We start from the raw sequence: 57,671 nt of genomic DNA on the forward strand, positions 1-57,671 counted from the left end.
CTCTTAAATGATGGAGAGCTTATTATTAAATGGGGAAGAAAAATAAAAAATAAGGGAAATGCTGTTTGTGCAAATTAAAAGCACAACAGCTTATCAGGTTGACCAATCCTGCACCGCTTACACTACCCAATTCAACTCGCCCTCTTTCGGCAATTAGGGTTGCCCCATTTAGATGTAGGTTGCCACCCACCAAAGCTAGAGTGTTTTCCGGCTGTACCCGCAGTTTTGTAGAACTAGGAATCCGAATTAGGGGAACCAGAGCCAGTCCACTGCGATTACTCAAAGAGTGTCCTGTGCCTTGAACGCTGATAGGTGCGGGATTGCTGCCCAGCTGCAACCCAATGGGAACATTGATGCTCAACAACGGGGTAGTTGGGGAATTAATTGCACTAAACTCAACACCATCTACAAATTTAATACTGTTAGCAGTTGTACCAATAAAAGAACCCCCGATGTTCAGTTGGGCATTGGCTCCAAAGATTATCCCACTAGGGTTGATCAACAACAGACTAATAGGATTGTTGCTGTTAATCGTCTGAATCAAGCCATCAATGTTAGATATATTACCGCCAGTAACACGGCTGAAGATGGTAGAAATGTTGGGCGTGTTCGCTAAATCAAAGGTAACTGAACCGCCCGTGGGAACCGAAAACTGCTGGAAACTGTGAAATAGGTTACTGTTGGCGGCACTACCGTTAGTAATGGTGAAGTTATTACCGCTTTGGGAGACAGTAGTATTCAAGGTGCTATCGGGAGTTACCTGGGCGTTGGCAAAGCCGCACCAAAGTGATATTACCATCAAGGGCACTATTCTACCGCACAGACCCAAGCAAATAGAGGTCGTTGTCATTGCCAAGCCTTTACTCATACCTTGTACTTAGGATGCCCAAAACGATATTGTCTTGAACCATCAACTAGGCGATCGCCTCGATCAAAACGGTGAATAGCGCACCGAGAAATACAGCCCATTTTCCTGGAGCGATCGCTTTTCACCGTCCACTGATATCAAGGGAATGCCCCAATCTAGGCGGGCCAAGAAGTCATCACCCTGTTTCCACAACAGCCCCAACCCAGTACTAACAAGGGTACTTGGTGATGGATTTTCGCCCTTGACATTCCAGCCTTTACCAACATCAATGAAGGGTGTCAGTTGCAGTACCCCGCCAATTTTAGCAGCGCGGACAATTGGGAGTCGAAATTCTGCCGAAAATAACAGGCCATTATCTGTAAGTAATGCGTCTTGGCGATAGCCCCGTACACTTAGCTGTCCACCAAGACCAAATTGTTCCAAAGGCACTAAGGAATCTGCTGCCAATTGGAAATCGCCCCTAGCTAAAAATAGAGTATCTGGCGCTAATTGCCGCACCCACTGCGCCTGTCCCCGCCATGCGAAAAAGCGGCTATCTGGTTCATTATTACTGACATTAGCATCGAACCAATCTACGCCAAAGCTCAATTGCGATCGCGCCGCAAATACGTACTGGTTGCTTCGCTGGGTATATTCTTGAAAAAAGCGCAGAGCCGAAATATTGGTTTTTCCGTTCGCATCTGCACCTGGGGAGAGTCGAAACGGCCCAATATTATCAAGACCCAACTCAGTTTGGCTTGACTGGCGCGAGAATGATAGCCCGATTGCCAACTCTTGGGTTGGTTTTTGCACCAGTGGTTGCCGATAGCTCAATTCGTAAGAGCGCGTATTTGATTGAATATCAAGGACGCTGAATGGTTTTTCAATCACGCGGTTCCATCCTTGGCTAAAACCGAAAGATACAGTGCCATTGCGGGCATTAATCGGCAGGGTGTAGTTGAGATTGATTGTATTACTGCCATCGGTATTGGCGTATCCTACGCTCAGGGTATCGCCCAAGCCCAATAAATTGGCTTCTTGCAGATCGACTCCCCGACGAAAACTACCGACACTTGGCGATTGCCCATTATCCAGGCTGGCTGTCAGCTTAAAAGTTTCTGCTTCTTCAACCTCAACTTGCAACACATTGGTTCCTGGATGCACGCCTGTCTGCAACTCGGCTGATAGGTTTTGAATCCGCGGATCGAGGCGGAGTAGTTGCAGCTTTTCTAGTAAGTGTGGTACATTTAGGGGTTTACCAGTACCAAGTTGGATGCGATCGCGAATGTATTGAGTGTGTAATCGCCTATTACCGACAATCTTAATTTCTTGCAAACTACCCTCAATCACCTGAATTTTGATTGTCCCAGCTTCTATGGTCTGTGGTGTAATCAATGCGCCTGTGGTGACATAACCGTTATCAGTGTAAAGCTTGGTGATGGCATCTTTAACTTGCAACAACTGTGCAAATGTCAGTTCCCGGCCCACAAAGGGCGCCGTGACAGCTGTAAACTGTTCTGCTTTGAAAACTGTACTGCCCAAAACTTCAATGCGCTCGACCCAAAATTTGGTATTAGGGTCATTCTGCTCTGGAATCGGCTGATTCGGTAGTTTTAGGGATGGAAGCAATTGATTCTCGTTTGCTGGTTTGGGTAGCACATCCGACGGTAACGGAGTGTCAGGAATATTATTTAACCGATCTGGGGGTAATGTCTGAGGTTCGGGAGTTTGAGCGATTGCATCTTGATAGTTGCACAATATTGCGGCGATCGCAAAGCTGAGTGTTATAAATCCAGCAAAAACCCTCAGTTCGCCCACGGACTTGTTTACCTTTGGCTGATTTATAACCAAGGTTTTTCTAACCATTATTTGTAATTAAATAAATTAGGGATTAAATTCTTAATACTTGGAAAGTATAAGTAAATAAGTAGTAAGTACATATAGGATTCATATCTGATTTCTGAACAAGATTTCAGATAAAACCCTGATAAAACGTACTTTTGAGTCTCAGTATGTTTTCACAAATCAAATTGGAGTCATATATATCTAACTTAAATTTTTTCCAAAAAGATCAGTAATATTACTATTTGTCAAAAAATAATTCAGAAGCAAAGCCAGATACAAGAAGGGTATTCTACCGGAAAAAATATAACTAGGTTAAATACACCCACAAACAAAACTTGAAGTTTGGTGGTTTGTAAAACGTTTGCGGACTCGCTAACGCTACGGGTAAGCGAGCTATAACAGTCCTAAATGTGAAATATTTTTCTGTTGGCAGTCATTTGTCCTTTGAATCACAAATGACTCTTGACAAATGACCAAGGACGACCATAAAAAATTTTCACAATCTCATTTAGGATTGCTATAGCAAGAGCATCTTGATTCGGAATTCTACCTTTTCTTCAATTAATTTCATATTCTTAATTATGCAAGTGTATCAAGATGATTGCACTATATCCAAAGCAAAAGTCAGAGCGAAGATTTCTTCGGCTCTGAACTTTGTAAAAAAGCATTCTTATTTAAATTCCCTAACTTTAGTTATAGGGATTCACTGTTAGCTGATAACTGTTAAGCAGCATATTTCAGCCACAAATTGAGATGTACTTATCCTGTTTGATTTTTTTGCAGTCTGATTCACGAGATTTCAGAGGCTTTTTCATCTTTAGGATAAAGAGAACGAATTAACTCCCGAATTACATCAGTTGCTGGTCTCCCTGTTGTTGAACAGTATTGTTCAAGCTTCTGTGCCTCGCCTGATGTGAGATTGATTGTAAGTCGTTTAACAGCCCATTTCTTATTCATATATCTAGACAAGGTATGTTTTTAAACTACTTCTCTAATATCAATCATCTAAACTGCTCTTACAATGGTATAAGTAATGACATTTAGTTCAAGTAATCATGAAGTTAAATAGGATATTTTTCCAAGCAATAGTGAAGAGGTGAAGTTTATTCTAGATTATAAAGTTAAGCTATTTTCCGGGCAGTAATTATAAATAGAATGTAAAAATAAGATTAAGTATATCAATACACAACAAGTATTCTCACAGAACAATTGAGGATAATAATATAGAAAAAGTTGGCAGCCCTAGCAAATAGAATTCGCGGCTACAGACATCAAACCCATCGCCAGGGGTTTTAAACCAATACAGTTCAGTTAGCGCCAAAAACCTGAAACTGTGTAGGTTGGGGAGCCACTATGCCCAAGCTAGTAAGCCCTTGCGGTTTCCCGACTTGTTCGCTTTTAGGGAACTCCAAAAAATAAATTATTCCAATTTCTGGACTCAACACAACTGTTTTTCTCCCCTGCCCCCTGCTCCCTGCCCCCCTGCCCACACAATGATGGAATATTTTTTTACTTGGAAGTCCCTTAGCAAGTGGCGTTTGAGGAACGTAGCTTGCTTCTTGAAGGGTAAACCAATATTTCTGAGGCTTTGTTGGGTTGCGCTTTGCTTAACCCAACCTACAATTTTTCACAAAGCCAAGTGTATTGAGTTTCAATACAGTTCGGTTAAGATCCCCCCGCCTACGGCGACCCCCTTAAAAAGGGGGTAAAAGAGGGTTGTAAGCCCCCCTTTTTAAGGGGGGTTGGGGGGATCTTCGAGGAATAAACACGTTAACCGAACCGTATTGTATTGAGTTTTAAATCTTGGATCTTCTTTTAGACTACCTGGAAAGAAGGACTTGCCTACGATTGTGTCGTAGCGAATTTCATTTTCCCAATATTTTTCAAACTTAGTTGGTTTTAATTGTTAATAAGTCATGTGTTGATAATGTATCGGCAGCAGATTTAATCATATCAAATGACATTCCCGATCTTTCTGCAATATCTAATAGAGTATGCTGACCGTCAGATAAATTTAAAACCCACAGGATTGCCATTTCATTTAGCCCGCTATCTTTGTTACCACCAACTGTCCGATATATTCCTCTTTTACCTAACTGTGGCTCACATTTAGGATTTTTGTTGTAGTAGATTTCGTTATTGTTGAGGATATACAACATTGAATGACATTGAAAGAATGACTCGGCAAGATATTGGGGTTGAACGAAATTTAAATCATCAGCTGAAGTATGGTATTCAGGAAAACTACCATGAGGCGATCGCATGAAGCAACCTACAGCTAAATTAAATCCAGGTGAGCAATATTGTCGCTCATCATAGCCATAGGGAAAGAAATCTATAATTTTGTGAGCTTGTTTTGAGTTTTTGAGTACATAAGCAGCAACTTTATCGATTTCAGTGTCACCTCTACGGCTTTTTTTGTAAGTAAAGTTGCCTGAATCTCCTAAACAAGTTAATACCAAGCCATGTTTAATATTATTGACTTTAGCTTCATTTAGAGCCAACCATGTAATTGAGCCAATGGTTCCGGGAATCCAGAGAAATCTATAGGAATATCTTGATGTAGTTTGACTTAAATATTTAGCGATAAAAGTAGCGATCGCAATTCCCGAAAGATTATCATTACACAGTGAAGGATGACAGGCATGGCAAGAAATTAAGATTTCATCAGTACTGTCTCCTGGAATATAATACTCGCCATAAGTCAAATGACCTGGTTTTAGAGAAGAATCAATACATACTTCATATTCTTCATCTTCTAGTTGCAAATACTGATTGTGAGTAAGGCAAAAACCCCAACTTTCCTTGTAATATGAAGTTCGGTAAGGAATCCAATTAGGATAATCGGCAAGTGTAAATAGATGTGATTTAAGTTCTTGAAGAGATACTTTTTGATGTATGGGAATACTATAGTTAACAACGTGCAAATTTGAATTAGTAAAATCTACAATCTTTTCACCCTGAGAGTTTTTAATATAGGCATCTTTAATATTCCATTCATTAGGGACTGTCCAATCAAATACCTCTGTTCCTGTCGGCACTTCATGAACCGACAAAGGAATATACTGCTGGAGAATTTTTAAAGTTTCTCTAAAACCATTACCTGTAATACTACGGCAAATGGGATATAAATCAGAAATTAGTTGGTAAATTTCTAGACTCATATCCTTTAAGTTAAAAGAATTTTTGATATCAACTAAATTAATATTCTGAAGTCTATCTGCAACCATAAGTAAAATCCTTGTTAACTGGTGTATCCAATCTTTTTTTGATGTTTTGTATACCAATTTACAGTCAATTCCAAGCCCTTCTTTAGAGGAATTGAAGGTTGCCAACCCAGTTTATCGTATGTATAAGCCGTATCAGCTACTCTTATTCTTTCCATCGGCCGCTCAGGTAAAGCACCAAATAAAGGCTGGATTTGAGGGTTGACCAGATTAACAAGCTGGGACACAACTGCATGAATGGGTACTAGTTCTCCCGAACCTAAGTCGAATGTACAACCCTCTACACTAGGAACTTGTGTTGCAGCAAGAAGTCCTGCAATCACGTCATCGATATAAATCCAATCAACTTGACGCTTTCCACTGCTAAGTTTTGGAGCTTGCCCTTGCAACAAGGAAAGAATAACAGAAGGAACGATCTTATACACATTTTGCCCTGGACCATAGGTCATAAAGGGTCTAACAAGAACTACAGGTGTCTGATAGAGTCGATGGAACATCCGACCATAAGTACTACTAGCAAATTTAGCAATAGCGTAAGGAGAAGAAGGAACTACTTCAGGACGATCTTGTTCTGGTTCCTCTAAAGAAGCTATTAACACAATGCGACTACAGCCAATTTCGGCAGCTACCGTCAATAAGTTAATAGTACTAGTCAATAGACTGTGAAAGGTAGGCAATATGAACTCTAGATTAGGAACTGCTGTCACAAGACCGGATAAATGGAAAATTACATCAGGTTTAATGCTGTGGAAAAGATTTTGAACAAACTTAATGTCTTCCATGTCACCGTGCCACCATCGCAAGCAGCTGATATCAGAAGTATGAAAACTGCGAGAAACAGCATGTACTTCTGCACCATTGTGGCATAAATGACGGACTAAATGAGATCCTAGAAATCCGCTAGCACCTGTAATCAGTATTGTTTGTCCAGACAATTTTTCAACATAGTTCACCATTTATTGCTCACAGACTAAAGTTTGGAAAACAAAGGTTATTCTACAAGAGATTGTTTGTTGTAGACAACAACAATGTGTCAGTAATCGGGTAGAAGTCAGTGCCTCGTAAGAAGTCGCCTAAAGAAGTTCCTGTACAAGCTGAATCAATATTTGGCGCACCCTTTTGAGCTATGACATCATCAAAATGTACAGTTCTAAAGTCAATACTGAAACGGGTATAGCCTGATGTGTTGGGAATAGTGGAGTGCATCTGCGCTCCTGAAAAGAGAATCATGCCACCGACTTGTGTAATTAACCGCAATTGCGGCTCCATTTCTAAAGTTTCTTCCGCATGGGGTTGCTTGCGCGTATCTGTTTTAATGTGCTGTGCCGCATTTTTGCGACTTTCTTTAATCCACTGAGCGTAGTTATAATCTCTTGAGCTATTCTTAACTGGTTGGCTCCAGTAGCGCGGATGGAATGCCATCGCATTCTCTGGGGTAATATCGTAGACAGGAATCCACCAGTTGATCTGGCACATAGGAGCAGAGTACCAGGTGTCACGATGAGGATGGAAAGCGTAAGCAATGCCAGCAGTCAGATAGCGATCGCTGGTTGCTGTTCTCAGGCGAGGTACATCGAAATAGGTTTTGCTCAAGTCACATCCACTTTCTTTCAAGATGCCTTGAATGAGTTGTTTAGATTCAGGGTGATGGATAAAAGCTGGCTTGAGTTGTGCTAAAATCTCAACGTATTTCTCTACAGGTAGGCTATGTTGTGCTTCTCTCGGATCTAAAGGAGCAAACGCTTCTTCAAGCAGACCACGAGCAAAATTACATAGAGCGATCGCACTGGCGCAAGGAGAAAAGACAAACACTTGTCCATTATAAAGATGCTTGCGTCTGATTTCATCACTAAAAATCGAATCAAAATAAATTGTATTCACTTCGCCCCTCATCTGCTGTAACAAAGTTTGAACACAGTATTAAGTATGAAACTCAAAATTCAATTTTTCAAATTTTGATTTTCTGTGTCTCTGCGCCTCTGTGCGTTCCTAATCCTATATTTACTCAGCAACTATATATTTTTAAATTGATCTTAAAAGTCTTACATCACCGTAGGCGTTACAATTTTTTGCGATTCAAATAAACTCCAAGCCCGATCTTTATCCGAAATTTCAGTCACAGATAGAGGCCATTCAATACCAAAAGCTGGGTCATCATAGCGATACCCGCCAGCATATTCTGGTGCATAAAAGTCACCCATTTGATACATCACCTCCGTCTCATCGCTCAGAGTTTGAAAACCGTGAGCACACCTATCTGGGATATAGAGAGCAAGACGATTTTCAGCAGTTAACTCTATACCAATATGAGATAAATAGCTAGGAGAATCTGGACGCAAATCGATAATTACATCATAAATAGCTCCTTTGATACAACGCACCAATTTTGTTTCTTGAGAAGGAGGTATTTGATAATGCATACCCCGCAACGTTCCTTTTTTATAGTTAAAAGATAAATTGCATTGGGCAATAGTAGGTTTTAAGCCACGATCTTGAAATTCCTGAGTACAGAAACTCCGAGCAAAAAAGCCGCGAATATCTCGGTGCAGTTCTAAATCAACAATAAATGCTTCTTTTATTTTAGTTTCAGTGAATATCATAAATTTATCAACCTGAGATGAAATTCAAATTCTAATTTTTTAGAAAAATATTTTTCGACAGTAAAATGCTTCCGCATATTTACTCGGTGAATTTGATTCAATCCCGCGAATTCTAAGAATTGAACGAAAAGTCTCTTCTGTAAACCACTGCTTATTATTCTGGGTAGCAAACGCATCCAAAATATATTGAATTTTTCGACGGCAGAGTGTTTCATTTAAATGGACAAAGAAATTAGGAATACCCAAATCACCATCATATTTGGGTATTTCATATTCCAAAATTAAATGATTTCTAAAGGTATTCCAAGTCAAGTCAGAAATTAAGCGATGATCTTGATGGCGATCGTCTCGATGATGAGTAAAAATTATATCTGGTGAAAATTCTTGCTTCAACTGTTCAAAACATTCCTTCACCTCTATTCCTTGAAAAGGTAGAAAGCCATCTCGAAAATTTTTAATGATAATTTTCTTGTTCGGGATTTCTTTTAAGAAGAGATTAGCGCTTGCAGTTGCTTCCTCTGCTCTTTGCTCATTGGAACTAAAGACAACCCAATAGATAACAACATATTGGTAATTCTCTATCAGCTTTAAGATTGTGCCTCCACAACCAATCTCGATATCATCACAATGAGAACCTAGACAAAGAATTTTGTACTCAGATTCTTCTGTCTTGTTCAAGCTAAGTTGGATCATAGATGGCTAACTTCTAGTTGTTCATCTCCCCATACTTCCCAAGGTCTTTCGCCTTGAGCATACATATCATCTAACTGTTGCTTCTCTTTAAACGTATCCATTACCCCGAAAAAGCCAGTGTATTGATACGCAAAAAGTTCTTTTTTGGCAATCAGTCTTTGGAAAGGTTCAAGAACAAGTTCTTCGCCACGATTAATATAGTTAAAAATCTCTTTTTTAAAGATAAAATATCCTCCATTAATCCAAATATCACGTTGCTTGACCTCTTTGATGTCTTTCACCAAGCCATCCTCATCCATATCAACTAGGTGAAAACTTTGGCTAGGTCTGACACACAAAAAACTACCGATTTTATCACGCTGATAAAAATGATTAATATAGGTTGGCAGATGTAAGTCTGTCAAACCATCACTGTAGTTAGCTAAAAATACTTCTTCTCCTTCTAGATACTTTTCTACTGCCTTGAATCTTTGTCCAATATTGGCAGTTAACCCTGTATCAACAAATGTGATATTCCAATCTTGAATATCCCGATTAAACAACTCAATTTTGCTTCCATTGGAAAGGCTAAAGTTATTAGAAAGCCATTCATTGTAATTCAAAAAATAGCTTTTAATTAGGTCAGCCTTGTAACCAAGACATAAGATAAAATCTTTGTGCCCATAGTGAGCATAGTATTTCATTACGTGCCATAGTATTGGTCTATAACCAATATTCACCATTGGCTTAGGAATACTTTCGGAATACTCTCTCATTCTAGTCCCTAAACCACCACAAAACAAAACTACTTTCATGTCACTTACCCTTTGTTGATAATAAAAAATATTAAATACCTAAGAGTAGACATTAACTTCAGGAATTGGTACAACAAATTGGCCTCCCCAATCACGGATATAAGCTATTTGTGTCATAATTTCATTTTTCAGATTCCAGGGTAATATTAGTATATAGTCAGGCTTTGTTTCGGCAATTTTGTCTGGATGAAAAATCGGAATATGAGTTCCTGGTAAAAATTGACCCTGTTTATAAGGATTACGGTCTACTGTATAGTCAAGAAAATCTGTGCGGATACCGCAATAGTTTAAGAGAGTATTTCCCTTACCTGGAGCACCGTAACCAACAATCGATTTTCCCTCCCGTTTAACTTCGATCAAAAAATCTAATAAGTTGCGTTTAGTTTCTTTAACTTGTTCTCCAAAGGAAAAATAGTATTCTAATTGCGTAAAACCAGCTGCTTCTTCTCTATTTTTCAGTTCTGATACTTGGTCGCTAATAGGTTTAGAATAATCTTCATTATGGCGCGCATAAATTCTCAGAGAACCACCATGAGTAGTTAATTCTTCTACATCAAAAATTGTCAAACCGTGAGCAGCAAAAATATTGTCTACAGTAAGAAAGGAAAAATAAGAGAAATGCTCGTGGTAAATAGTATCAAACTGATTTTCCTCGATTAACCGCATCAAGTGGGGAAATTCCATAGTAATTACACCATGCGGTTTGAGGATAATTTTCATCCCTTTGACAAAATCATTGAGATATGGTGTGTGAGCAAGGACATTATTTCCGAGTAATAAATCTGCCTGTTTGCCCTTAGCAACTTGTTCTTTTGCTGTCTCCTGACCAAAAAATTTGACAACTGTAGGAATACCTTTTTTAATTGCTACCTCAGCAACATTTGCTGCTGGCTCTATTCCTAGCGCCGGGATGCTTTTGGCAACAAAGTATTGCAGTAAGTAGCCATCATTACTAGCAATTTCTATTACTTGACTTTCCTGGTTTAATTGGAAACGTTCTACTACCAAATCAACATATTTTTTGGCGTGTTGTAACCAGCTATCAGAGTATGAAGAGAAATAAGCGTAGTCGCTAAAAATATTTTCTGGACTAATGTATTCTTGGAGTTGAACTAAAAAACACTTCTCACAAACATAGACATGCAGAGGATAAAATGGCTCTACTTCATTGAGTTGTTTGAGACTGCGATAACTTTCGCAGGGAGGAGACATACCTAAATCTACAAAGGTATGGTGTAAGCCTGTCCCACAGAATAGACAGTTACCAATTATTAGCTGATTATTTGTTGGCTGTAGTAAATTCATAACTTATTATATGAAATTTTTAAACAGTCTGCCAGAAGAAATCTTGATTGATTTGTTGAGTGCGAATGAGGTATTCCAGTTGTTTCAGGCGAGTAAAGCCTCTAGACTCAAATGTTACTCTATCCATATCAATTTGCTGGAAGACATTATATAGTTGTTGAGCACCGCGCTGGGCATCCCATTCACATTTGAATCCTGGTAAATTTTGGTTAATTTTATGAAATAAAACCCGATAACTGCGGTTGTCAGGATCGTGTTTACCAAAGCTCAATTGACAATCTGTAAAAACTTCTGCAACTATTTGAGCAATTTGTTTGACTTGATAGTTGCTATTTGTATCGCCGACATTGAAAATTTGGTTGTGAATTACATCACGCGGAGCTTCTAAAGTACAGATAATTGCTTTGCAGATATCCAATAAATGCACTAGGGGACGCCAAGGTGTACCGTCGCTGTTCATCTTGATTTCTTTAATTGTCCATGCCCAACCTGCTAGATTGTTTAAGACAATATCAAAGCGCATTCTCGGAGAGGCTCCATAGGCTGTGGCATTTCGGAGAAAGGTGGGAGAAAAGCTATCATCAGCAAGGAGTTTCACATCCTGTTCGACAAGTGCTTTGCATTTGGCATAAGCTGTTTGGGGATTGATGGTAGACTCTTCGCTAACGTAGTCTTCAGTGGCAAAACCATAGACACTGCATGATGAAGTATAGACAAAGCGTTGGATTCCAGCTGCTTTCGCCAGCTTCGCTATATGTACTGAGCCTTTGTGGTTGATATCGTAGGTGATATCAGGGGCTAACTGACCTAAAGGGTCGTTGGAGAGTTCTGCCAGATGAACTATTGCTTCCACACCTTGCAGGTCTTCTATTGTAATGTGGCGGATGTCTTTGTTGAGGGTTTTGGCAGTTATCTTGGTGCCGTTATATAGCCAACCTACTTTATAGAAGCCAGTATCTAAACCAATAACTTCATGACCTTCTTGGATCAACAGAGGAGCTAATAATGAGCCGATATAACCTTCAGTTCCAGTTACAAGTATTTTCATATCCTATGGTGCGATCGCAGTTTGTCCGGGTTTTAATTCAGTAGGAATATTGTCTACAGGTGCTGATAGCAACTTAGCAATGATTTCTTCGCGTAGGGGAGCGGCTTCATTTTGAGTCAAGTAAGCGAATAACTTTGCTACTGCTTGTGGGGAGCGATCTATTTTGAGGGACTCTTGCAGTATAGACAAAGCCCCGGCGATATTGCCCACCTGGAGAGGAATTGCTGCCCGTGTCAGACAATAGTTGAAATTTTGGCTGCGAGCTGCGGCGGTAATCTTTGCGCGCTGCTCAATGGGAAAATAGGTATCAGAAATTTCAATCGCACGGTGAATAGCTTTTGGCATCTTTCCAGAAAGCCAATTTGCAGATGTCAATTTTTGGGTATGTTCGCGATAACGTGCCAAAATGCCTGGTTCGTACCACCAATCGTAACTAGCAGCATAGCGTTTAAAAATTTCCCAGTCAGAAATTTCAGTTAAGTCCGGGTAATGCCCTCCTAACTGTTCGTAAGCGGTTCGACGAATGACTATTGCAGGTATGGTTACTAGACCACAGACACCAATCTGGGACAGCCAATTTGTCATGATGCCCCTGTGTTCTCCATACAACGAAACTACTTCTCCAGTGTTGATCGCTTCTCCTTTTTCGTTAATATATTCAAAACCCGTACAACCAACCCCAACTGTATCTGGGCAAGTTGCAAGACTTTGCTGGAGGCGTTCATAAAAACCTGGAAGTACACAGTCATCATCATGGAGAACATGCACCCACTGACCGCGACTCAGGGCAATCCCGGCGTTATAATTTCTAGCTCCACCAATATTTTCTTGATTGCGGTAGTAGCGGATTATTCCTCCCCCAATACTGTTTACTAGATCGAACAATGGTGTTGTACTGGCATTATCCATTACCAGAATTTCCATCTGCTCTGCCCCAGGCCATTGCACCAAAACGCTAGCTAGACATTCAAGGAGATAATCGGTGCGGTTATATACCGGAATCACTACAGTCCAAAATGGTCGAGGTTTCTCTGGGTCTGTTACAGGTGGAATCGCTGGAAACTGATAGTCGCCAACAGTAACCTCATCTTGAGGAATGGGGGGAGTAACGAGCATTTCTTGAGTGATGACAGCATCAAAGTAAGCAGATACAGCTTTGCCATAGTGAGGATTGAGTAAAGTTATTGCCTGACGATACACAGAAATCGCCTCTGCTCTCTTATTTTGAGCTTGGTAAACCTGACTCAAACGGATGTAGATTTTCCAGTTTAAAGGATTGAGTTTTAGGGCTTGGCCATAAGAGGCGATCGCTTCTGACCATTGAGCTTCTTCTTGCAGGGTATTGCCTAAGCTATAATATGTCTCTGGCAAATTTGGGTCAAGAGCGATCGCTTGACGATAATAATTAATTGCTTTCTTGAAATCCCCTGCAATTGTGCAAGAAAGTGCAAATTTCTGATTCAAATCCGCGTAGTGTGCTTGTTGAGCTTTTGATAGTTTACCTTGCGCGTTCAGGGCGTTGCCTAAGTTGACTTCTGCTTCGGCACAGTTGGGCTGAAGTTCTAAGGCTTTTTGATAACAAGTAACTGCTTCATCAAACTTGCCTTGTTGTTCCAAAGTATAACCCAAGTTATTATGTATTGCTACTAGCTTTGACTCTAGGGCTATAACATCAGGCAGAGAAGCAAAATCGAAATACAATATAAACTTTTGGTAAGGAATATTTTGAAAATTTTTATTTTCTTGCTTAAATTTTTGAGATAATAAAATTAATTCTTTCTCTCTATTTTTTATCTCAATATCGTTCAGCTTTTCTAAAAGCTCGCCATCTAATTCTCTGCCGCCATTCCTCGAAAATGCGTTCTTTTTTAACCAATGTGTGTGCCAGAAAATAAAGCCTAAATAATAAGGTGTGATTCCTTGAAATTGAATCGCTTCACAAAAGGGGATTTTTGCGTTTTTATCGAAAATATTTTGCTGTGAAACTGTCCAATATGCTACATCTCCATCACCAGAAGCAGGACATTTTAAATTTGTGTAGTAGTTGGGATCGTTTGGACGTTGATATAAATTTACTCCTGAAAAAAATAAGGCTGTATTTTGCAGATGATTTTGCTTCAAATAATTATAAATAATTTTTAATTTCTCAGGAATACCTACGCAATCGCCGTCGATATAAACGCAGATTTTATACTGCGTCTGACTAAGACCAAAATTAGAATAAAAAACGAAAGAATGAATGTTGTTTACATCCAATTCAACTTGTTCTTTTGTAGAAAATGAATAGACGTGGGGTAAGTAATGAAAAGCCCGTATTTTCTGAGGATATTTTTGTGCAAATGCCTCTATTATTTGAGGAGTTTTGTCTGTACACTGATGAAACACAATTACCAATTCATCAACATAATCAATCCAAGATTCGATCGTTGGTGCTAAAAATTCCTCTTCATTGCGAACTCGCATCAGACCACTAATACCATCTTGGCGATTTTGTGGCTCAAAAGATGAAGTATTTATAGTAGGATGCTCAACCTGACTAATTGACATAGTTTGTTATTCCAAAACTAGAAAGTTTTTGCTTTTCCCTAAACAAGTCTTTATAGCGGTTCCCGATCTGGTGAGGTACGTTTTCAAAGCTACTAACCTTGCTAACAAAGATTTGGGTGTACCTCAGTTGCTTAGGAAACGCTATATAAAGGAAGTGAGATAAATCTTGAGGCAATTTCCTCACGCAGAGGAGCTACTTCTTCTTGTGTTAACCACCGGAATAACTTTGCCACTGCTTCAGGGCTACGATCTATTTTTAAAGCCTCTTCTAACGCTTGCCAAACTCCAGCCAGATTCCCAGCCTGTAGGGGAATTATGGCCGATTCTAGACAATAAAGAAAATAATGACTCTGGGATTGGGCGGTAATCTGTGCCGAGTATTCAGTGGGAAAATAACTCTTTGAAATTTCAATTGCACGGCGGATGGATATCATCTGTTTCCCAGAGAGTAACAATTCGCTGGTAACATTGTTAGCATGTTGGCGGTAACGAGCTAAAATTTCTGGTTCATACCACCAATCGTAAACAGAGGCAATACGTTTATAAACTTCCCAATCACTTGTATAGGTCAGTTCAGGATGATATACGCCCAATTGTTCGTGCGCTTCTCGACGAATCACTACCGCAGGCATATTCAATGAGTTACTAATTCCAATCATTTGCAGCCAATTTTGGGCAATTCCTCGCTGCTCTCCATAGACTTGTTGGCTGAAAATTACTTCCCCTTTCTCGTTAATATTTTCATAACCTGTAAAAGCGGCTCCTACAGAATCTGAACACCCTTCTAGACTTTCTTGTAGCCGGGAATAAAAACCTGGGAGAATATAATCATCGTCGTGCAGTAAATGAATCCAATGACCGCGAGTTAGAGCAACTCCGGCATTCCAATTTCCTGGCAGACCAAGATTTTGCGGATTGCGATAGTAGTTGATTATTCCTTGTCCAATACTATTCACCACTTCAAATACTGGCGTTGTACTAGCATCGTCCATGACGATGATTTCCATCTCTTCTTCTCCTTGCCATTGAGCCAATACACTGACAAGGCATTCGAGTAGATAATCTGTGCGGTTATATACAGTTACTACCACACTCCAGAAAGGGCGCTTGCTTATATCATTTGCTATGGTTGGAATAGTTGGAAAGCTGTATTGCCCTACAATTACCTCCCCTTGGGGAATTGGGGGTGTGACTGGTGCTTGTTGAGGAATTTTAGCATCCTCACCAGCTGCTAATGCTTTGGCATAGTAGGGATTAATTAGCTTTAACCCTTGTCGATAGGCAAAAACTGCTTTTTGGTCTTGGTTGAGTTGTTGGTAAATTTTGCCTAAATTGAGGTATACTTCTCCATCATTGGGATTAAGTTCCAAAAGTTTTTGGTAGGATGCGATCGCCTCTTCTAATTCCCCTTGTTCTTGCAGCGCCAAAGCCAAGTTATAATGAGCTTCTAGCAAATTTGATTGTAGTGCGATCGCTCGCTTGTGACAAGTAACAGCATTTTTCAAATCAAGAGCTTTTTTTCGGGCAACACCCAATTGATTATTTAATTGTGCATAGTACATTTGCTGATTGCTGGAGAGCTTACCTTGAGCGTGTAATGCATTGCCCAAATTAGCCTCTGCTTCTATAAAGTCTGGCTTTAACTCTAGAGCTTTTTGATAATAGTTAATTGCTTCTTCAAATAATCCTTGTTGTTGCAGAGTATAGCCCAAGTTGTTGTAAATTGGTAGTGAGTTAGGTAATAAAACTAAAGCTTGCCGATAAGCTTTCTCTGCTTCGGAAAACTGTTCCTGAACTAAATGCAAATTACCTAAACTGAACCACGTTTTAACAGAATCTGGTTGAACTTGTGAAGCCGCACTTAGCCACTGTTCAGCAGTTTGGGGTTGCCCCATCTGCTGCGCTAACATCCCCAAACCATATAAAGCTTCGGGGTTATCAGGTTGTTTTTCCAGAACTTGACTATATAGCAGTTCTGCCTCCAATAAACGATTGTCTTGTTGTTGGTAAACTGCTAGTTCAAGGATTTCAGCTACTTCTGTTTTATCTAGTGATTCAGCTTCATCCTTGTCACCTGACTGATGCTTTTGCACCGCAATTTGAATAAGAGATTTAACTTTAGATTCTGAAATATTTGTAGTGTCCATAACTATGTAGTTTCTATAACTATATTTAATTTGATATTAGATTGTTATAGATTAGTATAACTTCAGAAGATAGGTGATAACTATCAATAAAATATTTTATCTATTTTTGCCTGTTAAGAAAGCAAGGCTATTTAATTAAGATAAAGCAGAGATTTTGTCAACAGTATGGGCGAGAAATAAGCATTAAGTTAGTAATCAAAAATTACCAACGCAAGTAAATTTCAGTGCGTACACCAGAGGAGTTACTGTTGCAAAACCTCTCCCAGAAAAGGCATCGACATTTTCTTGTGCAATCAGATTTTTTACTCACCTAATTGTTTTGACTGAGATGCTTGTAAATCAGAGTCTGTTAGGAAATGAAATGAGCAATTAGCCTTAAGCAAATTATATTACCGAGCTGATGTCACTGGCACTTAGGTTTGAAAATAGTATGCTTTGTTGAGGATTATTAACGAGAGACGAAGAATTTAAGGTGAGAAGAGCGCCATCGTTGGTATCTGTTATGTTACTTCGACTTCCCCAGCCATCTAATACAAGTTTATCAACACCAACCTGGAAATCTTGAATGACATCAAAGTCTTTTTTCAAAAAGGTATCATTACGTTTGAAAGTAAATGTGTCATTACCATCGCCACCAACTAAGACATCATTACCACTACCACCATTGAGAGTATCATTGCCTTTACCGCCATAGAGTGTATCATTGCCGTCGCCACCATTTAGCAAATCATTACCTTGGCCGGCGTCGAGGTTATCATTACCTCTGTTTCCAGATAGCTTATCATCCCCCAAACTGGCATAAAGTTTGTCCGCCCCGTTGGTTCCCGTCAGATTATCCTTCCGAATGGTGCCATAGATAACATCTGTACCCAGGTTGCCGATTAAAGTATCTCCTGCCAATTCGACAGAACTAGTATTAATTTTGACTATAGTTAGGTTGGTATTGCGATTAAAATTCCGCTCATAAGTACCAACAGCACTACCATTCAGGAAGTCAGTACCATTATCGCCATCAATATCAGAATCTTTATCACGACTGTCAATTGTAACATTGCGACTACGACCAAATTTTAGATCCCCGATTTGATCGGAGGAGACTAATTTACCCTGAATGCCAAAATAATCTAAAACTCTGGCCTTGTTAGGATTTGTGGTATCTAATACCAAAAAAGTGGTTGTAGACTGACCCTTATTATATTCAACGTCAGGATTTTCAATTTCTTTAGCTGTCAGTTCTAAATCTGCTGAAAAATCAAAAGAGAAGCTTTCATTACGACCAACTGCAAAACTAGCAAGTATCTTTGCTTCGCTGTTGGAAGTACCTTCAAACTGACCACTTAATCCAACAACAGCGGCCTGAGTGAAAAGTGATGAAAAAGTTGGATCAAAACTTGCTTGAGCCTCAGCAATTGCAGCAGTTATGCCACCTTCAACTAATGTGTCTGCCTGGGTAGCAGTTAAAATGCTTGCAGCACCTTCACTATAGTTAGAAAAAGTAGCATCTCCTTGAGCGGTAGCAAAATTAGGACTAGGATCGGGCTTGGGATCGGGCCTATTATTGAGATTAGTTCTACCATTGAAAGAAAGTAACTTTGGAACTGTCAGTGTTAGACTTACTCTTGATACCATAAAAAACCTGTGTTGATTTTGTTAGTTAACAAATTTGCGCGTAAATATTCGGGGAGTGATTCTCTCCTAATTTACGAGCTAAATCTCTCGATATCCCTAATAAACTTGTCAGCTTTTATCCAGGACTTGCTTTGCTTTTAACAGCACTTTTAAATAGCCTAATTGACTATTCCAAGCTGAACGTGGAAGCAGTGGGATTTTCTCTAAGTCTTGAGATGGTAATGACTCAAGGTCAGTTTTGTTCTCTGAAATTGCATTAATTTCTGAATTTTCTGCCATGATTTATGATCTCACTAAAGAGTAAGAAAATTCGGGTTCTTGTTGCCAACTTTCCGACCACTGAATGCTGTCAGCAGTAAAGTGTAATCGGTCGTTTGCTGGCAATAAAGTATCTCTAGACTCGACAATTAGCTCAAATTCGCCATTATCAAATGGCAATCCTTGTGCCTTTACTTTGGGAACTACACGCTCTCTCATACCTTGTTTGGCATGAACAAGAGCGCGATGATGACAGTAAGGATTATTACCTCTCTTATCAAAGAAAACATGGGCAGTCCAACTGCAACCCCCACGACAAAGTTCAGCATATTCGCAGGTTTTACAGAAACCCCACAGGTGTTTTGTGCCTTCAGGTGTTCCTGCTCCTAGATTGAAGCGTAATTCTTCTGCACCTTCGATAATATCATGCAAGGTCTGTTCTCGAATATTACCACCTGTATAGGCAGTAGTCGGCAGTGAGGGACAACCTTTAATCGCTCCGTCAGCTTCAATTCCCAAAGTTGAGAGTCCTGCTCCGCAACCTTGCCAAAATGAGAAGTCATGCTCCTTTCCCCGTCCCCGCAACAGTCGTTCATAAGGGCCGTAGTAACCAATGTTATTTCCCGCCTGAAGTTGCACACCTTCTTGGTAAGCACGACGCGCCACACGGGCAAGCATAGGGTAGATATCTAACAGTTCATGGGGTTGGAGGAGGATATCTGCGTTATCGGCTGCATTCCCCATTGGTACAGTTAGCTGAACTTGCCAAGCACGAGCACCTGCATCACGAATACACTCATAGATGCACGGAAACTCTGGCGCTGAAAGGCGGTTAATTTGGGTGTTGCAACCAAAAGAAATACCTACTTCTCGCAGATGACTCATGGTTTTAAATGCATATTTCCAAGAGCCTTTCTTTCCCCGCAGGCGGTCATGAGTTGCTTCCAAGCCATCAATAGAAACAGAGACGGTACGAATTCCCGCTTCTTTCATTTTTTGGGCGGTTTCTAACGAAATGCCATAACCGCCCGTAGTCATACCACATAACATTCCCGCCTCGTTGATAGCTTTGGCAATTTCGAGCCAGTCTGGACGCAGAAATGCTTCACCACCAATGAGAGTAACTTCTTTAATTCCAACTTCTGCCATCTGCTTGACGAGATCCAAAGCTTCCTCTGGGGAAAGTTCTTTGGCGCGCTCATGTCCTGCACGGGAACCACAGTGACTACAAGCTAGATTGCACTTTAAGGTAATTTCCCAAACTGCGTAGCTTTTGCGGTGATATGTCATAGGTTAATTCTCAATCTCAACCCTCAAAATAAACTAACGCATTCTATTTTTTCATCGTTTTATCGGGTTATTGGAGTTCTGTTTGACTAACAACTACTCCATATAACGCTTGTACAGGTGGATCTATTGCTTTGCAAGGAAGTGGCCATGGCTTTGGATGTGGTTTAGGAATCCATTTACATTTAACTGGTGGTTTTCCAGATTCTTCGGGAGGTGGGGCTACAACACCATACAATGGTTGAGCGACTGTATTTGTAACCCCGCCAAAGGCTCCTACTAATTCCTCTTCACTGAGGTCGTCAAACTGACCTAATTCTTTTAATTCCAATATTTTAATAGAGGCTGTTTCAAATTCTTCTTGAGAAAAATTATAGCCACCTTCTTCCATTGCTTTTATCACTTCGTCAATTTTATCGCTCATCAATTGAGTGTAAAAAGCTTCGTCTTTAACTAGTCTGATTATGAACTCTTTAACTTTCTCGAAAATTGTTAATGACATAATTTTTGCTGTGTTGTTATAGTGATTGGATTTTTTGTTTAAGTTTAGATTGATGGCAATTGGCGATCGCGTGAAATAACACGTCTAGCCAGAAAATTTTAGTGAGTCCACTTGTGTAACTTTTTATTGCTGGGTTTGGTAAATCTCTCCTAATTTGATATTGGCTTCCTGGTGTTGGGGATTGAACTCCAAAGCTTTTTGATAGCAAGCGAGCGCTTCTTCTAGCTCCCCTTGTTCTTGTAGTATCACCCCCAAGTTATAATGGGCTTCTACCAAATCAGGCTGTATGGCGATCGCAGCTCGATAGTAAACAACAGCAGTTTGCCAATTATCTGCTTCTTGCTGGGCAATGCCCATCTGATGATTTAATTCTGCATAATAGGCTTGTTTCTCTGTTGAAAGCTTCCCTTGGGCAAAAAGCGCATTCCCTAAATTGATTTTTGCTTCTATGCAGTTGGGCTGAAATTCTAGAGCTTTTTGATAAGATGCGATCGCTTCCTCCCACTTATCTTGTTGTTGCAAGGTGTAGCCCAAATTGTTGTAAATTGTCCCTGCATCTGGTCGCAAAGCAATAGCTTTTCGGTAAGCTGCTTCAGCTTCTGGTAACTGTCCTTGACCTTGAAGCAAATTGCCTAAACTAAACCAAATTTTCACAGAGTTAGGCTGAACTTGCGAAGCTGCACTCAAATGTTTCTGAGCTTCCTGCAACTCACCTTTCTGCTGGGTCAGCATCCCTAAATTGTATAATGCTTCTGAATAGTCTGGTTGTTTTTCGATCGCCTGACGATATAGCTGTTCGGCTGTGTCTAGGCGATTAGCTCGATGATCTTGAAGTGCAAGTTGAAACAGTTCAGCAACTTCTTGAGCGTTAAATTGTCTTGGTTTCTTAACCAGCTGCAAAATAAAATCTTCCAGCGCTCTGACTGGCTTTAAATCGCCATATAATTTATGTTTATTTTCTGCAACTTGCTGGGAAATATATTGCCGATATTTAGCATCTTTCCCTAGACGGATGGCGATTTGGACGTATTCTGATTTATTTGAAGCGATCGTCTCTTCTATACCCATCATCTGCAAAATTGCCAGAGAATGCCGCGATCGCATCAGTTCTCCTGGTAAAGTGACAACCGGAATATTATGAGCAATAGATTCGAGGGTGGAGTTACATCCAGACCAACCAATACTATCTAAGAAGACATCTGCTAAAGCTGTAGTCCCGGCAAACTTCCTGTCATTGAGGAAAGACAAAAACAAACAGTGATTTTGATAATCTAATCCTAATTCTGCAAAAGCATGGTTTAAGCGCTGGCGAAATCTTTCTGTTATTTCTTCACTTTTGCTTTTAATAAACACAAACTTAGAATTCCCTAATTCTTTAGCAATAGAAGGGAAAACATCATCATGATTGGGCAAATATTTATATAATGACTGACAACACCAGAAGAAAATATCATCCTCTTTTAAACCTATATCTGGCTTCTTAATTTCTTCAGGTTGAATTGCTAAAGGTATGTAATGAATAGATAGATTGGGTAATCTCACCAATTTTTCTGTATAATGTTCTTGAGCATTTTCTGGTTCCATTAAGTCACTGCTCAAGTAATAGTCAATTGTTGGGAGTCCACTAGTCTCAGGGTGTCCCCAAGATGTCATTTGAATTGGTGCTAATCTCAGACAACCCAGCTTGAGCGTCATTGAATCCATCCCAAATTCTGGGAAAATTAGGATATGTAATTGATCTTTTGTTATTACCTCACACCATTGTTCAGTTGAGCGAACACCTTGGACAAATTTATCAAAAGCCTTGGTGGCACTAAATGTTGAGTAATCTGTTCTGTCGCCGGTGTAATAACCAAATAATTCAAACTCACTTCGATCTATATTTTCTACCCAACCTTTAATAGGGATTTTCCAATTAGAATGACTAGATAAAAATCCAGAAACAATACCAATACGAACTTTTTGATTTTTATCTAAATTTGGCAAAACAAGCGGCTGGCAATCTTGGGGATAGCGACTCGACATTATCTGGAAAATCATTTCTCCATAAGTTCGCTGTAAATCTCGGTCATTTAAGCCTTGATATGTCAAATAAAAAGGTTGAAATGCTCCCACAGCCTCAGATGCTTTGGCCCGTTCTTCCTGATTAGTTAATTCATAATATTTAGCTAAATCTTGCAAATACTGTTGATACTGATTTCGTCTAAATGCAATTTCATCAACATTAGAATAGATAACTGGTAGTTGGCTCATACAAGCACCAAATTTAGCCATATCATAGTTTGGTGTCACTTTGACGGCTTGCTCAAATGCCTGGACTGCGGCTTCTATTTGGTTATCATCTCTCAATGCTGTTCCCAAGTTGCTATATATGTAATCAATATCAGGCCGAATTTTAATAGCTTTTTGATAGGATTCTATAGCGGCATCAAATTTATTTTGCGCCCTCAGAATATTTCCCAAGTTGTTATAGGTGATTGCAAAATCAGGTTGAATGCTTAAAGTTTTTTCGTAAACTTCTATTGCTTCTGCAAATTTTCCTTTTTCCTGGAAAAGATACCCTAAGTTGTGATATGCGTAATGATAGTCTGGTTTAATTTTTAGTGCTTGTTGGTAAGAATCGATAGCATCATTGAATCGCCCTTGTTTTTGGAGTACCTCTCCTAAATTAGTATGAGATGATACTAAATCTGGCTGCAATGCAATAGCTTGGCGATAATATAATTCTGCTATCTTGAAATCGCCTGCCTGTTGCTTACCTAAAGCAAACTGCTCGTTCAACTCTGCGTAGTGGACTTGTTCTTCAGGTGACAGTTTGCCTTGAATGTGGAGAATATTACTGATATTGATTTGTACTTCTATGCTGTCAGGGAGAATGAAGAGTGCTTTTTCATAACAGGCGATCGCTTCTTCTAGCTTACCCTGTTGTTGCAGACTAAACCCCAAGCTATTATGTATTGCCCCTGCTTCTGGCTGTAATTGCAGAGCTGCTTGAAAAAATTGTTCTGCATTTTGATATTGTTCCCGCTGCTGCGCCAGCAGACCTAATCCATATAATGCCTCTGACTGCTGGGGATCTACCTCTATAATTTGACGATAAACCTCTTCGGCTTGGGTGAAGCGCTTGGTTTGGTGATATTGACTTGCGAGTTGGAGAGCATCAGGAATTGTGGTCACGTCGCTTTGCTCCAAATTCAAAATTAACAATCCCCATAAATAAACTTAGGAGCTTATATCCTTTTATTTATGGGCTATAATTTATACAATCTTTTTTATTTTTTAATATGTCTTTTGTTCCTATATCTGCAAGGAACTCAAGCTTTTGAAATTTATAACTGATATCGATTGATATCATGTCTGCTTGATTACTTTCTAAACTTAATTAACAGGAATTTTACTCTTCTCTACCTTTCGAGAGTCTACGAGAAGCTTAAGGGGACGGTAAAGTCTTCCTCTTATGACTATTAGCCCAGAGTTTTAATTCAGGGCGGGCAAACAACACAGACTGAAAACTGGGTTGAGGATTAAATTGGCAAAATTTTATTGCGGAAATAGTTATTTAAGGCCAAAGGATGTATTTTGGGTAAAAGCCGAAGGCTCAAATGAGCTAAAGAACCTTCGGCAATTTATCAATATACTAAGCTTTCGAGCCTAACTCTACTTGCAGAAGTTAATACTTTTGCCAGTAAAGTTTAATTATTACTACTTGTTACTACTTGGAAGAAGTAGAAGCATAGCTTGATGACGAAGCAGTAGCACTATTAGGAGTGGTGGTGGCGTTAGTATAGGTTACGGCTATATTATTGACGCCGCCACTTGCTGAAGCATCTGCATCTGCTTGTGCAATGTTGGTGTAGTTTTTGATTTTAGGCGGATGGATTACGACGACTACAGTACCACCAATAATTTCTTCAGAGGTATTTTCCAAGTAGTTCAGATCAGAAATGATCATTTGAGTTCTCCTAAATTTTGTAACTGTTGTTGGGAAGATTTGGTGTAACCAACTTGTTTTGTTGGCTATACATCTAATATACTTTATTCCTCAAAAAAGTCAATGCTTTTTTGAGGAATTTATGATTAAAAAAACTAATATATTTATATTCAAAAATCATTATATGTAGTCCTATTAAAAATGCTAAAAAATCGCATGGCAAAGTTAGGCAGAAATAAAATGATTCCTGACCAGCAAGAGTTATAGCGATTTAGTTTAATTTTTAAATAACGCAGTAACAGCACTTTGTAGATATATTCACAAAACACTAAAAAAGAAAAGCTATTAAGTTTTGAAGTAAATCAAACCTGTATCTGCAACATTTTTGAATACTAGAGACTCGACCCTAACTTAGGGGAGATACTTAGCGACAAAAACATTTGAAATTTCCTAAACTATTTATTCTTGGTGAATAACATATCTATTAATTCCTCTTTTGAATCGTCTGAGTCTATTTGAGTAACTATTTTCATCGTGGTGATTTGTTGCTTTAACCAATCAGAAAAGGATTCTGTAATGATTTTTTGGCGCAACTGTTCATCTAATTGGGGTTGAATGACTTCTTCCACCCAAATTAAATACACTCCCTTGGGAGTCGTTATCGGTTTGAGAGCTTCTGGTGGTGCAGCAGCAAAGACAGCAGCTGCAATCTCTGGACGAAAATCTTTGCGGTATCGGAGTCCTTTGTATCCATAAGCACGACGGGCTTCTGGTTCTGAGATATATAGACGAGCAATATCTGGAAAATTGATTTCGCCTTCTTCTAGGGCATAAAAAAGCTCTAAAGCCAAGTCTCGATCCTCGAAGACGACTTCGTAGGTAACGGCAGCGATATAATCTAGTTGATGTTCGTAAAAATGCTTTTCCAGTTGATTGGAAAATAGATGATTCGCTAACTTCCGCAAAAGGATGTTGTTGTAGGCTAGTTCTTCAAACTGATCCACAGAGAGGTGGTGTTTTTCTAGCCATGACCAAGTGTCTTTAGCTTTGACAAGCTTTTTGGCGAACCTTAAGTTATCTCCTTCTTGCTGTAGTTCTTCTGGCGTGACTGTAATTCCTGTCGCTTGAGCTGCTTCGGCAATAATACTTTGCGATGCGATCGCTTCCACAACAGCAGGTATCTGACAGGAGAGTTTCAGACTGTGAATGATATTTGAAGTGGAAATGTTCAGATTGTGGGGCATAACACGATATCTCCAATAATTAAGTGGATTGGGAATTGGGCATGGGGTACGGGGCATTGATTATTCTTCGAGCCTGCCTTGTCCTATTTCCTGATTCCAGTGCAATACCTTTAACTACATCTCTAAACCGCCCTTTTTCAGTTTTTTGAACGGATCTAAAACAAAGTCAATTACTCGCCGTTGACGAATGATGACTTCAGCATTTGCTGTCTGACCGGCACCTAATGGAATACGTTTGTCGCCATTTTGGACATACTGCTGGTCTAAGGTGATTTCTAATTCATAGGTTTCAATGTTGCCTTGGGGTGTTTGGCTAACTTTCGAGTCAGGCGAGATCCAAGTAACTTTCCCTGGTACAATGCCATACTCTTGGAAGGGATAGGCATCAAACTTAACTTTTACTGGCATTCCTACCTTCAAGAAACCGCTATCCTGATTTGGCATATTTGCTCTGAGTACGAAGTCTGTTTTCGTGGGTGCAATTTGGGCAATCCTTTGACCGACTTGTACCACCGCTCCTGGCTTAGTGGTGGGTAATTCAAAAATCACCCCATTAATTGGCGATCGCACCACGCGTTGCTGAATTTGTAGTTTTGTAGATATAAGCTGGCTTTTAGTCTGAGCAATTTCTGATTGCGTTGCTGTTATTTGTGTCTGTATATCTTTTAGCTGCTCCTGATTTTTCATTACAGCTAGTTCTCCGGCTTGCGTAGCACTTTTATAGCTACTTTGTTCTTCTTGCAGTCGGAGTTTTGCTTGTTTAATATCAGACTCCAACGTTTTGATCGTTACTTGATAACTATTTAGCTCTTGGGCTAAACGCAATTGAGCTTGTTTAATATCTGATAGAGACTTTTTATAAACTCGTTGGCTTTCTTGCTCTTGTTTTTTGCTTTCCTCTAATTGGATTTCAGCAACTACCTTCTTGTCAACAAGTTGGCTATAACGTTCAGTTTGCTTAGAATTTATACTCAAAAGTTTTTTAGCCGATTCCCAATCGTCTTGACTGGTGGAAATTTGCTCCTGTGCTTGTTTAACTAATGATTGCTTTTCTAACTTTTGGAGGTTATAGCTACTCAGTTTGGCATCCAGATTTTGCTGCACCTGGTTGAGTTGAGCCAATTTTTCTAATTCTTGAGATTTATTTTGTTGTTCTAAAAGACTCGTTGACATTAGGAGTTGATTTTTCAGCAATTCCAGTTGGGATTGCCGATTTTGTAGCCCTTGCAATTTGCTCTGGACTTGTTGCAGTTCCGTTTGTAGTAAATCAGCATCCAGTTCCAGTAAAACCTGGCCGGCTCTAACTGTATCTCCTTCTTTTACCGTAACTGCTTTGACACTCCCACCAGCTTGAGCGTCTAATTTTTGAGTTGCGCCTTTAGGTTCTATACGCCCTCTGGCGCTACCAGTTTCATCTACTTTTGAAAGAATTGCCCAAGGTAAGAACAGACCAGCAAAGGCGATGAGCACATACAACAAACCACGAGTCCAAATTCGAGGTAAGGCATCAAGTAGTTTTTCTGTACCGTAGTACAAATCTTGACTTTCATTTTCTGCTTTTGTCTGCTCGTCAAATACCGATTCTTCTTGCTGTTTGTAACCTTGATATTCATCTTGCTCATCTTGGGGAAGTGGGGACGATCTATTGGGATGTGGCATGGTTTTATTTCCGATAACAGTAGATGGGGAATGTAGGAGAAATCAATTCAAAATTCAAAATTCAAAATTGTTCGTGTAGAGTCTCGTAAAGAAGAAAAAGACTGCCCAATGCCCCATCAACTAACTTGAGACATCTGTTGTTGATTCAGGTAGTAATAATGACCTTTTTTAGCGATTAATTCGTCGTGGGTACCGCTTTCTACCAAAATACCTTGATCTAAAACCAGGATTAAGTCCGCGTTGCGGACTGTAGAGAGGCGATGGGCAATAATTAAACTTGTACGTCCTTTAAGAATTGTTTTGAGGTTGTTTTGAATAATCCGTTCTGATTCTGAATCTAGGTGACTAGTGGCTTCATCAAACAGTAATAACCGAGGATTTCCGAGCAAAGCACGAGCAATAGCTAGGCGTTGGCGCTGTCCACCAGAAAGCATTCCGCCGCTTTCACCAATTTCTGATTCGTAACCTATCGGTAATTTTTGAATAAATTCATCGGCTCCAGCATATTTTGCTGCTTGGATAATTTCTTCTGAAGAAGCATTTGGATTAGCGATCGCAATGTTTTCGCGAACAGTCCCACCAAACAGAAAAGTATCTTGGTCTACAACGCCGATTTGAGAACGGAGCGATCGCATGGCAACACCAGTGATATCGTTACCATCAATAAGTATTTTGCCATCTGTCGGTGGGTATAAACCCAAAATCAATTTACTGAGAGTTGTTTTTCCAGAACCGCTGCGCCCTACGACTGCAACCATCTGTTCCGGCTGAATTTCAAAGCTGAGATTTTCTAATACGTTAGTGTCACTTTCTGAGTGATAACGAAAGGTAACATTCTGAAAACAAATGTTACCGCGGAGTTTACCCAACGACTTGCGGGGTTTAGTTGCTAAGTCTTCTTCTGGTTCCGCCTCCAACACATCATTAATCCGTTCGGTAGAAATCACGATTTCCTGTAATTCATTCCACAGCAAAGCCAGTCGCTGGAAAGGACTCAAGACGTTACCCACCAACATATTGAAAGCAACTAATTGTCCAATAGTTAGTTCGTTATTAATTACCTGGGTTGCTCCATACCACAGCAATGAAGTATTTACAAAGGTTTGGATAACGCCACTAATAATTTGCAGGCGATTGCTAATTATTTGAGCATTAAAGTCTTTTTTGATTAAATCATTTAGCAGTTCCTCCCAACGCCAACGCACTGTCTGTTCAATTGCTAATGAACGGACGGTACGAATTCCGCTTAGGGATTCTATGAGATAGCTTTGTTCTTTGTTAGCTGCATTAAAAATATCTCTGGAGATGCGGCGCAAAATACTTGTGCTGGCCAGCGCCAAGATAAAAAATGGCGGTACAGTACACAGCACGAATAATGCCATCCGCCAGCTATAGGAGAACATCAAAGCCAGATAAACCACTAATGTCAGCATATCCAACACAATGGAGAGTGTCTGACCAGTAAGGAAGTGCTGAATTTTCTGGTTTTCTTGGATGCGTGAGATTATATCCCCAACGAAACGCGACTCGAAATAAGCAAGGGGTAAACGGAAGGTATGTTTGATGAAGCCTACGAGTAAGGCGATACTAATGCGGTTAGCAGTGTGAAATAAGAGATATTGCCGTACACCGTTGACAGCAACACCAAACAACCCAAAAACAATCATTCCCAAACCAATGGCGTTTAAGGTTGGAACACTGCGTTGCACAAGTACTCTGTCGAGCAACAACTGGGTAAATACTGGCGTTACTAACCCAAATAATTGAATTACTACCGAAGCTATGAAAATTTCTAGCAGTGTTCGATAGTGAGGTTTGACTAACTCAAAAAATTTCCAGAAGCTTCTACTTTCGTCCTTAGCACTTTTTAGTAAGTCTGTAGGTTGCAGTAACAATGCATAACCAGTCCAACCTGCTTGAAATTCAGCTTTTGTCAGGCTGCGTTGACCAAGAGCCGGGTCACATACAATCACCCGCTTTTTGGTGATTTCATAGACAACAATAAAGTGTTTACCTTCCCAGTGAGCAATTGCAGGTAAAGGTTGTTCTGCTAATTTATCAAGAGTAGCTTTCACTGGACGGGTGGCAAAACCCAGGTATTCTGCTGTTGCTGCCATCGCCTTTAAGGATGCACCGTTGCGAGTGACATTGGTCATATCCCGTAGGCGATTGATACTAAAATGTTTGCCCCAATAGTTACCAATCATCACCAAGCAAGCAGAGCCACAATCAGCTGCACTTTGTTGGGCATAGAAGGGATAGCTTTTGGTGATACGTTTCCACCAATGCCCCATTTGTACTTTCGGACTGGGAAAGTAAAAACGTGATTTTTTTGTTGGCTGTTGTTGTGACTGCTTCTCTTTTTGGGGAAAAGGAATAATTTTAGATTTTGGAGATTGGGAAGTTTTTTCTCTAGTACCCAGTCCCCGGCGATGCACTGAGCCGATCGTTGTGTCCTCAGTCTCCGATTCCGTTCCGCTGACACTTATGGCAAAAGCCCACTCCCCCAACTCTGGGAAGTATTCTAGTGCTGTTTGCATCTGGTCGTTTTTCAGAATGTAAGCAATCGTTGGTTGCGTTGTTTGCCAATCTCCTTGTTTTGGTTGAGCAAAGATTGTACCTGGTGTCCAAGAATGGCCTTCAGAATGCCGCAGTTGACCTTTGTATAATAGCCACAACTGTGAATCTTGGGATATTTGTGGACTTACAGAGCCAGTTTCTAACTGGTGTCGCTCAAACAAAGATAAAGCTTTGAGCATTCCTGAAACTTGTGATGTATGGCGTGGAAATTGTGATACTTGGCGACATAACAACAACAAATCCCAAAGTTCGGCACGGGCGAATAGGCGATCGCGAATGTTAGGATACTTGTCTATCAACCTTTGCAATGCTTCTTGTCTGAAATAGCCAAGTTTTAAGCTTGTCGAAGCTCTAACTACATAAGGACTAAAGTTAGCTTCGGGAAACAAAGTCAATTCACCAAAAACAGACCATGCACCAAAGGTAGTAATTAAATTCTCAGAACTATCTAACAGTCGAACTTTACCTGTAAGAATAATGTATATACCAGGATTCGTCTGTGCAGATTGCCAGAATTGCTTTGCTGATGGTGGCTCCACAATTTCCATTTCTGCCAAGAGGTTTTCTAATTCTTTTTCTGAAAGTTTTGTACCCAAGGTGTACAAAAGTCTTTCACCCAGATGTTGCTCAGAAAGCACTAGTGGCATTTTCTAATCTCCACAAAAAAATTTAGTTATCAATCTGAATCCAATTCCAAAATTCATTAAAAATATTATTATTTTATCCCGTGTTTTCACCGAGGAAACTCTAAGCTTTCTTAGAGTAAAGTTAAAAAGAAATAGTCTGGTAGCAAAGCATCTATCTTTTACATCTGAAGTACATATCAAGGATTTTTATTAGGTGGACAACCCACTTGTTGCAGCCAGTTATTGATGTGGCAATAACTAGTCTAAATGTCAAAATATCGAGCTAGAGCTTTGTTTACCTACATTCAGCTTCCAGAGCAACTAGCTGCATTGACATACTCCACACAAATATGGATTACTCTTTTTGGCAATCAGCTGCGGTTGTAAGTGATGATTAAGAGGGATTATTTTCGGCTCGTAATTTGCTATATGCAACAATAGCTATGCAAAGTATTTCATTTTTCAATCACAAATTCTCGAAGTTTTTTCTAGTTCGGGACAATTTTTTGGCTGAACGTTAGCTTTCATCCTCTTGAACAACACCTGACTCGGAAGAATTCTTAAAAGAATGTTTTCAGATATTCCTAACTTTTTAACAGCCTTGTCTGGACTTAAATGGTGTGACATAATTGTAGTTATAAATTGCATTGAGTCGTAAATTATGGAAAAAGTAATTCATTGCAGTTGTGTGAACAAAGCCTGACAGCAAAAAAACCACAACTACAAATCTGACTAACTTTGTAGTGTTAATCAGAAATTTACGCAATGTGCAATTAGCTCCCGGCTATTCCCTTTAGTGGTTTGCGAGTCTGGGGGATAGTCTCCGGGATAGCCTCATCCTTATCGTGCAACCTCGATCAAAAGAGGGTTTTGAGTAGGCTACAGGAAACAGAAAACTATAAAGCTATAAAAGCACATCGCAATTTTTGTTTAATGTAGTATTTTACCAATTAAGCAAAACTCCACTTAAACAAATATTGATTAAGTTTGCTTGGAGATTCCAAGATGGATCTTTTACCAGCACTACTTAGTATCTTTAAGGGAACATCTAGCAAGCTATTTAACGTTTGTATTATACCTCCTCTAGTGTAATAAATGCAAGTTACTAAAAGAGACTTGCGAACATCATATTTACATACAAACATGATATTTACATAATTAGTTTACACTCCTTAGCTCTTAAATTTAGATATTTTAGGAGTTTCTTAATGTAAATTTTCTGACAAGTCACTTAATAGATGATTTTTAACAAAAAAAATATATTTCACAACCATTTATACATTAAATCTTTAAATAGCTAGGTGGCATAACATGATGAGAGTCATAACGGCGACTATTGTTTACTTAAAGGTGATATTGAAGTTGTTTTAATTAGCTGTGAGGTAAAACACATGAATGTTGTGATCGAGCACACACACTAGTTAACTATCATAATCTTAGCATTTTTTTCCATCAAGGGCATAGCAGCAATACATATTACAGCTTGATAGAAGTTGAGAAATAACCGTCATGTTTAAATGTGCCTATAGTTCAAAAAATGACAATAAGTCGCAAATTCGTCTTTTAAAACCGAAGATTGCGATGCGATCAAGTAAAGTAATAAATAGATAAATTTAATAGTGGTTATACAGTCAGTGCCCTGACAAAAGTGTGACACCATAGATTTGGTAAAATATACGAAATTATCCTTAGCGGTTCTCAATCAGATGAGGTATATCCTCAAAGTTAAAAAATTTATATATCAAGTTTAGTTATACCTCCGTAGCAGAGAAACCGCTATCAAAGCAACCTATCACCTTGGTTGCGATCGGCAATGCCGTTGCTGTATATTTATCCATTGGAACATCTACTTGATGAGAGAATTATCCCTCTGTTATGTAAGGATATTTATATTTATCCCAGCAGAGAATATTTAAACGCTTGTTTCTCAGTGCTTGGTTCCAAACAAGGATTTTTTAGCTTTGCCGCTTGAGCAGGGCTTTGAAAAAGACTCAAACCTACATCTATCTGAGAGTTCAACTCTTGTGAGTTGGAGAGGCTATTTACGGACTGAGTACTGTGATTCACCGCTCAACGAATCGCACGTTATGATTCCCTTTCTCTATGCAGAAAGCTTAAAAACCCGTCCCCTCTGCACCTCTGCGGTCTTAATGATAAGTCTTTAACCGGACATGATATAAGTTGTGGGGCGATCGCTGAATTCTCTGCTTGGCTTGCTCTATGAAAGTAGTTTGTGTCATACTTACAGAAATTACTAATTACTAAATTTCGGTCGATTTTAAGTAGTATTTTCAGGATCGCTACAAGTAATATAGTTAGCGCAATGAGGCGCAATGAGGATTGGGGATTGAGGGAAGACTGCCGTCGTGCGAAAAATTGATGTTCCTGCAAACTTGAGATGCTTCCATATTGAAAAACATCTCTGGTTTAGTAGTACAGTGAATTGTGAAGGAGTATTTATGTCACAGTTGGAGCAAGCAGTGCCAGACACCTTTGTAGCCAAAGGCTTAGAAACTCTCCCTAATATTTTCGACCGAGTTGAGGCTCTGGCCAAAGATTTTGCCACCCGCGCAGGGGCACACGATAGAGATGCTTCCTTTCCCTTCGAGAATTTTACAGCTTTGGATGAGGCAGGATTGCTCAACCTCACCATTCCACGTGAATTCGGTGGCCAGGATTTGGGGTTGGCAACTATCTGCCGGGTGATTGAAGGGATAGCACGTGGCGATGCTTCCACCGCGCTAGTACTGACAATGCACTATCTTCAACATGCTCATGCAGCCCGTAGCCGTCGCTGGCATCCAGAAGTCTATAAGCGGCTGTGTCGTGAATCAATTGAAGGCATTGCTCTGCTGAATGCTGCCCGTGTTGAACCAGAGTTAGGAACACCAGCTAGAGGCGGATTGCCTGCGACAATTGCCGAACGAACAGCAGAGGGCTGGCGTTTAACAGGACATAAGCAATACACCACGGGTAGTCCCATCCTCAGCTATTTTGTTGTTTGGGCACGGACAACCGAAGATGAACCACAAGTTGGGAATTTTCTAGTTCCGCGCAATCTGCCAGGTTTGCGAATTGTCGAAACCTGGGATCACCTGGGGATGAGAGCTACGGGCAGCCATGACCTGATTTTAGAGAATGTATTAATTCCTTTAGAGTATGCTCTAAGTATCAACCCCATATCTGCTGCACCAACTTTTGATCCGCTAATTTCCACTTGGGGCAGTTTGACAGTGAGTGCCTTATATCTCGGTGTTGCTAGTAGTGGGCGAGACTGGCTTGCTAAATATCTTTGGGAGCGATCGCCTTCTAATCTCCAAGAGCCACTGGCAACTCTGCCACGCTTCCAAACTGCCGTGGGTGAGATAGAAGCACTGCTATTTGCTAATAATAGATTAATTTATAGTTTGGCTCAAGATATTGACAAGGGCGAATATGAGCCTCAAGTAGGATTACAGGCACAGGCTGTTAAATATCTCACTACAACCAACTCGATTCGTGCTGTGGAGATTGCCTTAGAACTAACTGGTAATCCTGGTTTATTAAAAAGGAATCCTTTAGAGCGTCACTACCGTGACGTTCTATGTAGCCGTATACATACACCACAGAATGATGTCATTTGCCAGTCATTAGGGAAGTCTGTATTGAAAGTCAAGTGATTAAAGACAAAGAGCAGTGAGCAGGAGAAAGGAATCTTCCCCCATACTCAATGCTCATTTCCCTTAAAACAATTAGGACTTTGTTGAGTTGAGTTACTAATTAGAGCCGAGGTAGTTAAACCTTGACTCGTTATCGGGGTCAGCTTTACTCCCGATCAATTTTTTCGATATCATCAGGTGTACCAGTGGCAGAAATTTTTGATGTGCCAGATTTGCCTGCACCTGAGTTGCCGCCAGAAGCGCCAGCACCCCCTGAGTGTTTAGAATCTGTGTTGCCTTCTTCTTCTTGAAGCTGTTCAAGGCGGTTTTTTTCTTGAGCTTTATCTTTTTGGTCAGCCATATCTTATTTACATTTTTCCCATAGCGATCGCTATATACTCTATCATTTATGTTTATTCAAGCGACATAACGAGGCAAATGCTTTTAATTGAAGCTTCTGGACTACATTGCTGGCAATAGCTCACTCCCTTTAAGACTGGCTTGTGGATTTTTGGGTTATGAGATTGCCCAAATCCCTTTGCACATATCGTACTGCCTCAATATTTACGTGCGATCGCATCGTTATAGGAGCAATAATTAATTTTTTAGAATTTTGAATTGCTCAGTATCCTGGCATCACCATCAAGATTACCTTCACTATCCACCTCCACGACATCTATATTAGATGGTAGATGTGGCTCTATATCTGCAATAAGATGATCGGCTAAAATTAGTTTCACCATTTATTACTCCCTGATTCCATTTTGGATTTTTAAAGGGACTGGGTATTACATATTAGGAAAACTAATCCCCAATCCCCAGTTCTAATATCCTGCTTTTTTATCTACTACATTTCGTAATGGTTTACCAGCTTGGTAACGCTTTAGATTGTCGATAAATAGCGCTATTGAACGCTGTTTGCTCTTGGGTGAATGGCCGGAAGTATGAGGTGTGATAAAGATGTTAGGAAGTGACCACAAAGGACTTTCTGGTGGTAACGGTTCGGAGTTAACTGTGTCTAATGCTGCACCTGCAATCCAACCTTCTGTGAGCGCTTTGATTAATGCCGATTCATCGATTACGCCACCACGAGCAATATTAATTAGGTAGGCATGATTTGGGAGCGATCACAATACAGATTCATCAATAAGTTCTTTGGTTTCAGGAGTTAGGGGTGTTGCAATAACTACATAATCGACTTCTGGTAGGAGCGATGCCTACGGCGGTAAACTACGCCATTCATCAGCACCTACTACTTTATCAAAATTTGGTAGCTCTTGGGGATGACGGCGACTGCCAATAATTCTTAAGCCGAAAGGTTTAGCACGGGCGGCAATTTCTTGACCAATACCACCAGCGCCAATAATTAGCAAGGTCGCATCTGTCAACTCTTGGATGGCAAAGCCTCTTTTCCAGTGACGTTCAGCCTGTAAAGCATATAATTCCTGTAGATGCTTGGCATGAGCCAGTATATAAGTAATGACAAATTCTGCGATCGGAATTCCATGCACTCCAGCCCCATTTGTAAGAATAATATCTCTTTGCAAATAAGTTGGTGTTAGGATGTGATTCACCCCTGCATTTGGTGCATGATGCCAACGCAGTGCAGGTGCTGCTTCTAGTATTTCATGCAGCGTCGAACTTCTGGATAAAAACCAACTGAAATAAACTTCAGCAACACTAGCATCTCCATCTAAATTTCCTTCAACATCTACCCTAACAATCTCTATATCAGGCGATAGATGAGGCTCAATATCAGCAACGAGCTCGAGCAGGCAATATCAGTTTCATGGTAGATAACCTCTTTTATATTTATAGGACTATTTCTGTACATTGCTTTTGTTCTACTAACAAAAAAAGTGTTATTTCTTACTAATATAGGACTATTATTTGATTTTTGAAAAGATACGTAGGGTGCGTTAGCGATAGCGTAACGCACCATTCTTAAAGATTCAGTGCGTTATAGCGGTTCTCAGTTGAGTGAGGTACACCCGTAGGGGCACGGCACTGCCGTGCCCTTACACTTCGCAATTAATCTTGTACTGCATCTGAATGGGAACCGCTATATGCAAAACGCTAACTTAATTTTGTTCAAAAATTAAATCGGATTCCTATACCAAACAGATAAAAACTCTGTAAAAAATGCTAGCATTACATTTAACAATATCTTTCAATACTATAATATACTTAGTAATATAACTCTAAATCATTTGTGAAACTCTTTCTCTTCTCCTCCTTTTATTTCTTCTCTACGAGACGCTATGCGTAGCTTGCTTCTTTGCAGGGGTACGCATCTTTTGCGGCATCCTGTGCAAGCCGTTTTGCGTCTACGTTAAAAAATAAAAGTGCTTTTTACAACTCCGATAGTATTGCTATAACAATCTTAAATCATTCGTTAAAATCCTTTTTTTCTATGCATTATCTGTATATCTGCGGTAATCTGCTCTGCGCCTATTTTATAAAAAATTATTTTTCATAAATCAGATAAGATTACTATATTAATAAGATTGATTCTCGAAGTAGCCTATTTTACCTCAGCTACCTCAAGCATTATATTAATCAACTAGCAAAAGCTAAATCTCAACTACTCAACTGCAACAATTGATTAGTTTGCTGACTACTTTCATTGCTCATTACTCGCTCTAAAACAGTTTCTCTGATATTGATAAACACTTCGTTACTTCGAACTCGCGGGCGTGAAAGTCTCACAGGCAAATCTACAGAAATCTGTCCTTTATCAATCACTATCACTCTGTCTGCCAACGCCACAGCTTCTTCCACATCATGAGTAACCAAAAATGCAGTAAATCTTCGTTCTTGCCATAAGTTTTCAATCAAACTCTGCATCTCTAACCGAGTTAGAGCATCCAATGCTCCCAAAGGTTCATCTAGCAACAACAAACGGGGCTGACTGACTAACGCTCTGGCCAATGATACCCGTTGGCGTTGTCCACCAGACAAAACATAAGGCCACTCATCAGCCCGATCTTCAAGTCCGACTTTATTGAGTGCCCACAAAGCTTTTTCACGCCAATTACCTTCTAAGCCCAACCCCACGTTCTGAACAACGCGCTTCCACGGCAGCAAGCGTGAGTCTTGAAACATCACTGTTACGGAGCGGCTGAGTCTATGCAGTGGTTCTCCATCCAGTAGTATTCCACCTGAAGTTGCTCTATCTAATCCTGACACCAGACGTAATAAGGTACTCTTACCACAACCACTTCGTCCGACAATAGCGACAAACTCACCTGCTTCAACTTCTAAATTCAGCGAGTTTAAAACAGTTTTCTTGCCAAAAACTTTCGTCAAATCCAAAATACTTAGTTGTGTACCCTGTAAATTTAAACTCACTTGCAAAACTCCAATTATAAAACCAGATATCGCCCGCCCAGCACTAATGCCTATATTTTGGAACAATTCTCCGGTGGAGGCTAGTTTAATGGCTGTAGCGATTACGCCACTAGGGGCTGGTAAAATTCTGGTTGAGAGTAAACCCGTTCTGGAAGCAAGTTCCCAAAGTACTAGAACTAAAACAGGCACAATCCAGGGAACTATTTTTTCGATTTGCGGGTTTTCTAACACCTCGCTCAGAGATATATTATTGTTGCTTTTGTTGTGTTTAAAGGTAATAGTCATCGAATTCTGGATTTTAAATTGTTCCAAAGGATGAATCTAGAAGCTTCGTTACAGCAGTTTTCGTTTGGATGAAGTACAAAGTCACTAGTTTTGAGGCAGGAGGCAGGAGGCAGCTATGCTGGAGGGAGAAGAATAATTTAATTTTTGAGTCCTCGGTTTTGTACCTCACGCTTGTTGCAAACTGCTGTAACATAATTCGTAATTTGCTCTTTAATTACGAACTACGTTAGCCTAGCGGTAGCGAGTCCGCGTACTCTTGCAGAGAAGCAAGCTACGCATAGCGTCTCGTAAAGAACGTCATTACGAATTAGTCATGAAGCACTTGTGAGTTGTTTCGCAAATTTTTCATTGGCAACGATTTCGCCAACAGAACTCAAAACTGGTGACGTTAAAGGTGCAGGTTCGCTCTGCAAAGGTAGGCGTGGAAATAATAATTCAGCGGTGCGATAAGCTTCTTCTAGATGGGGATATCCAGAGAAAACGAATGTTTCTATGCCTAAATTGCGATATTCCAGCATCCTCGCGGCAACGGTGTCGGGATCTCCAACTAGAGCCGTACCAGCACCACCCCGCACCAATCCAATTCCTGTCCACAGGTTGGGACTAATCTCTAAGGTTTCTCGACTACCACTATGTAGTTGACTCATGCGCCGCTGTCCTTCAGAATCAGATTGAGTTAAGTCTTTCTGAGCTTTAGCGATCGCATCCTCATCCACATATTTAATTAGCTCATTGGCAGCATCCCAAGCAGCAGACTCGGTTTCTCGCACAATTACATGCAAGCGAATCCCAAAACGGACTGTTCTACCTTGTTCAGCCGCCAGTCGCCTAACTTCGGCAATCTTTTGAGCAACTTGCTGTGGAGGTTCACCCCAAGTCAGGTAAACATCTATATGTTTAGCAGCAACCCGCTTGGCAGCAGCTGATGAACCACCAAACCACAAAGGTGGATAGGGTTTTTGAACTGGTGGGAATAGGAGTTTACCACCTTTAATATCTAGGTAGTTTCCTTTAAAATCGACTGTTTCCCCGCTGACGATACCCCGCCAAACTGTGAGAAATTCGTCGGTTAGATCGTAGCGATCGTCATGATTAAGATGCAAGCCATCCCCAGCCAGTTGCACAGGATCTCCACCTGTGACTACATTAATCAACAATCTTCCTTTAGAAATCCGGTCAAATGTTGCTGCCATTCGTGCAGCAGCACCAGGGGAAGTAATTCCTGGGCGAATTGCTACGAGAAATTTCATCTGCTTGGTAACGGATATGAAAGCGGCGGCAGCGATCCAAGCATCTTCACAAGAGCTCCCTGTGGGTAACAATGCGCCCGTATAGCCTAAACTATCCACAGCTTGGGCAATTTGCTGCAAATAATCAGGTGTGACAATACGAGAGCCAATATCTGTGCCTAAATAGCGTCCGTCATGAGATCCAGTAGGAATAAACCAAAGAATTTGCATCTGTGTCAGGCAGGGTATAAGGATAAATTTCTACGGTAGTTCGACCGAATTGCCGTAGTTTATAGTCAGAATTTTACAGGAAATTATTTAAAACGCCAGTATAGATTAACGATTTATAAAGAATAACTGTTTACAAAATTGACTTTTTCACAGACAGTTCTGACAATCATGACACTTTTGTTGCAACAATGGCTGTCGTGAAGAATACAAGTTTTGTGTCAATTACCCACATTTTTGCGACTTGGAAGTGTTCACTTTCGGTTTCATTGACAGAAGCCTTGCGACCTTATAGTTTCTTAGTCTGTACTGGAAAAAAGGTTGCGATCGCTGATGGCTAAACTCTTTTCAGCATTTTTCAAGGTAAACTAAACCAAATTATGTAAAGAAAGATAAACTAAGCTAGAACCCTCTTCCCTTCTGCCTCCTGCCTTATCCCAAGACCATAACTGAGACGGAAAGTTGGGAGTGGAGTAGTTCAATTACTTGAAAAGCGCTGTAATACATATTTTCTCTAAGATATGGAGTTCGTAGTAAGCACTTTAGTGCTTAGATAAGGGCTAGAGTCACCCATTACGAATTTATCAAAATTAATGTGGCAAAGTACTAGTTTTCAGAACCAAAGTTTTCAAGAATTAATTAAAAGGGAAGTTTAAGAAAGATGGGTTGGGTTACAAAAAAAGTAGGAGTATTCTAGTGTGGAACTTGAAAGCTGGTATCTTGCTACTCACACTGAGTTGCATAATTGCAACTGGTATAGCAGTATATCTGATTGGTGGCATTGAACCAACACAAATCCAAGCATTGCTGAAATCTTCTGGTATCTGGGCACCTATTATTTATATTGCTTTATACGTTGTGGCAACTATGTTAGTTTTGCCCTCAACGGTGCTTAATTTGACTGGAGGTGCGATTTTTGGCCCTTGGCTGGGTACTGTCTGGACTAGTGTTGGAGCTATTATTGCAGCAATAATTGCCTTTGTTTTTACTCGGACTATTGGACGCCAAACAGTTGCAAAACGATTAGCAGGACGCTGGCAAGCTATGGATGCTGAGGTGCGTCGTGGAGGGCTTTTTTATATGTTTGCCATCCGATTAGTACCGATCATGCCCTATGGTTTGGTCAACTTTGTTGCTGGACTGACTTCGATTGGTTTTAAAGATTATGTTCTCGGTACAACACTTGGTACTGTTCCTAGTGTCTTACCTTTTGTATTATTGGGTAGTTCTGGTCTGAAGGCGGTGAATACAGGCGATTTTTTGCCGCTAATACTTGCATTAGGTTTAACTGGAACGCTGATAGCAGGGTCTACCTGGTATCGCCATCGTCTGACTTTTCCCAAAAAAGCTGTAGAAAAGCTTAAAAAATCAGACTCTTCAGATAACATAAAATCCGAAGAATAAATAAATTATGGAAATCTGACTTGAGTCTTGCTAGGTATACTGACAACCAAACCTTTACGATCGCAAGCAGTCTGTTAGCTTGGCTGTTCAAAAATTAAACCATATTTCTAGATGCTACCAAAGTATTCATTCATTGTTCCAATTTATAACGAAGAAGAAATTATTCCAGAACTATACCGCAGACTGAGTGCAGTAATGAATCGGATGGATGGACTTGTCGAATTAATTTTAATCAATGATGGTAGCCGCGATCGCTCCCTACAATTACTGCGAGAGCTTCATCAAAAAGACCCACGCATTTGCTATCTGAGCTTTGCTCGTAACTTTGGTCATCAAATTGCAGTTACTGCTGGTCTGAATTTTGTCCGGGGTCAAGTTATCGTCATCCTTGATGCTGACTTACAAGATCCACCAGAACTAATCCCCGATATGGTTGAAAAATGGCGACAGGGCTATCAGGTCGTCTACGCTCAACGCACTCAACGCCTTAAAGAAGGATGGTTTAAACGTTTTACTGCCTATTTCTTTTATCGCATCCTCAAAAAGCTTGCAGATGTAGAGATTCCTACTGATACTGGTGATTTTTGTCTAATGGATCGGCAGATCGTAGATATTCTCAATTCTATGCCAGAACGTACCCGCTATATTCGTGGTCTGCGTTCTTGGGTTGGCTTTCAGCAAACAGCAATTCGGTTTGAGCGTAACCCCCGCTTTGCTGGGGAAGTTAAATACACTTTTAGGAAATCCTTAGCCCTTGCCATCAATGGTCTAGTGTCCTTTTCAATAGTGCCACTGCGGTTATCAACTTACTTAGGGTTATTAGCAGCGGCGGCGGCCATCTTCATGGCTTTATTAGTTTTGTATTGGCGTCTTTTTGTCCCCCATTCCCCTTTAACCGGGTTTACGATTATTTTGATGGCAATTTTCTTCCTCGGATCTGTGCAGTTAGTCAGTGTTGGCATCTTAGGCGAGTATATAGGGCGCATCTACGAAGAAGTTAAAGCCAGGCCCCTCTATACTTTGGCAGAGGTAGGTGGTTTTGATCGCAAATCCTCTAACTCAACGAGTAATTTTGACAAACTAGATAATTTAGAAGATCCTAAAAAGCCCTGGCTCTAAATCCCCAGCTTGGGAGAGGGATTTTAAAATTGGTTTCCCTTCTCCCAATTTTGGGAGAAGGGGTTGGGGGATGTAGGAAGATCCCACAGGGTAAGCGAATTTTGCATTTGTATAAGAGGTCTATTCGTTTTTACCGACTGATATCAAGTCCGGTTAATCACTTATGATTACCGCATCTGTGCAAAAATCCCAAAAGCCTCTTTCCCCCTGCTCCCTGCCCCCTGCGGTCTAAATGATAAGTCTTTACCCGGACATGATATGACTATTTCCGGCGTTCGCAGTTGCTGGAATTGACTTAGCCAAGAATTTTCACATATTTTCGCCTCATGGAAAAGTACTAGGTCTTGCATTGTACCAAGCTCTATGCAAAGATAATTTTACAAAAATACGGTAAACCGATAGAGCTATCGTATTAAAATAACAATTGATGCTGTCAAAATATAGTTGATTACAAAATAGTGTTTTCAATTAATGTTAATTGGCAAATAATCACTTGCATCAAAATCAAGCTTTAGTGAATGTCAGTAGCCATTGATAAACTTTGTACAGCATAACCAAAAAAAACGGCATTAGGATGTCTCAGAAGTATCAGTTTACATAGCGTGTGGTTGACTTTCCATTAAAAGATAGAAGTCTTTACTAAGGCAGTGGCTGTCTCATTCAAGACGTTTATAAGATTCTTTCAAGCGTTAGAACTCTAGTTTTCTGCAAATTTTGGATTGTACATTCAACGACTTAGTACTGAATTCGATATTTATTAGAAGCTTGTGATTTTATCAGCAGCAAAACCTTTGTTAAATCTGTGTTTTAATCGTTTAAAAAATATTAAAGCGAGGATGTTTAATGGTTTTTCTGTTTAATTAAAAGCTAATTTATTCATCTTCAAGGTTGAGGAGTTAAGGAGTCATGTCGAATTTTCGCTGGAATTATAGATCCATAGTGTTCCTGGTTTTGTTGCTAGATATTCTAGCTATCCTGGTTTTTTATCCAGCCAAAAGTCAGGCTGAACTACCTAAATCTGATGTATCTCCGACTGAAGTAGAACAAAACAAAGCTCCAGAAGCAGTTGTCAATCAAACAGTAGACACTTCAATTGCACCAGTTACTCGTAAAAAAGCTCCAAACGAGCTCCGAGATCGAGTGACACCTGTCTCACAATTGTTGCAAGTTGCACCGCCAGCTAATAAAAAAGCTCCAAATAATGCAGCAGGACAAGTGACATCCGTCTCGCAACTATCAGATATTAAGCCGACAGATTGGGCATTTCAAGCATTACAGTCTCTAGTTGAGCGCTACGGTGTAATTGCAGGATATACAGATGGTACATTTAAAGGCGATCGCTCCTTAACGCGCTATGAATTTGCAGCTGGGTTGAATGCAGCTTTAGATCGCCTCAATGAACTAATAGCGACTTCGACAACAGATTTAGTCAAACGCGAAGACTTGGATACCATCAAAAAACTACAAGAACAATTTTCTCCAGAACTCGCCCAACTTCGGGGACGTGTAGATAGCTTGGAAGCACGATCTGCGAAGTTAGAATCAACTCAGTTTACGACCACAACCAAACTTATAGGTCGATCTCAGATTGTTTTAGGCGAAGTTCTGGCGGGTAATAATGTCGTCACTAAGAGACCAGTACCTCACAATGCCACACTTCAAGGCTCAACTTCTTTACGGTTAAACACCAGTTTTAACGGTAAAGATTCACTAAATATAACAATAGGAGCTGGAAATATTGAATCACTGGGACAAACAAGAGCTGGATTATTGGGAACTTATGAGGGGAGAACTGCTGATAACTCCAGTATTACTTTTGCACGCAATACTATTATTCTTAGTGGTGTTCGCTATCGGTTTCTACCTTTTCCAAATACCCAAGTCAACATTTATCCCTTGTCTGACGGAGCTAGTGAGATAGGTCTTTCTGGTCCGATTAACCCATATTTTGAATCGTCTTCTGTGACTGGTGCTAATGGGATTTCACGATTTTCACGGCGGTCTTTGGTCTATAACTATGGAGATACCGGCCCCGGAATTGCCATACTCCAGGGATTAGGCAAACAGGTTCAATTCGGGATAGCGTACAGCGCACCAAATGGTGGTAATCCCACAACTAATAACGGCTTATTTACAGGCAGATATTTAGCTTTAGCACAGTTAATATACTACTCCGGTAATAGGAATTTTCGGGTAGCTGCAACTTACGTCAATACCTATAGCCCACCAAGGACACTAGGTTTTAGTGGGACAAATTTCGGTCCAGCAGTCGGGAGTAACTTGGTAAACAGCACCGTGGATGGAGTAGCAACTCTAGGCAACCTTTATGGTCTACAGGCGTTCTATCAAGTTAATTCCAAGTTGGCAATCAATGCGTGGGTAAGTTATGGGGTACACCGCTATTTAGGACGCGGAGATGGCGAAGCTATGGATTGGGCCGTAGGACTGGCATTCCCGGATCTTTTTAGTGAAGGTGCTCTAGGGGGGGTTTTAGTTGGTATGGAACCAAAACTCATCAGTCTTAGTAAGAATGTAGATCTGGGAGAAGGTCCAGGACAAGCGGACAAAGATACTTCCCTGCACGTTGAGGCATTCTACCAATATAAAATCGGAGATCATATTGAGGTGACGCCGGGTTTGATCTGGATTACTGCACCGAACTCAGATTCCAGCAATCCTGATAGTTTATTTGCTTGGGTTCGTACTGTCTTTAGGTTTTAACCTTTAACACTCCCCGGACTGAATTAAACTTCGCTTACATTTGTTTAATTAAAAGTCCGGGGATTCTTGAGTCTTAAGGGAGCGATCGCCCTTAACCCACAAAGAGACACGTTAGCAAGACAAAGCCCAATCCAATTTCGCGTCTCTACTATCCAGACAAAACCGTTTAGAAAAATTTATTAAAATACTGCAAATTTATCGAAATTTAGTATCTTATGAACAAAAATTGTACTGACCACAAAAGACGATAAAAAGCAAGTTATTGAGAAAAATAACACCGTTGATTTTACATAAATTTACGTTTGAAGTTGTTTGGTAAAATGCTTGCTTTTTGTCGAAAACTGTGAAAGACTTTCTATTATGCTTTAACTACGGTTTGTCGATAAAGATAAAGTATTTTAATTAGGATCGAGCTAGTGAGAACCTGTATTAAGGGATCGCAATTTCTAGATTTTTATCTTGCAGCATCGATGGGGCAAAGACTTGATGCTTAAGACTTTATCGATGGGGGAAAATGGTAGATGCTGAAGACGTTAACAACCGATTTTGAACTCGACTTAGAAGCAGATGTGCTTGTAATTGGAGGTGGGCCAGCTGGAACTTGGGCGGCATGGAGTGCTGCATCAAGTGGAGCTAGGGCAATCCTTGTAGATAAAGGGTATTGCGGCACAACTGGATGCGCTGCTGCATCTGGTAATGGTGTGTGGTATGTGCCGCCCGATCCAGAAGCACGGGAAACAGCAAAGGCCAGTCGGGAATCGTTGGGTGGGTTTTTAGCCGATCGCAATTGGATGGATCGAGTACTGAATCAGACCTATATCAACGTTAATCAGTTAGCAGAGTGGGGTTATCCCTTCCCTACCGACGATGAAGGTAAACCCTATCGGCGATCGCTGCAAGGGCCGGAGTATATGCGGCTGATGCGACGGCAAATTCAACGTGCTGGAGTCAAGATTTTAGACAACAGCCCCGCCTTAGAATTACTGGTAGATGACGATGGTGCTGTTGCTGGTGCAACAGGTGTGAACCGTCAGACTGGTGAGAAATGGATAGTGCGTAGACGCGAAGCGGCTTGTCGCCAGACATCGCAGTCCACAATTATCGCAACAGGTGGCTGTGCATTTCTCAGCAAAGCGTTAGGATGCAACGTCCTGACAGGAAATGGTTATCTGATGGCGGCAGAAGCAGGAGCCGAGATGTCGGGTATGGAATTTTCTAATGCTTACGGCATCTCTCCCGCCTTTTCTTCAGTCACCAAAACCCTGTTTTATAATTGGGCAACTTTTACCTACGAAGACGGTACTGTGATTCCGGGAGCAAGTTCTCATAGACGGTCAGTAATTGCCCAGACATTACTGCAACAGCCAGTTTACGCCATCATAGACAAAGCGGCAGAATCGATGCGGGCATCTATGCGTTTAGCACAGCCCAACTTCTTTTTACCCTTTGACCGTGCAGGTATCGATCCATTTACTCAACGTTTCCCTGTCACCTTGCGCCTAGAAGGAACTGTGCGCGGTACGGGGGGAATTCGGATTGTAGATGAGAGTTGTGCCAGTTCTGTGCGGGGACTTTACGCGGCTGGAGATGCCGCCACACGCGAACTAATTTGTGGCGGATTTACTGGCGGTGGTAGTCATAATGCAGCTTGGGCAATATCTTCTGGCTATTGGTCGGGGAAATCGGCTGTAGAATACACCCGCAGTTTGGGGGAATACAAAACTCAATGCTATGTTAAGGGAGTTGGAGAGGTAGGGTTACAGAGTGGAAGCGATCGCTCCTTAGCAACTGATGAAGTAATTCAGGCAGTCCAAGCCGAAGTATTCCCTTACGAAAAGAACTATTTCCGCACAGAACAAGGCTTAACCGAGTCTTTGGGTAGGTTAAATCGTCTTTGGCAAGAACTTCGCAGTAGCCAGGTAACATCAGAGAAAGAGCTTCCCAGGGCGCGAGAAGCTGCGGCAATGGTAGCCACAGCACGATGGATGTACAGCAGTGCTATTGAACGTAAAGAAACTCGTGGTATGCACAAACATTTAGACTATCCAGAAGTTGATGCTAACCAGCAACATCACCTGATTGGTGGCGGATTAGATCGAGTCTGGGTAAAGAGTCAGCCTTTACAGAGTACAAAAAGTCACAATCCAAAATAGGAGCGTTAATGTGATTGAGTTGGTCAGCGAGTCGCGGTGCATAAAATGTAATATCTGCGTGAACATTTGTCCAACCAACGTGTTTGACAGAGTACCCGATGCACCGCCAACCATTGCCCGCCAGAGTGACTGCCAAACCTGTTATATGTGCGAATTGTATTGTCCAGTTGATGCTCTTTATGTAGCACCAGAAAGCGATGTGACGGCTTCAGTCAACGAGGCAGAATTGGCAGAAGTTGGGCTACTGGGTAGTTATCGGGAAAAAATCGGTTGGGGACATAAACGCACTTCAACAGCCAAAACGGATCAAACATTCCAAATTTTGAAGCAGATGAAATAGTGCGGCAAAGAAAATAGTCATCATGCTGTTGTTAACAGTAGGAACAGGTTCTATCAGTAAAAATAAATTTACTTCCAGATTATCAACTTCAGTGGCTTGTGTCTTACTGCTACTAACTACAGGATGTAGCCAAGTCCAAACTAAATCTGCTCAATCCATCCATCCTTTGGAGTTGTACACCAGTCTTAATCAAGACTTCTTCAAAGGTACAGGTGTTGAGAAAGCCGCAAACGAATATCTGTCATTAGTCATTAGTCATTAGTCATTAGTCATTGGTCATTGGTCATTTGCAAAGGATAAAGGACTAATGACTAATGACAATTTTTTACAACGTTCCATGTTCCATTTCCTCTGTTCATTTGTAGGGTGGGCAAAATCCACCCTGCATTTCTCCTAAATTCTGCGTTTAATAGCGAATTATCCAAGTATGTCTGGTTTCACTTTCACAAAGCAACACATTAGAAACTGGTTGTATTCATAAGCATTTTTCTGTATTTGTCTAATTACGAATTATAAGGACGGTTTGATTATGGTGCTAGATATTACAAAACCAAAAGATTACATTGACCTAGCAGCTTCTCTATCCAAGGAACTTGCCCAATTCGCAGTTGAACGGGATGCCAAAGCCGGAGTTCCAGAAGAGGAAATTAATAGACTGCGTGAAACTGGCTTGCTACCACTAATTGTACCTAAGCAATATGGTGGCATTGGCGCAACTTGGATTGATGCCTTAAAAATTGTCAGAAAGCTATCAAAAGCAGATGGTTCAATTGGCCAGTTGTATGGTAATCATCTCAATTTGACGGCTTTGGGTCACGTTTCCGGCACTCTAGCCCAAAAGGAAAAATATTATAGAGAAACTGCTAAAAATAACTTATTTTGGGCAAATGCCATCAATACAAAGGATACTAGGCTGAAAATTAATCTAGAAGGTGAGAACTTTCGGGTTAATGGTGTTAAAAGCTTTGGTACAGGTATTTCTATTGCAGATTATCGGGTATTCTCCGCTTTGGAAGATGGCGTAGAATTGCCCTTCATATTCATAATTCCCAAAGAAAGGAAAGGGTTAGTTTCCAATCAAGATTGGGACAACGTTGGGCAACGTCGCACTGATAGCAGTAGTTATACATTTAATAATGTCCTAGTAGAAAAAGATGAGATTTTGGGGCCACCAAATCCTCCTGGTAGTGCCTTCTCAACTTTTCTTGGTATTATTGCCCAGCTAACAAAAACCAACGTTTATCTAGGAATTACTAAAGGAGCCTTCGCCGCCGCTCGTGAGTACACTAAAACTACTACTAAACCGTGGATTAGATCAGGAGTAGATAGTGCTACTCAAGACCCATATATTCTGCATCATTACGGAGACTTTTGGATTGAAATTCAAGCTGCGATCGCTCTAGCCGACCAAGCAGCCGAAAAGGTGCAAGCAGCATGGGACAAGGATGTAGACCTCACTTATCAAGAAAGGGGAGAAGTTGCGATGCCTGCGGCGAGCTTCGCTAACGCAGTTTCCGCAGCCAAAGCATTAGCGACCCGTGTAGGTATAGATATTACCAACCGCATCTTTGAAGTTACGGAAACCCGCGCCACTGCAACCAAATATGGATTTGAGCGTTACTGGCGAGATTTGCGAACCTTTACCCTGCACGATCCTGTGGACTACAAATTGCGAGCGATCGGGGATTGGGTACTCAACGATCAGCTACCTGTTATCACGCAATATTCTTAGAGCATTGGTTATTTTTCTCTCCACCTTAAGAGCCTTCCATCGATTTATTACTAAAAACCTTCCTTTTTGGGCAAATCTTTAGGGAAAGAAAACCGTTTTTAGTTGGTTTAGGAGCAATTAATCGTGTATTAGACTTTTGCATTGCTACTCATAACTTTACATTCCAAATCACCGTAAATCCGTCAGCATATCCTTGCCATTGCAGCAAGGCATTCGCTTCTGACTCAATCTTTCCTCTTGTTGCATACGGTTAGCACCTGCTCAGTTATCGACCTTACTGAGAGCATACGAGAGGTTACTTGGTTCCGAATAACCATTGTTAGAACCTTTAGAATGATGCTATCCACCGGGTTTATTGGGAGTGCTTGCTGATCAAAGCGGGGAATTGTCAGCCCCCTTGTCCTTTGCCTTTTGGCTCCAGCGCATTAAGCCTTATTTCGCTGGTTATTTATCACGATGGTTCAAGTGCATCATTGCCGAACAGCAGCGCGTTGCTGATTTTTATTTTGATGGAAAAGTCATCTCGCGTAAGATAGATATTAAACAAGGGATTCTTCCCGATCTAGTATATAAAGCGATCGTTTCTGAGACTATCAAGTAACGGTAAACAGGTAGAGGTAGGTTTATTCAGCTATTAACTTGGCTAGCTATTACACTGTAGCGGAAGTTTGCCTAACTTTAACAAGGGGCTTAACAAGTTGCTCAACTAACTTGTTAAGCCTATTGTCTGGTTAAGTAAAAACCCAGGAAGGAACAAGCGATCGCAAATCTTTTTACAGATATGATTTGGGATTGACAATTAGTTTTAACTAAAATGTTCCAGTGATGAAAATCACACCTCAACGTATCAAGTAACGGTGAACAGGTAGTAGGCAGGTTTATTCAGCGATTAAGTTGGCGATCGCATTTACTAACTCGCTTGGCTCTACTGGTTTGGCAATATGCTTGTTAAATCCGGCTTTTAGTACCTGTTGGGCATTAATTTCTCCAGCATAGGCCGTAAGTGCGATCGCTCGAATTTGCCCCCCCTGCTCTGGTGGCAGTGTTCTCAACTGTCGCACGAACATACATCCATCCACGTCTGGCATCCCAATATCGCTTAAAAGTATATCTGGCAAGGACTGGGCTAAAGTCGCTATAGCTTCATTGGCTGATGTTACTGCTGTCACATTTGCCCCATATTGCTCTAGTAAGAAGACAATAAATTCTCGCGTATCTGTATCATCATCCACTACTAAAATTTTCACACCATTCAAATTTGAGGATGGCTCTGAGTCGTTAGTGTCTTGTTTAATCTCTAATTGATTTTGGATTAACGGTAGTCTTACAGTAAAAGTTGCCCCCCGATCTTCGCCCTCACTTTCTACCTGGACTGTCCCGCCATGCAGTTCGACTAAGTGACGGACGATCGCTAATCCTAACCCCAATCCACCAAATTTTCTGGTGGTGCTGCTGTTCTCTTGGCGAAAATATTCAAACACGTAAGGCAGAAAATTGGGGTCGATGCCTTTCCCTGTGTCGCTGACTTGAATGATTGCTGAGTTGGAATTTGACTTAGAACATGAAAATAGTCGAATATCAACCCGTCCGCCCTCTGGTGTAAACTTAACTGCATTTGAGAGCAGGTTCCAAACGATTTGCTGCAATCGGTTGGAGTCTCCTAAAACTTGTCCCAAATTGGGTTCCAGGCTAATGTGCATCTCAATTGATTTAGCTTCTGCCGATAGCCGCACTGTCTCCATTGCTGCCGAACTCACAGATGCCAGATCGACTGGGTAGATATTCAAGCTGATTTTACCTTGTAAAATCCGGGAGATATCCAGTAAATCTTCAATCAATTGAGCCTGTAACTTCGCATTTCGCTCAATAGTCTTTAGTGCTTGAGGAATTGCCTTTTGATCGAGTTTTTTGGTTTGGAGTAGCTTTGACCAACCTAAAATTGGGTTGAGTGGCGATCGCAATTCATGAGAAAGTACTGCCAGAAACTCGTCTTTTATCCGGTTAGCGTTTTCTGCTGCCTTCCGGGCAATTTGCTCTGCCTCGTATAGGCGGGCACGTTCCATCGCTTGAGCGCACTGCTGTGCTAGTGACAGCATAAAGGCTCGATCGTCTTGATTAAAATTCTGAATTTCGCTAAAAGCTAGAGACATTCCACCTATGGCTCGTCCCTCAACGATCAATGGAATCGAAATCCAAGCGCCGTAGTCGGACTTTGCGTATTCCTGAGCCAGATTTGAGTAACGAGCCGCCCTTGTTGTGGTTGACTCTTGCCAAATAGGTTGCTCAGTTCTTACTGCTTCTGCCAGTGGCGCGGGTGCATTAATCGAGAATCGATGCGATGAATCGACTATTTCTTGTTGATCGCCAACAGTTCGGATAATTTCTAATTCAGTGCCGCTTTTAGTCAGTAGTGCTACAAAAACGGAACTAGCTCCCAAAGCTGCCATACTTTGCTCTACGATTACTTCAGCGACTTGTGTTGGAGTTAGAGATTCTGAAAGTGCAGCGGTAATCGCTTGCAGACGGGTGGTACGAGATGCTGCGTGTAAGGTCGCCTGTTGAGATTGTTGTGCTTCTCTGTAGAGTCGGGCATTATCAACTGCGATCGCCGCCCGACCAGCCAACTCCTCGGCTAACATTAGGCTTTTGGTGTCGTAGCGACGACCTGAAGAAGATACCAAAGTCATAACTCCCAGCACTCGTCCCCGAAGGATTAGCGGTACACTCATACCAGATGTCGGATTTAATTCTTGCAATATTTTCAAGTGACTGGCGTTGTGGGTTGCCCCTTGGATCTGTCGATCGGAAATCAAATGAATAATTTGTGATTTGCCTGTCCGTATTACCTCAGCAACACCTTTTGTTTGTGCCAAATCAGGGGGATAATTTTGTAACTGTTCTATCAATTCTTGTTTCCCTGGATTGGCATGAGCTGCTGCAACCCGACGGACTAATTGATTGTCATAAATAATATCAACTAAGCACCAATCAGCGATTTCCGGCACAGCCAAACGCGCTAAACCTGCTAAGGTTGTCTCGTAGTCCAATGATGCAGCCAAAATCCCAGTAGCCTCAGCTAGAAAACGCTGCTCTTCTTCCACCTGCTTGCGCTTAGTAATATTTCGCGAAGACGCCTGCATCTCTAAAATTTCTTGAGTTTGGCGATCGCGAATCGCTCGAACAGTTGTTTCTAACCAGATATAATGTCCATCTTGGTGACGCGCACGGTGAGTAATTGTATAAATATCTGGTAAATCGCCCTTGACTGGGTAATTTCTCGCAATCTCTACCAAATCGTCAGGGTGAACTAACTCATGGCTAGGATGACCGACTAATTCTTCTGGTTGATATCCCAGCACTGTGTAGCAAGCTGGTGAAACGTAGAGAATAATTCCATCTACTCTATGGCGGGAAATAATATCAGTTGAATTCTCAGCTAGCAGCCGAAAACGCGCCTCACTCTCACGTAGTTTGGCCTCAGCCTGCTTGCGTTCGGTAATATCGACGCACATTCCTACCCATTCGCGGATTTCGCCTGTTTCGTCGAGTATGGGCACACCGCGTATATTCATATAACGGTATTCGCCGTCATGCCGCAGAACCCGATACTCAGCAACTGCAACACTGCGTGTAGGAAATGCCTGTTTCCAAATTTTCGCTATCGAGGCACGATCTTCTGGGTGCAGTGCTTCAACCCAACCCCATCCTTTATATTGTTCGGGACTTTGCCCTGTGAACGCCTGCCAAGTTGGAATATCATCAACAACGTTGCCCCAAGGTGCTGCCCTCCAGACAATTGATGCGCTTGCCTCTGCCAGTGAACGGTAACGTGCTTCACTATCGCGCAGCGCAGCTTGCTGTTCGCTCAAATATTGCTGCAAATCAATAACCTCTTGAGCTTTCAGGTTCTCACTCATTTTAAAAGTATTTGGCTAAAAGCGACCCATCGGGTTCTCTTGTCTGCCGTAGTAGTTCTTTAATTTGTTTCATCGCCAGTGGTAAAGGTTGTGTCCGTCTATTTTTCCATCGATTTATGGTCTGGAGGGGAACCCCTAATATCGTTGCCAGTTTTACCTGTGTAAATTTAAGGCGCTGCCGAGTCTCACGAACCAACTGTGCAATCTTTGGCTGTTCGATTGCTGGCATAAGCTAAATATATTTTGATTTTTCTAATGCAATATAGCAGATGCTATAGCTCTAACTGCACCCATCTAAGGTTATAGAGGTTGTCAAGAAGAGGCAGGGAAGCAGTGGGGAAGAAGATCGCCTACAAGGGGCGGGGCTTTACCGAAAATCACTTTTATCCTCTGCCCCTGTGCCCCTCTGCTTTCTTGTAAGTTGATGATTATGTATTACATCAACTATCATGCAAGCTATTTAAGCTAGTAATAGAATTGTTTCAATTCAGGGGATAAGAATATGAAGGTTTGGCTTGCCTGCTTTTTGGTGCTGTTTGCGTTAGCGGAACTGTTTGACTGGTTGCAAGAATTTAATCTGCCATTACCTATCTATATTTTGGGTGGCGCTTTTTTAGCTGTTGCTTCTAACTATGATAAGATAGTTGGCTCCTATTTTGCTGATTCAAGCATTGAAGCATCGCTTGAACAGCCCCAGTTAGATTCACTAACCCCATCTAGTAATCCGATTTCTTTTCCAATTGCCAGTCCTGTTGAAGATGTTCAAACATCTCAAACAGATGATTAGCGCTTGTCTTATTCTCTAGTTGATGCTGCGCGTAAGCTTGCTTTCAAAGTAGGAATATGCCAAAGTCTCTAACTAGCAAGTAAATTGCTACATTAATAGAAGCTCAGGTTAACTAGCTTTTAACCTAGATTCCGAAAATTAACTTCTGCGTCTGCAACATCTACCCAATTCAGGCTACCGCCCCAACGCCGTGATTAGTAGACTATTAGAAAAACTCCGTGTCCCTTTTGTCAAAGTTCAGGATTACCGTGAAACTTCTAAGAGCAAAAGCTGGCTGCAAGTTATTTTTGTTACCAGTATAGGAGTCACCGCCTTTATCTGGGGAGTTCGGGAACTTCGATGGTTACAGCCTTGGGAGTTAAGAGTTTATGACCAGATGTTGCGATCGCAAAAAGCAGAAGCACCCGATCGGCGGATTTTGCTAGTAAAAATTACTGATAAGGATCTCAAACGAGAGAAATGGCCCATATCAGATCGAACAATCAATCAGCTATTAAAGAAAATAGAGTCTTATCAACCGCGAATTGTTGGCTTATATCTTTTCCGACCAGAAGACAATAATTTGGCGACTAATCTCCAAAATAAAGATAATATTGTCACTACCTGTTTGTTCAGCAGCTTGGGTAGAGATGAAATTCCCCCACCGCCAAATGTCCCTATAGATAATGTTGGGTTTAGCGATGTGGTTGCTGACAATGAAAACGACCAAATTCTCCGCCGTACTTTATTATTTGCTAACTCTACAGACAAGAAATGTACAACATCATTTGCATTTGGTGCATTAATTGCAATTGATTATCTGGAAAAACAAGGTATTGAATATGATTTCACTAAAAAAGGAGATTTTCTGTTAGGTAAAACCCGATTTTTGCGTTTACAACCTAATTCCGGTGGCTACCAACATTTGGAGGCAGATGGCTATCAAATATTATTAAATTACCGTTACCCCAACAGCCTCGCCGACCAAGTAACCCTCACAGATGTTCTTAGCGGTCGAGTCAACCCCAGTTTATTCAAAGACCGTCTGGTAATTATTGGCACTACGGCAGCTAATCTCCCCCCAGGTGGCTTTTATACGCCCTACAGCGCTTTACCAGATCAACCAGCCAGAATGCCTGCTCTGTTTATTCATGCACAGATAGCAAGTCAACTCATCAGCACAGTGTTGGATGGGCGACCTTTGATTTGGTATTGGCCCGACTGGGTGGAACTTATTTGGATATGGGGCTGGTCGCTATTAGGTGGTGTTTTAGCATGGCGCTGGCAAAATCCACTGCTTTTGCTAGTGGTAGTAGGGATGACTTTACTTGGCTTAGTAGTAATCTGCATTGCTTTGTTTCTGCAAGCCGGATGGGTACCATTAATCCCTTCTGGTCTTGCTTTAGTTATTAGTAGTATTTGTGTAATTATTTATACTAGTTACCAAAATCAACGGCAAACTCAGGTGATTATTCTGCAAGTTGAAAAACAACAAGAAGCGATCGCCCAATTAAATGTACTCTTAGAAGATAAAACAGCACTTCCCGACTCGTCTGTTGACTTTCTTCCCCCAATTGATTCACCAGAAATAAAATCAGATGATTTGCTTTTGAGTGGACGCTACAAAATCTTTCAAACTCTCGGTGCTGGTGGATTTGGTCGGACTTATTTAGCACAAGATACTCAACGACCGGGTAATCCTACTTGTGTCGTTAAAAAGTTAATGCCAGCTCGTCAAGATACACGATTTTTGCAAGTGGCTCGCAGGTTGTTTCATAGTGAAGCTGAAATTTTAGAAACTTTGGGTAAACATCATCAGATTCCCGAACTATTTGCTTATTTTGAAGATAACCAAGAATTCTATTTAATTCAACAATATATCGAGGGACATACCCTAAGCGAAGAATTACCACCTGGACAAAATGTGCAAAACGAATCATTTGTGATGGAAATGCTCAAACAAGTTTTAGAAGTTCTAGAATTTGTTCACCAGCATCGAGTGATTCATCGCGATCTCAAACCGACTAATATTATTAGATGCGCTCGAGATAATCGGCTGGTATTGATTGACTTTGGTGCTGTCAAATTGATGCAACCGCCGAGTAGTGAGCAAACAGAATTAGCCACAGTAGCCATCGGGACGCGGGGTTATGCACCTCCAGAACAATTTGCCGGTCATCCCCGTTTATGCAGTGACATTTATGCTTTAGGAATGATTGCGATTCAAGCCATAACTGGGATACCACCGCAGGAACTCCACCCAGATCCAGAAACGGGGAATGTGATGTGGCGACAAACAGCGCCAGTCAGCGAAGAATTAGCGGCAATTTTAGATAAAATGGTTTGCTATCATTTTAGCGATCGCTATCAATCAGCCACCGCAGTTTTACAAGATTTAAAACGTTTTTAAACTAATTGAACTAGGAATTGGAGACAGGGACATATACAGCAGTTTTCATTTGCATGAGGTACAGAGTAAATGGTTTTGAGGCAGGAAGCAGGAGGCAGGGGGCAGGAGGGAAAAGAAGAATTTCTATATTTAATTCTCCAGTTGTGTACCTCATTTATTTGCAAACTGCTGTATCAATCTACTTCTAGCACTCCTAAAGTTTTTAAAGTTACTACCTCTGCTTCAGTCAACCCTGTCACCCTAGTAATAATCATACCTTCATAAGTGCGGGCTGGTCTCAACGTTTGTTGACAATCTGGACTGCACCGCAACTGCCCAAACATGGTTTGAGTCTGCCTTGTTCTTGCACCCTCTTATCTCCTTATCCCATTCCCCATGCCTAAAAACTTCATCCCCTTGTGGATGGGGTTTTTCATTTTGGAGCTTTCTAACTAGTCTGCCAAGTTTATCCTCAAGCCGATCGGCAGAGCCAAGGGTTATTCGTAGTTGATTTAGGATAGGTCTTACAATCAGATGAATTTGACTATTGTGGATGTAGTCTTTTGCGTGGGCTTGCATCGAAGCATAAGTCAGCAGATATTGCGGTGATTCTGTTACGATTTCCTCGCAGACTTGCTCAATCAAGCACTTTGTCACATATTCCATCACTACAGGTTGCTGTGTGAATCCTCCAGTATTGCTTTCTATCAAGCTACGCCAGCGTAAAGATTCGAGGACTGACATTAACTTAGGCTTAGGCAATATTAGTGTGAAAGCTGTTTGCAATTCTGTCGAGGAAAGCTTGCCCCGATTAATTGCCAGCCAATACATCACTAGCTGCTCAGACGTGGAGAGTCTTTTGAATTGTTGTTCTAGAAGATTGCCAATGCCCTGAAATACGGTTGTGCCTTCGGCAAAGAAGCAGGCGATGTTACCTTCATGTAAGTCCCGAATGGAAGTGGCGGCAATTTTCAAAGCTAGGGGATTACCACCGTAACACTCAACCAGTTGGCGGGTTTCGTCCTCGGAGCCTGATAGCCCTTTGAGTTTCAGAATTGTTTGCCCAGCTGCGACTTCTAATCCTGATAAAGCAAGGGTACGGACTGGCAAACCATCACCTTCCAAGGCAGCGACTTCAGTCGGTTTTTCCCGACTGGTAAGCAGGACACAGCTTTGATGCCCAGTTTCTCCTAATCGCCACAGAAGTTCGCCGTAGGGTTCGTAGCCCTCACGGTAACAGCCTGTCCCTTTACCTTGCTGCAATAATGTGTCGAAATTATCCAGAATCAGCAAACATCGATATTTGCGGAGATAATCGATTAAACAAGTAATTTGCTCATGGGGGGAAGCAGGCAATATGGTAACTTGTTGATGAGAAAGGATTTTGATGCACTCCGTCACCTTGTCGTGAAAAAAAGGTGCGTGTCGGAGCGATCGCCAAATCACATATTCAAATTCTCCCTGCAATTGTTCTGCTAACTTCACCGAGAGCGCGGTTTTGCCCATACCACCCATACCTAATAGTGTGACTAGACGAGCGCGATCTCTCACAATCCATTGGCTGAGGGTTTCTAATTCTGTAGTACGTCCATAGAACTGGGAAACGTCGATTGCTTCCCCCCAATTTGTA

At 41.0% G+C, this 57,671-nt stretch carries 41 protein-coding genes and 2 pseudogenes (1 of these 43 running past the window's edge); 12 read left to right on the forward strand and 31 right to left on the reverse strand.

Annotated elements, in window-relative coordinates; translation table 11 throughout:
- Positions 1-91: 91 nt before the first annotated feature.
- The 22 genes and pseudogenes from V7K41_RS09955 to V7K41_RS10060 form a co-directional block, all read right to left on the reverse strand.
- Positions 92-850, reverse strand: a pseudogene (locus V7K41_RS09955) (filamentous hemagglutinin N-terminal domain-containing protein); the annotation flags it as partial.
- 81 nt (positions 851-931) lie between these two features.
- Complete coding sequence (locus V7K41_RS09960; RefSeq protein WP_334847658.1) at positions 932-2,713, reverse strand: ShlB/FhaC/HecB family hemolysin secretion/activation protein; 1,782 nt, start codon at positions 2,711-2,713, stop codon at positions 932-934.
- A 768-nt stretch (positions 2,714-3,481) separates the two neighbouring features.
- Entirely contained in the window at positions 3,482-3,649 is a 168-nt protein-coding gene (locus V7K41_RS09965; protein WP_334847660.1) for a CopG family transcriptional regulator, read from the reverse strand.
- Between the two features lie 932 nt (positions 3,650-4,581).
- On the reverse strand, positions 4,582-5,922 hold the full coding sequence (locus V7K41_RS09970; protein WP_334847662.1) for a DUF4910 domain-containing protein: 1,341 nt from the start codon (positions 5,920-5,922) through the stop codon (positions 4,582-4,584).
- Between the two features lie 14 nt (positions 5,923-5,936).
- Positions 5,937-6,875, reverse strand: coding sequence for an NAD-dependent epimerase/dehydratase family protein (locus V7K41_RS09975; RefSeq protein ID WP_334847663.1), 939 nt, complete (start codon positions 6,873-6,875; stop codon positions 5,937-5,939).
- Between the two features lie 40 nt (positions 6,876-6,915).
- Positions 6,916-7,800, reverse strand: coding sequence for a hypothetical protein (locus V7K41_RS09980; protein ID WP_334847665.1), 885 nt, complete (start codon positions 7,798-7,800; stop codon positions 6,916-6,918).
- Between the two features lie 161 nt (positions 7,801-7,961).
- A complete protein-coding gene (gene rfbC, locus V7K41_RS09985) occupies positions 7,962-8,519 on the reverse strand; it encodes a dTDP-4-dehydrorhamnose 3,5-epimerase (protein ID WP_334847666.1) in 558 nt (185 codons plus the stop codon).
- Positions 8,520-8,558: 39 nt separating this feature from the next.
- Positions 8,559-9,212: a PIG-L deacetylase family protein gene (locus tag V7K41_RS09990; RefSeq protein WP_334847668.1), complete on the reverse strand. Its 654-nt coding sequence runs from the start codon at positions 9,210-9,212 to the stop codon at positions 8,559-8,561.
- Complete coding sequence (locus tag V7K41_RS09995) at positions 9,209-10,006, reverse strand: sugar phosphate nucleotidyltransferase (RefSeq protein WP_334847670.1); 798 nt, start codon at positions 10,004-10,006, stop codon at positions 9,209-9,211. The genes V7K41_RS09990 and V7K41_RS09995 overlap by 4 nt, the downstream gene beginning before the upstream one ends.
- 39 nt (positions 10,007-10,045) lie before the next feature.
- A complete protein-coding gene (locus tag V7K41_RS10000; protein ID WP_334847672.1) occupies positions 10,046-11,311 on the reverse strand; it encodes a class I SAM-dependent methyltransferase in 1,266 nt (421 codons plus the stop codon).
- Positions 11,312-11,330: 19 nt separating this feature from the next.
- Positions 11,331-12,359, reverse strand: coding sequence for an NAD-dependent epimerase/dehydratase family protein (locus V7K41_RS10005; RefSeq protein ID WP_334847673.1), 1,029 nt, complete (start codon positions 12,357-12,359; stop codon positions 11,331-11,333).
- A 3-nt stretch (positions 12,360-12,362) separates the two neighbouring features.
- The gene (locus V7K41_RS10010; RefSeq protein WP_334847675.1) at positions 12,363-14,906 is read right to left on the reverse strand and encodes a glycosyltransferase; all 2,544 of its coding nucleotides are present in this window, start codon (positions 14,904-14,906) and stop codon (positions 12,363-12,365) included.
- A gap of 131 nt (positions 14,907-15,037) precedes the next feature.
- On the reverse strand, positions 15,038-17,053 hold the full coding sequence (locus V7K41_RS10015) for a tetratricopeptide repeat protein (protein WP_334847677.1): 2,016 nt from the start codon (positions 17,051-17,053) through the stop codon (positions 15,038-15,040).
- Positions 17,054-17,437: 384 nt separating this feature from the next.
- Positions 17,438-18,682 (reverse strand): calcium-binding protein, encoded by a 1,245-nt coding sequence (locus V7K41_RS10020; protein ID WP_334847679.1) that lies wholly within the window; start codon positions 18,680-18,682, stop codon positions 17,438-17,440.
- A 108-nt stretch (positions 18,683-18,790) separates the two neighbouring features.
- Positions 18,791-18,961, reverse strand: a complete 171-nt coding sequence (locus V7K41_RS10025; protein WP_334847681.1) for a hypothetical protein — start codon at positions 18,959-18,961, stop codon at positions 18,791-18,793.
- Between the two features lie 3 nt (positions 18,962-18,964).
- On the reverse strand, positions 18,965-20,230 hold the full coding sequence (locus V7K41_RS10030) for a nif11-class peptide radical SAM maturase 3 (protein WP_334847682.1): 1,266 nt from the start codon (positions 20,228-20,230) through the stop codon (positions 18,965-18,967).
- A gap of 67 nt (positions 20,231-20,297) precedes the next feature.
- The gene (locus V7K41_RS10035) at positions 20,298-20,729 is read right to left on the reverse strand and encodes a Nif11-like leader peptide family RiPP precursor (RefSeq protein ID WP_334847685.1); all 432 of its coding nucleotides are present in this window, start codon (positions 20,727-20,729) and stop codon (positions 20,298-20,300) included.
- A gap of 123 nt (positions 20,730-20,852) precedes the next feature.
- On the reverse strand, positions 20,853-23,906 hold the full coding sequence (locus V7K41_RS10040) for a tetratricopeptide repeat protein (protein WP_334847686.1): 3,054 nt from the start codon (positions 23,904-23,906) through the stop codon (positions 20,853-20,855).
- A 535-nt stretch (positions 23,907-24,441) separates the two neighbouring features.
- Positions 24,442-24,681, reverse strand: coding sequence for a hypothetical protein (locus V7K41_RS10045; RefSeq protein WP_334847688.1), 240 nt, complete (start codon positions 24,679-24,681; stop codon positions 24,442-24,444).
- Between the two features lie 434 nt (positions 24,682-25,115).
- Positions 25,116-25,904, reverse strand: a complete 789-nt coding sequence (locus V7K41_RS10050; protein WP_334847690.1) for a peptidylprolyl isomerase — start codon at positions 25,902-25,904, stop codon at positions 25,116-25,118.
- 114 nt (positions 25,905-26,018) lie between these two features.
- Positions 26,019-27,563: an HlyD family efflux transporter periplasmic adaptor subunit gene (locus V7K41_RS10055; RefSeq protein WP_334847692.1), complete on the reverse strand. Its 1,545-nt coding sequence runs from the start codon at positions 27,561-27,563 to the stop codon at positions 26,019-26,021.
- 116 nt (positions 27,564-27,679) lie between these two features.
- Complete coding sequence (locus V7K41_RS10060; protein WP_334847694.1) at positions 27,680-30,790, reverse strand: peptidase domain-containing ABC transporter; 3,111 nt, start codon at positions 30,788-30,790, stop codon at positions 27,680-27,682.
- Between the two features lie 2,438 nt (positions 30,791-33,228).
- On the opposite strand from V7K41_RS10060, the gene V7K41_RS10065 reads away from it, so the two are divergent.
- Entirely contained in the window at positions 33,229-34,428 is a 1,200-nt protein-coding gene (locus V7K41_RS10065; RefSeq protein ID WP_334847696.1) for an acyl-CoA dehydrogenase family protein, read from the forward strand.
- A gap of 145 nt (positions 34,429-34,573) precedes the next feature.
- Here the strand turns inward: V7K41_RS10065 and V7K41_RS10070 are convergent, their stop codons facing one another.
- From V7K41_RS10070 to ssuD, 5 genes and pseudogenes are all read right to left on the reverse strand, one after another.
- On the reverse strand, positions 34,574-34,768 hold the full coding sequence (locus V7K41_RS10070; RefSeq protein ID WP_334847698.1) for a hypothetical protein: 195 nt from the start codon (positions 34,766-34,768) through the stop codon (positions 34,574-34,576).
- 244 nt (positions 34,769-35,012) lie between these two features.
- Positions 35,013-35,150: a hypothetical protein gene (locus tag V7K41_RS10075; RefSeq protein WP_334847700.1), complete on the reverse strand. Its 138-nt coding sequence runs from the start codon at positions 35,148-35,150 to the stop codon at positions 35,013-35,015.
- An 81-nt stretch (positions 35,151-35,231) separates the two neighbouring features.
- A pseudogene (locus V7K41_RS10080) lies at positions 35,232-36,198 on the reverse strand (D-2-hydroxyacid dehydrogenase).
- Between the two features lie 789 nt (positions 36,199-36,987).
- The gene (locus tag V7K41_RS10085) at positions 36,988-37,758 is read right to left on the reverse strand and encodes an ATP-binding cassette domain-containing protein (RefSeq protein WP_334847737.1); all 771 of its coding nucleotides are present in this window, start codon (positions 37,756-37,758) and stop codon (positions 36,988-36,990) included.
- A gap of 596 nt (positions 37,759-38,354) precedes the next feature.
- On the reverse strand, positions 38,355-39,503 hold the full coding sequence (ssuD, locus tag V7K41_RS10090) for an FMNH2-dependent alkanesulfonate monooxygenase (RefSeq protein ID WP_334847701.1): 1,149 nt from the start codon (positions 39,501-39,503) through the stop codon (positions 38,355-38,357).
- A gap of 188 nt (positions 39,504-39,691) precedes the next feature.
- On the opposite strand from ssuD, the gene V7K41_RS10095 reads away from it, so the two are divergent.
- The 3 genes from V7K41_RS10095 (at position 39,692) to V7K41_RS10105 (ending at position 42,023) form a co-directional block, all read left to right on the forward strand.
- The gene (locus tag V7K41_RS10095) at positions 39,692-39,841 is read left to right on the forward strand and encodes a hypothetical protein (RefSeq protein ID WP_334847703.1); all 150 of its coding nucleotides are present in this window, start codon (positions 39,692-39,694) and stop codon (positions 39,839-39,841) included.
- A gap of 355 nt (positions 39,842-40,196) precedes the next feature.
- The gene (locus V7K41_RS10100) at positions 40,197-40,904 is read left to right on the forward strand and encodes a TVP38/TMEM64 family protein (protein WP_334847705.1); all 708 of its coding nucleotides are present in this window, start codon (positions 40,197-40,199) and stop codon (positions 40,902-40,904) included.
- A gap of 111 nt (positions 40,905-41,015) precedes the next feature.
- Complete coding sequence (locus V7K41_RS10105; RefSeq protein ID WP_334847707.1) at positions 41,016-42,023, forward strand: glycosyltransferase family 2 protein; 1,008 nt, start codon at positions 41,016-41,018, stop codon at positions 42,021-42,023.
- Positions 42,024-42,190: 167 nt separating this feature from the next.
- On the opposite strand, the gene V7K41_RS10110 is transcribed toward V7K41_RS10105, so the two are convergent.
- The gene (locus tag V7K41_RS10110; protein ID WP_334847709.1) at positions 42,191-42,373 is read right to left on the reverse strand and encodes a hypothetical protein; all 183 of its coding nucleotides are present in this window, start codon (positions 42,371-42,373) and stop codon (positions 42,191-42,193) included.
- Between the two features lie 556 nt (positions 42,374-42,929).
- Here V7K41_RS10110 and V7K41_RS10115 point away from each other — a divergent pair.
- The 6 genes from V7K41_RS10115 to V7K41_RS10140 all read left to right on the forward strand — a co-directional run bounded on the left by V7K41_RS10115 (position 42,930) and on the right by V7K41_RS10140 (position 49,570).
- On the forward strand, positions 42,930-44,744 hold the full coding sequence (locus V7K41_RS10115) for an iron uptake porin (RefSeq protein ID WP_334847711.1): 1,815 nt from the start codon (positions 42,930-42,932) through the stop codon (positions 44,742-44,744).
- 521 nt (positions 44,745-45,265) lie between these two features.
- Positions 45,266-46,897 carry an FAD-binding protein gene (locus V7K41_RS10120; RefSeq protein WP_334847712.1) on the forward strand — a complete coding sequence of 544 codons (1,632 nt, stop codon included), beginning with the start codon at positions 45,266-45,268 and terminating at the stop codon, positions 46,895-46,897.
- A 10-nt stretch (positions 46,898-46,907) separates the two neighbouring features.
- A complete protein-coding gene (locus V7K41_RS10125) occupies positions 46,908-47,237 on the forward strand; it encodes a ferredoxin family protein (RefSeq protein ID WP_334847714.1) in 330 nt (109 codons plus the stop codon).
- 22 nt (positions 47,238-47,259) lie between these two features.
- On the forward strand, positions 47,260-47,499 hold the full coding sequence (locus tag V7K41_RS10130; protein WP_334847716.1) for a hypothetical protein: 240 nt from the start codon (positions 47,260-47,262) through the stop codon (positions 47,497-47,499).
- Positions 47,500-47,766: 267 nt separating this feature from the next.
- On the forward strand, positions 47,767-48,969 hold the full coding sequence (locus V7K41_RS10135; RefSeq protein ID WP_334847718.1) for an acyl-CoA dehydrogenase family protein: 1,203 nt from the start codon (positions 47,767-47,769) through the stop codon (positions 48,967-48,969).
- Positions 48,970-49,330: 361 nt separating this feature from the next.
- The gene (locus V7K41_RS10140; RefSeq protein ID WP_334847720.1) at positions 49,331-49,570 is read left to right on the forward strand and encodes a hypothetical protein; all 240 of its coding nucleotides are present in this window, start codon (positions 49,331-49,333) and stop codon (positions 49,568-49,570) included.
- A 277-nt stretch (positions 49,571-49,847) separates the two neighbouring features.
- On the opposite strand, the gene V7K41_RS10145 is transcribed toward V7K41_RS10140, so the two are convergent.
- Entirely contained in the window at positions 49,848-52,886 is a 3,039-nt protein-coding gene (locus V7K41_RS10145) for a hybrid sensor histidine kinase/response regulator (RefSeq protein ID WP_334847722.1), read from the reverse strand.
- Between the two features lies 1 nt (position 52,887).
- Positions 52,888-53,115 (reverse strand): helix-turn-helix domain-containing protein, encoded by a 228-nt coding sequence (locus tag V7K41_RS10150; protein WP_334847724.1) that lies wholly within the window; start codon positions 53,113-53,115, stop codon positions 52,888-52,890.
- 273 nt (positions 53,116-53,388) lie between these two features.
- Between V7K41_RS10150 and V7K41_RS10155 the strand changes: the two genes are divergently transcribed.
- Both V7K41_RS10155 and V7K41_RS10160 read left to right on the forward strand, forming a co-directional pair.
- Positions 53,389-53,673 carry a hypothetical protein gene (locus V7K41_RS10155; RefSeq protein WP_334847726.1) on the forward strand — a complete coding sequence of 95 codons (285 nt, stop codon included), beginning with the start codon at positions 53,389-53,391 and terminating at the stop codon, positions 53,671-53,673.
- A 190-nt stretch (positions 53,674-53,863) separates the two neighbouring features.
- A complete protein-coding gene (locus V7K41_RS10160; RefSeq protein WP_334847727.1) occupies positions 53,864-56,062 on the forward strand; it encodes a CHASE2 domain-containing protein in 2,199 nt (732 codons plus the stop codon).
- Positions 56,063-56,320: 258 nt separating this feature from the next.
- Here the strand turns inward: V7K41_RS10160 and V7K41_RS10165 are convergent, their stop codons facing one another.
- Positions 56,321-57,671 carry the 3' portion of an NB-ARC domain-containing protein gene (locus tag V7K41_RS10165; RefSeq protein ID WP_334847729.1) on the reverse strand. Its footprint extends 278 nt past the window's final position, so the window shows 1,351 of its 1,629 coding nt (coding positions 279-1,629); its start codon lies off the right edge, out of view; the stop codon is at positions 56,321-56,323.

Origin of the sequence: Nostoc sp., from assembly GCF_036917415.1 — a bacterium.
In the GTDB taxonomy this organism is placed as follows: domain Bacteria; phylum Cyanobacteriota; class Cyanobacteriia; order Cyanobacteriales; family Nostocaceae; genus Nostoc.

Excerpts from the sequence above, each read along its gene's own strand:
- V7K41_RS09960 (WP_334847658.1), bottom strand. The coding sequence starts at position 2,713 with ATGGTTAGAAAAACCTTGGTTATAAATCAGCCAAAGGTAAACAAGTCC.
- V7K41_RS09965 (WP_334847660.1), bottom strand. The coding sequence starts at position 3,649 with ATGAATAAGAAATGGGCTGTTAAACGACTTACAATCAATCTCACATCA.
- V7K41_RS09970 (WP_334847662.1), bottom strand. The coding sequence starts at position 5,922 with ATGGTTGCAGATAGACTTCAGAATATTAATTTAGTTGATATCAAAAAT.
- V7K41_RS09975 (WP_334847663.1), bottom strand. The coding sequence starts at position 6,875 with ATGGTGAACTATGTTGAAAAATTGTCTGGACAAACAATACTGATTACA.
- rfbC (WP_334847666.1), bottom strand. The coding sequence starts at position 8,519 with ATGATATTCACTGAAACTAAAATAAAAGAAGCATTTATTGTTGATTTA.
- V7K41_RS09990 (WP_334847668.1), bottom strand. The coding sequence starts at position 9,212 with ATGATCCAACTTAGCTTGAACAAGACAGAAGAATCTGAGTACAAAATT.
- V7K41_RS09995 (WP_334847670.1), bottom strand. The coding sequence starts at position 10,006 with ATGAAAGTAGTTTTGTTTTGTGGTGGTTTAGGGACTAGAATGAGAGAG.
- V7K41_RS10000 (WP_334847672.1), bottom strand. The coding sequence starts at position 11,311 with ATGAATTTACTACAGCCAACAAATAATCAGCTAATAATTGGTAACTGT.
- V7K41_RS10005 (WP_334847673.1), bottom strand. The coding sequence starts at position 12,359 with ATGAAAATACTTGTAACTGGAACTGAAGGTTATATCGGCTCATTATTA.
- V7K41_RS10010 (WP_334847675.1), bottom strand. The coding sequence starts at position 14,906 with ATGTCAATTAGTCAGGTTGAGCATCCTACTATAAATACTTCATCTTTT.
- V7K41_RS10015 (WP_334847677.1), bottom strand. The coding sequence starts at position 17,053 with ATGGACACTACAAATATTTCAGAATCTAAAGTTAAATCTCTTATTCAA.
- V7K41_RS10020 (WP_334847679.1), bottom strand. The coding sequence starts at position 18,682 with ATGGTATCAAGAGTAAGTCTAACACTGACAGTTCCAAAGTTACTTTCT.
- V7K41_RS10025 (WP_334847681.1), bottom strand. The coding sequence starts at position 18,961 with ATGGCAGAAAATTCAGAAATTAATGCAATTTCAGAGAACAAAACTGAC.
- V7K41_RS10030 (WP_334847682.1), bottom strand. The coding sequence starts at position 20,230 with ATGACATATCACCGCAAAAGCTACGCAGTTTGGGAAATTACCTTAAAG.
- V7K41_RS10035 (WP_334847685.1), bottom strand. The coding sequence starts at position 20,729 with ATGTCATTAACAATTTTCGAGAAAGTTAAAGAGTTCATAATCAGACTA.
- V7K41_RS10045 (WP_334847688.1), bottom strand. The coding sequence starts at position 24,681 with ATGATCATTTCTGATCTGAACTACTTGGAAAATACCTCTGAAGAAATT.
- V7K41_RS10050 (WP_334847690.1), bottom strand. The coding sequence starts at position 25,904 with ATGCCCCACAATCTGAACATTTCCACTTCAAATATCATTCACAGTCTG.
- V7K41_RS10055 (WP_334847692.1), bottom strand. The coding sequence starts at position 27,563 with ATGCCACATCCCAATAGATCGTCCCCACTTCCCCAAGATGAGCAAGAT.
- V7K41_RS10060 (WP_334847694.1), bottom strand. The coding sequence starts at position 30,790 with ATGCCACTAGTGCTTTCTGAGCAACATCTGGGTGAAAGACTTTTGTAC.
- V7K41_RS10065 (WP_334847696.1), top strand. The coding sequence starts at position 33,229 with ATGTCACAGTTGGAGCAAGCAGTGCCAGACACCTTTGTAGCCAAAGGC.
- V7K41_RS10070 (WP_334847698.1), bottom strand. The coding sequence starts at position 34,768 with ATGGCTGACCAAAAAGATAAAGCTCAAGAAAAAAACCGCCTTGAACAG.
- V7K41_RS10075 (WP_334847700.1), bottom strand. The coding sequence starts at position 35,150 with ATGGTGAAACTAATTTTAGCCGATCATCTTATTGCAGATATAGAGCCA.
- ssuD (WP_334847701.1), bottom strand. The coding sequence starts at position 39,503 with ATGCAAATTCTTTGGTTTATTCCTACTGGATCTCATGACGGACGCTAT.
- V7K41_RS10095 (WP_334847703.1), top strand. The coding sequence starts at position 39,692 with ATGGCTGTCGTGAAGAATACAAGTTTTGTGTCAATTACCCACATTTTT.
- V7K41_RS10105 (WP_334847707.1), top strand. The coding sequence starts at position 41,016 with ATGCTACCAAAGTATTCATTCATTGTTCCAATTTATAACGAAGAAGAA.
- V7K41_RS10110 (WP_334847709.1), bottom strand. The coding sequence starts at position 42,373 with ATGCAAGACCTAGTACTTTTCCATGAGGCGAAAATATGTGAAAATTCT.
- V7K41_RS10115 (WP_334847711.1), top strand. The coding sequence starts at position 42,930 with ATGTCGAATTTTCGCTGGAATTATAGATCCATAGTGTTCCTGGTTTTG.
- V7K41_RS10120 (WP_334847712.1), top strand. The coding sequence starts at position 45,266 with ATGCTGAAGACGTTAACAACCGATTTTGAACTCGACTTAGAAGCAGAT.
- V7K41_RS10130 (WP_334847716.1), top strand. The coding sequence starts at position 47,260 with ATGCTGTTGTTAACAGTAGGAACAGGTTCTATCAGTAAAAATAAATTT.
- V7K41_RS10135 (WP_334847718.1), top strand. The coding sequence starts at position 47,767 with ATGGTGCTAGATATTACAAAACCAAAAGATTACATTGACCTAGCAGCT.
- V7K41_RS10145 (WP_334847722.1), bottom strand. The coding sequence starts at position 52,886 with ATGAGTGAGAACCTGAAAGCTCAAGAGGTTATTGATTTGCAGCAATAT.
- V7K41_RS10150 (WP_334847724.1), bottom strand. The coding sequence starts at position 53,115 with ATGCCAGCAATCGAACAGCCAAAGATTGCACAGTTGGTTCGTGAGACT.
- V7K41_RS10155 (WP_334847726.1), top strand. The coding sequence starts at position 53,389 with ATGAAGGTTTGGCTTGCCTGCTTTTTGGTGCTGTTTGCGTTAGCGGAA.